At 66.6% G+C, this 55,048-nt stretch carries 57 protein-coding genes, 1 tRNA gene and 1 riboswitch (1 of these 59 running past the window's edge); of the genes, 38 read left to right on the top strand and 20 right to left on the bottom strand.

Annotation, left to right across the window (positions count from 1 at the left end; translation table 11 throughout):
* The first annotated feature begins 117 nt into the window (after window positions 1-117).
* Both LZ605_RS14540 and LZ605_RS14535 read left to right on the top strand, forming a co-directional pair.
* Window positions 118-636, top strand: coding sequence for a c-type cytochrome (locus tag LZ605_RS14540; protein ID WP_057497004.1), 519 nt, complete (start codon window positions 118-120; stop codon window positions 634-636).
* Window positions 637-810: 174 nt separating this feature from the next.
* A complete protein-coding gene (locus tag LZ605_RS14535; protein ID WP_249842239.1) occupies window positions 811-2,259 on the top strand; it encodes an ExeM/NucH family extracellular endonuclease in 1,449 nt (482 codons plus the stop codon).
* Window positions 2,260-2,560: 301 nt separating this feature from the next.
* On the opposite strand, the gene LZ605_RS14530 is transcribed toward LZ605_RS14535, so the two are convergent.
* Window positions 2,561-3,418, bottom strand: a complete 858-nt coding sequence (locus tag LZ605_RS14530; protein WP_249842238.1) for an EamA/RhaT family transporter — start codon at window positions 3,416-3,418, stop codon at window positions 2,561-2,563.
* 43 nt (window positions 3,419-3,461) lie between these two features.
* Here LZ605_RS14530 and LZ605_RS14525 point away from each other — a divergent pair, with 43 nt between their 5' ends.
* Both LZ605_RS14525 and zapE read left to right on the top strand, forming a co-directional pair.
* Window positions 3,462-4,133: an alpha/beta hydrolase gene (locus LZ605_RS14525; RefSeq protein ID WP_249842237.1), complete on the top strand. Its 672-nt coding sequence runs from the start codon at window positions 3,462-3,464 to the stop codon at window positions 4,131-4,133.
* A complete protein-coding gene (gene zapE, locus LZ605_RS14520; RefSeq protein WP_057497008.1) occupies window positions 4,130-5,230 on the top strand; it encodes a cell division protein ZapE in 1,101 nt (366 codons plus the stop codon). The genes LZ605_RS14525 and zapE overlap by 4 nt, the downstream gene beginning before the upstream one ends.
* Before the next feature lie 102 nt (window positions 5,231-5,332).
* On the opposite strand, the gene LZ605_RS14515 is transcribed toward zapE, so the two are convergent.
* A complete protein-coding gene (locus tag LZ605_RS14515) occupies window positions 5,333-6,169 on the bottom strand; it encodes a DUF2884 family protein (protein ID WP_249842236.1) in 837 nt (278 codons plus the stop codon).
* Window positions 6,170-6,705: 536 nt separating this feature from the next.
* Here LZ605_RS14515 and LZ605_RS14510 point away from each other — a divergent pair.
* A complete protein-coding gene (locus LZ605_RS14510) occupies window positions 6,706-9,108 on the top strand; it encodes a ribonucleoside-diphosphate reductase subunit alpha (protein WP_249842235.1) in 2,403 nt (800 codons plus the stop codon).
* Window positions 9,109-9,252: 144 nt separating this feature from the next.
* On the top strand, window positions 9,253-10,272 hold the full coding sequence (locus tag LZ605_RS14505; protein WP_008264781.1) for a ribonucleotide-diphosphate reductase subunit beta: 1,020 nt from the start codon (window positions 9,253-9,255) through the stop codon (window positions 10,270-10,272).
* 117 nt (window positions 10,273-10,389) lie between these two features.
* Here LZ605_RS14505 and LZ605_RS14500 read toward each other — a convergent pair whose 3' ends face one another.
* Window positions 10,390-11,031: a LysE family translocator gene (locus tag LZ605_RS14500; RefSeq protein WP_249842234.1), complete on the bottom strand. Its 642-nt coding sequence runs from the start codon at window positions 11,029-11,031 to the stop codon at window positions 10,390-10,392.
* A gap of 91 nt (window positions 11,032-11,122) precedes the next feature.
* On the opposite strand from LZ605_RS14500, the gene LZ605_RS14495 reads away from it, so the two are divergent.
* The 3 genes from LZ605_RS14495 (at window position 11,123) to LZ605_RS14485 (ending at window position 13,651) form a co-directional block, all read left to right on the top strand.
* Complete coding sequence (locus LZ605_RS14495; protein ID WP_107231471.1) at window positions 11,123-11,527, top strand: acyl-CoA thioesterase; 405 nt, start codon at window positions 11,123-11,125, stop codon at window positions 11,525-11,527.
* 43 nt (window positions 11,528-11,570) lie between these two features.
* A complete protein-coding gene (locus LZ605_RS14490) occupies window positions 11,571-12,377 on the top strand; it encodes an NAD-dependent protein deacetylase (protein WP_249842233.1) in 807 nt (268 codons plus the stop codon).
* 173 nt (window positions 12,378-12,550) lie between these two features.
* Window positions 12,551-13,651, top strand: a complete 1,101-nt coding sequence (locus LZ605_RS14485; protein WP_249842232.1) for an NADH:flavin oxidoreductase/NADH oxidase — start codon at window positions 12,551-12,553, stop codon at window positions 13,649-13,651.
* Window positions 13,652-13,654: 3 nt separating this feature from the next.
* Here LZ605_RS14485 and LZ605_RS14480 read toward each other — a convergent pair whose 3' ends face one another.
* Window positions 13,655-14,566: a LysR family transcriptional regulator gene (locus LZ605_RS14480; protein WP_249842231.1), complete on the bottom strand. Its 912-nt coding sequence runs from the start codon at window positions 14,564-14,566 to the stop codon at window positions 13,655-13,657.
* A 114-nt stretch (window positions 14,567-14,680) separates the two neighbouring features.
* Here LZ605_RS14480 and purU point away from each other — a divergent pair, with 114 nt between their 5' ends.
* Complete coding sequence (gene purU, locus LZ605_RS14475; protein WP_249844921.1) at window positions 14,681-15,532, top strand: formyltetrahydrofolate deformylase; 852 nt, start codon at window positions 14,681-14,683, stop codon at window positions 15,530-15,532.
* A 27-nt stretch (window positions 15,533-15,559) separates the two neighbouring features.
* Here the strand turns inward: purU and pncA are convergent, their stop codons facing one another.
* A complete protein-coding gene (gene pncA, locus LZ605_RS14470) occupies window positions 15,560-16,186 on the bottom strand; it encodes a bifunctional nicotinamidase/pyrazinamidase (RefSeq protein WP_249842230.1) in 627 nt (208 codons plus the stop codon).
* Window positions 16,187-16,242: 56 nt separating this feature from the next.
* Complete coding sequence (locus LZ605_RS14465) at window positions 16,243-16,914, bottom strand: epoxyqueuosine reductase QueH (protein WP_249842229.1); 672 nt, start codon at window positions 16,912-16,914, stop codon at window positions 16,243-16,245.
* Between the two features lie 192 nt (window positions 16,915-17,106).
* A riboswitch (cobalamin riboswitch) is annotated at window positions 17,107-17,300 on the bottom strand.
* A 131-nt stretch (window positions 17,301-17,431) separates the two neighbouring features.
* Here LZ605_RS14465 and LZ605_RS14460 point away from each other — a divergent pair.
* Complete coding sequence (locus tag LZ605_RS14460) at window positions 17,432-19,306, top strand: patatin-like phospholipase family protein (RefSeq protein ID WP_279919747.1); 1,875 nt, start codon at window positions 17,432-17,434, stop codon at window positions 19,304-19,306.
* 90 nt (window positions 19,307-19,396) lie between these two features.
* Here the strand turns inward: LZ605_RS14460 and LZ605_RS14455 are convergent, their stop codons facing one another.
* A complete protein-coding gene (locus LZ605_RS14455) occupies window positions 19,397-20,350 on the bottom strand; it encodes a DUF1028 domain-containing protein (protein ID WP_249842228.1) in 954 nt (317 codons plus the stop codon).
* A 123-nt stretch (window positions 20,351-20,473) separates the two neighbouring features.
* Entirely contained in the window at window positions 20,474-21,841 is a 1,368-nt protein-coding gene (locus LZ605_RS14450) for a helix-turn-helix domain-containing protein (protein ID WP_249842227.1), read from the bottom strand.
* A gap of 114 nt (window positions 21,842-21,955) precedes the next feature.
* Between LZ605_RS14450 and LZ605_RS14445 the strand changes: the two genes are divergently transcribed.
* Genes LZ605_RS14445 through mmsB form a run of 5 tightly spaced genes read left to right on the top strand, consistent with a single transcriptional unit; the run spans window position 21,956 to window position 27,495 of the window.
* Entirely contained in the window at window positions 21,956-23,461 is a 1,506-nt protein-coding gene (locus LZ605_RS14445) for a CoA-acylating methylmalonate-semialdehyde dehydrogenase (protein WP_249842226.1), read from the top strand.
* Window positions 23,462-23,475: 14 nt separating this feature from the next.
* Window positions 23,476-24,642: an acyl-CoA dehydrogenase family protein gene (locus LZ605_RS14440; protein WP_249842225.1), complete on the top strand. Its 1,167-nt coding sequence runs from the start codon at window positions 23,476-23,478 to the stop codon at window positions 24,640-24,642.
* Window positions 24,639-25,436, top strand: coding sequence for an enoyl-CoA hydratase (locus LZ605_RS14435; protein ID WP_249842224.1), 798 nt, complete (start codon window positions 24,639-24,641; stop codon window positions 25,434-25,436). The genes LZ605_RS14440 and LZ605_RS14435 overlap by 4 nt, the downstream gene beginning before the upstream one ends.
* The gene (locus tag LZ605_RS14430) at window positions 25,433-26,608 is read left to right on the top strand and encodes an enoyl-CoA hydratase/isomerase family protein (protein ID WP_249842223.1); all 1,176 of its coding nucleotides are present in this window, start codon (window positions 25,433-25,435) and stop codon (window positions 26,606-26,608) included. Before LZ605_RS14435 ends, LZ605_RS14430 begins: the two co-directional genes overlap by 4 nt.
* Window positions 26,605-27,495 (top strand): 3-hydroxyisobutyrate dehydrogenase, encoded by an 891-nt coding sequence (mmsB, locus tag LZ605_RS14425; RefSeq protein ID WP_249842222.1) that lies wholly within the window; start codon window positions 26,605-26,607, stop codon window positions 27,493-27,495. Before LZ605_RS14430 ends, mmsB begins: the two co-directional genes overlap by 4 nt.
* 147 nt (window positions 27,496-27,642) lie before the next feature.
* On the opposite strand, the gene LZ605_RS14420 is transcribed toward mmsB, so the two are convergent.
* On the bottom strand, window positions 27,643-28,074 hold the full coding sequence (locus LZ605_RS14420; protein ID WP_249844919.1) for an organic hydroperoxide resistance protein: 432 nt from the start codon (window positions 28,072-28,074) through the stop codon (window positions 27,643-27,645).
* A gap of 261 nt (window positions 28,075-28,335) precedes the next feature.
* On the opposite strand from LZ605_RS14420, the gene LZ605_RS14415 reads away from it, so the two are divergent.
* Both LZ605_RS14415 and LZ605_RS14410 read left to right on the top strand, forming a co-directional pair.
* Entirely contained in the window at window positions 28,336-28,533 is a 198-nt protein-coding gene (locus LZ605_RS14415; RefSeq protein ID WP_249842221.1) for a hypothetical protein, read from the top strand.
* Between the two features lie 14 nt (window positions 28,534-28,547).
* Window positions 28,548-29,480: a hypothetical protein gene (locus tag LZ605_RS14410; protein ID WP_249842220.1), complete on the top strand. Its 933-nt coding sequence runs from the start codon at window positions 28,548-28,550 to the stop codon at window positions 29,478-29,480.
* Here the strand turns inward: LZ605_RS14410 and LZ605_RS14405 are convergent.
* The gene (locus LZ605_RS14405; RefSeq protein ID WP_249842219.1) at window positions 29,477-30,457 is read right to left on the bottom strand and encodes a cation diffusion facilitator family transporter; all 981 of its coding nucleotides are present in this window, start codon (window positions 30,455-30,457) and stop codon (window positions 29,477-29,479) included. The two genes, LZ605_RS14410 and LZ605_RS14405, sit on opposite strands and share 4 nt — an antisense overlap.
* A 208-nt stretch (window positions 30,458-30,665) precedes the next feature.
* Between LZ605_RS14405 and LZ605_RS14400 the strand changes: the two genes are divergently transcribed.
* The gene (locus tag LZ605_RS14400; protein ID WP_249842218.1) at window positions 30,666-32,120 is read left to right on the top strand and encodes a SulP family inorganic anion transporter; all 1,455 of its coding nucleotides are present in this window, start codon (window positions 30,666-30,668) and stop codon (window positions 32,118-32,120) included.
* A 145-nt stretch (window positions 32,121-32,265) separates the two neighbouring features.
* On the opposite strand, the gene LZ605_RS14395 is transcribed toward LZ605_RS14400, so the two are convergent.
* Together LZ605_RS14395 and LZ605_RS14390 are read right to left on the bottom strand one after the other, a co-directional pair.
* On the bottom strand, window positions 32,266-33,162 hold the full coding sequence (locus LZ605_RS14395) for a hypothetical protein (protein ID WP_249842217.1): 897 nt from the start codon (window positions 33,160-33,162) through the stop codon (window positions 32,266-32,268).
* 12 nt (window positions 33,163-33,174) lie between these two features.
* Window positions 33,175-33,417 carry a hypothetical protein gene (locus LZ605_RS14390; protein WP_249842216.1) on the bottom strand — a complete coding sequence of 81 codons (243 nt, stop codon included), beginning with the start codon at window positions 33,415-33,417 and terminating at the stop codon, window positions 33,175-33,177.
* Window positions 33,418-33,609: 192 nt separating this feature from the next.
* Between LZ605_RS14390 and dusA the strand changes: the two genes are divergently transcribed.
* The 4 genes from dusA (at window position 33,610) to LZ605_RS14370 (ending at window position 37,435) form a co-directional block, all read left to right on the top strand.
* On the top strand, window positions 33,610-34,641 hold the full coding sequence (gene dusA / locus LZ605_RS14385) for a tRNA dihydrouridine(20/20a) synthase DusA (RefSeq protein ID WP_249842215.1): 1,032 nt from the start codon (window positions 33,610-33,612) through the stop codon (window positions 34,639-34,641).
* A 212-nt stretch (window positions 34,642-34,853) separates the two neighbouring features.
* Window positions 34,854-35,228, top strand: coding sequence for a hypothetical protein (locus LZ605_RS14380; RefSeq protein ID WP_249842214.1), 375 nt, complete (start codon window positions 34,854-34,856; stop codon window positions 35,226-35,228).
* Between the two features lie 73 nt (window positions 35,229-35,301).
* Entirely contained in the window at window positions 35,302-35,985 is a 684-nt protein-coding gene (locus LZ605_RS14375; RefSeq protein ID WP_004136763.1) for a response regulator transcription factor, read from the top strand.
* A 25-nt stretch (window positions 35,986-36,010) separates the two neighbouring features.
* The gene (locus LZ605_RS14370) at window positions 36,011-37,435 is read left to right on the top strand and encodes an ATP-binding protein (protein WP_057498644.1); all 1,425 of its coding nucleotides are present in this window, start codon (window positions 36,011-36,013) and stop codon (window positions 37,433-37,435) included.
* A gap of 36 nt (window positions 37,436-37,471) precedes the next feature.
* Here LZ605_RS14370 and LZ605_RS14365 read toward each other — a convergent pair whose 3' ends face one another.
* Window positions 37,472-38,260 (bottom strand): zinc-dependent peptidase, encoded by a 789-nt coding sequence (locus LZ605_RS14365; RefSeq protein ID WP_249842213.1) that lies wholly within the window; start codon window positions 38,258-38,260, stop codon window positions 37,472-37,474.
* Window positions 38,227-38,505, bottom strand: a complete 279-nt coding sequence (locus LZ605_RS14360) for a hypothetical protein (protein WP_249842212.1) — start codon at window positions 38,503-38,505, stop codon at window positions 38,227-38,229. The genes LZ605_RS14365 and LZ605_RS14360 overlap by 34 nt, the downstream gene beginning before the upstream one ends.
* A gap of 144 nt (window positions 38,506-38,649) precedes the next feature.
* On the opposite strand from LZ605_RS14360, the gene birA reads away from it, so the two are divergent.
* The 5 genes from birA (at window position 38,650) to LZ605_RS14330 (ending at window position 42,297) form a co-directional block, all read left to right on the top strand.
* Complete coding sequence (gene birA, locus LZ605_RS14355; protein WP_249842211.1) at window positions 38,650-39,618, top strand: bifunctional biotin--[acetyl-CoA-carboxylase] ligase/biotin operon repressor BirA; 969 nt, start codon at window positions 38,650-38,652, stop codon at window positions 39,616-39,618.
* A complete protein-coding gene (locus LZ605_RS14350) occupies window positions 39,615-40,346 on the top strand; it encodes a type III pantothenate kinase (RefSeq protein WP_032956260.1) in 732 nt (243 codons plus the stop codon). The genes birA and LZ605_RS14350 overlap by 4 nt, the downstream gene beginning before the upstream one ends.
* 9 nt (window positions 40,347-40,355) lie before the next feature.
* Complete coding sequence (locus LZ605_RS14345) at window positions 40,356-41,186, top strand: SPOR domain-containing protein (RefSeq protein WP_249842210.1); 831 nt, start codon at window positions 40,356-40,358, stop codon at window positions 41,184-41,186.
* A gap of 41 nt (window positions 41,187-41,227) precedes the next feature.
* A tRNA-Thr gene (locus LZ605_RS14340) sits at window positions 41,228-41,303 on the top strand.
* Window positions 41,304-41,607: 304 nt separating this feature from the next.
* Window positions 41,608-42,297 carry a hypothetical protein gene (locus tag LZ605_RS14330; RefSeq protein WP_249842209.1) on the top strand — a complete coding sequence of 230 codons (690 nt, stop codon included), beginning with the start codon at window positions 41,608-41,610 and terminating at the stop codon, window positions 42,295-42,297.
* A 296-nt stretch (window positions 42,298-42,593) separates the two neighbouring features.
* Here the strand turns inward: LZ605_RS14330 and LZ605_RS14325 are convergent, their stop codons facing one another.
* Window positions 42,594-43,265: a hypothetical protein gene (locus LZ605_RS14325; protein ID WP_249842208.1), complete on the bottom strand. Its 672-nt coding sequence runs from the start codon at window positions 43,263-43,265 to the stop codon at window positions 42,594-42,596.
* 486 nt (window positions 43,266-43,751) lie between these two features.
* Between LZ605_RS14325 and LZ605_RS14320 the strand changes: the two genes are divergently transcribed.
* Entirely contained in the window at window positions 43,752-44,039 is a 288-nt protein-coding gene (locus LZ605_RS14320; protein ID WP_249842207.1) for a type II toxin-antitoxin system RelE/ParE family toxin, read from the top strand.
* Between the two features lie 58 nt (window positions 44,040-44,097).
* Window positions 44,098-44,400, top strand: a complete 303-nt coding sequence (locus tag LZ605_RS14315) for an addiction module antidote protein (protein ID WP_249842206.1) — start codon at window positions 44,098-44,100, stop codon at window positions 44,398-44,400.
* A 57-nt stretch (window positions 44,401-44,457) separates the two neighbouring features.
* Here LZ605_RS14315 and LZ605_RS14310 read toward each other — a convergent pair whose 3' ends face one another.
* Together LZ605_RS14310 and LZ605_RS14305 are read right to left on the bottom strand one after the other, a co-directional pair.
* Entirely contained in the window at window positions 44,458-44,781 is a 324-nt protein-coding gene (locus LZ605_RS14310; protein ID WP_249842205.1) for a hypothetical protein, read from the bottom strand.
* A gap of 80 nt (window positions 44,782-44,861) precedes the next feature.
* Window positions 44,862-45,269, bottom strand: coding sequence for a hypothetical protein (locus LZ605_RS14305; RefSeq protein WP_249842204.1), 408 nt, complete (start codon window positions 45,267-45,269; stop codon window positions 44,862-44,864).
* 585 nt (window positions 45,270-45,854) lie between these two features.
* On the opposite strand from LZ605_RS14305, the gene LZ605_RS14300 reads away from it, so the two are divergent.
* A complete protein-coding gene (locus LZ605_RS14300) occupies window positions 45,855-46,625 on the top strand; it encodes a DUF3011 domain-containing protein (protein WP_249842203.1) in 771 nt (256 codons plus the stop codon).
* 21 nt (window positions 46,626-46,646) lie between these two features.
* Here the strand turns inward: LZ605_RS14300 and LZ605_RS14295 are convergent, their stop codons facing one another.
* Both LZ605_RS14295 and LZ605_RS14290 read right to left on the bottom strand, forming a co-directional pair.
* Complete coding sequence (locus tag LZ605_RS14295) at window positions 46,647-46,994, bottom strand: hypothetical protein (protein ID WP_249842202.1); 348 nt, start codon at window positions 46,992-46,994, stop codon at window positions 46,647-46,649.
* Window positions 46,995-47,083: 89 nt separating this feature from the next.
* On the bottom strand, window positions 47,084-47,497 hold the full coding sequence (locus tag LZ605_RS14290) for a hypothetical protein (RefSeq protein WP_249842201.1): 414 nt from the start codon (window positions 47,495-47,497) through the stop codon (window positions 47,084-47,086).
* 308 nt (window positions 47,498-47,805) lie between these two features.
* Here LZ605_RS14290 and rocF point away from each other — a divergent pair, with 308 nt between their 5' ends.
* From rocF to LZ605_RS14275, 3 genes are all read left to right on the top strand, one after another.
* Window positions 47,806-48,726 carry an arginase gene (gene rocF / locus LZ605_RS14285; RefSeq protein WP_123959397.1) on the top strand — a complete coding sequence of 307 codons (921 nt, stop codon included), beginning with the start codon at window positions 47,806-47,808 and terminating at the stop codon, window positions 48,724-48,726.
* A 162-nt stretch (window positions 48,727-48,888) separates the two neighbouring features.
* Window positions 48,889-49,026: an entericidin A/B family lipoprotein gene (locus LZ605_RS14280; protein WP_014035659.1), complete on the top strand. Its 138-nt coding sequence runs from the start codon at window positions 48,889-48,891 to the stop codon at window positions 49,024-49,026.
* Window positions 49,027-49,225: 199 nt separating this feature from the next.
* Window positions 49,226-49,447 (top strand): CsbD family protein, encoded by a 222-nt coding sequence (locus tag LZ605_RS14275; RefSeq protein ID WP_004153772.1) that lies wholly within the window; start codon window positions 49,226-49,228, stop codon window positions 49,445-49,447.
* A gap of 66 nt (window positions 49,448-49,513) precedes the next feature.
* On the opposite strand, the gene LZ605_RS14270 is transcribed toward LZ605_RS14275, so the two are convergent.
* A complete protein-coding gene (locus LZ605_RS14270) occupies window positions 49,514-50,314 on the bottom strand; it encodes a hypothetical protein (protein ID WP_249842200.1) in 801 nt (266 codons plus the stop codon).
* 108 nt (window positions 50,315-50,422) lie between these two features.
* On the opposite strand from LZ605_RS14270, the gene LZ605_RS14265 reads away from it, so the two are divergent.
* The 4 genes from LZ605_RS14265 to LZ605_RS14250 all read left to right on the top strand — a co-directional run.
* On the top strand, window positions 50,423-51,718 hold the full coding sequence (locus LZ605_RS14265; protein ID WP_249842199.1) for a tryptophan--tRNA ligase: 1,296 nt from the start codon (window positions 50,423-50,425) through the stop codon (window positions 51,716-51,718).
* A 154-nt stretch (window positions 51,719-51,872) separates the two neighbouring features.
* The gene (locus LZ605_RS14260) at window positions 51,873-52,169 is read left to right on the top strand and encodes a hypothetical protein (RefSeq protein ID WP_249842198.1); all 297 of its coding nucleotides are present in this window, start codon (window positions 51,873-51,875) and stop codon (window positions 52,167-52,169) included.
* 205 nt (window positions 52,170-52,374) lie between these two features.
* Window positions 52,375-53,307 carry an MBL fold metallo-hydrolase gene (locus LZ605_RS14255; protein WP_249842197.1) on the top strand — a complete coding sequence of 311 codons (933 nt, stop codon included), beginning with the start codon at window positions 52,375-52,377 and terminating at the stop codon, window positions 53,305-53,307.
* A 105-nt stretch (window positions 53,308-53,412) separates the two neighbouring features.
* On the top strand, window positions 53,413-55,048 hold the 5' portion of the coding sequence (locus LZ605_RS14250) for a M28 family metallopeptidase (RefSeq protein WP_249844918.1). The gene runs 17 nt beyond the window's last position; the window shows 1,636 of its 1,653 coding nt (coding positions 1-1,636); its start codon is at window positions 53,413-53,415; its stop codon lies beyond the right edge, outside the window.

Here is a 55,048-nt window from a genome sequence, read left to right as displayed (position 1 = left end):
ATGTTGCGTCGCACCAGCAGTGACGCCTGTTGTCGCACGCGGAGCGCGTTCTATACTCGGCCCATCACGCAGTCGCTCAGCCGTGGTCCAACGACTATCAGCCAGGGGTAACGAAGAGTGCGGAATTACGATCTGGAGTTCCTGAAACGCTTCTCCATGGTGATCGCGCTGTTGATGGCCATCACCCTCGGCCTGATCCTCCTTGCCGCCTACATCCACACCCGGATTCCGCCCGAGGTGTCGCCCACGGCAGCCAAGCGCACCGAACAGCGCATCTCGCCCACCGGCGCGGTCTATGCCGGCAGTACCGGCGCCGCTGCGCAGGCCGCGGCCAAGGCCGCCGCACTGGCCAAGGCCGCCTCGCAGGTGGCCTACGGCGGCACCAAGGACGGCAAGGTGATCTTCGACAACCTGTGCACGGCCTGCCACACCACCGGGGTCGGCCAGGCCCCGACGCTGGATCACGCGCACTGGGACAAGCGCCTGGCACAGGGCAAGGACACCCTCTACAAGCACGCCATCGAGGGCTACACCGGCCCCGACGGCGGCATCATGCCGCCCAAGGGCGGCAACCCGGCACTGACCGAGGAGCAGATCCACGCCACCGTGGACTGGATGCTGGGCAACCTGAAGTAGACGGTAGTGCCGGCCGCTGGCCGGCAACCACGCATCGTAGGAAGATCATGAGGTTGCCGGCCAGCGGCCGGCACTACCCCGGTTTTGCCCACCACGGCCAAAACCCCGCTGCGCAAGCGGGGTTTCGCATTTCGGGGTTAGTCTGTGCCCCCTCTTCCCTGGAATCGCCCGTCGATGCGCCGCCGCTCCCTTGCCCTTGCCCTGTCCCTGCTGTTGCCGGCCAGCGCCTTCGCCCAGGCCCAGCCGCAGGCCGCACCGGCCCCGGTAACGCCGGCCGCGCGCGGCAGCGCCACCGTGGTGCTGACCGCCGCGCCCTCGGACTGGCGCGCGCTGGATGGCCAGCGCGTGCGCATCGCCGCGCCGCTGACCCTGGCCGGTACCGACGGCCTGGAACGCTTCGGCGAGCTGACGGTGGCCTTCGACGGCCGCCTCTGGCAGCCGACCGAAGTGGCCGCGCCGGGCACCGCGGGCAGTGAGCAGGTGATGGCCGACAACCAGCGCCGCCGCCTGCTGCTGGACGACGGCAACGATGCCCGCGACCCCGGCAGCGTGGCTTATCTGCCGGGCAATCCGGTGCTGCGCACCGGCATGCAGCTGCGCAACGTGGAAGGCACCGTGCGCGTGGACGCACAGGGCCGTGCCCGCCTGCAGGTGGACGGCGCGTTGCAGCTGCCGGAACTGCAGCGCCCGCCGGTGCCGAAGGTGCCGGGCAGCCTGCAGATCGCCGCGTTCAACCTGGAGAACTTCTTCAATGGTGATGGCCAGGGCGGTGGCTTCCCGACCCTGCGCGGCGCGCGCACGCTGGACGAGCACAAGGCGCAGGTGGCCAAGCTGGTGGCCACCATCAGCGCCCTGGATACCGACATCGCCGCGCTGATGGAACTGGAAAACGACGGCTACGGTCCGCAGTCGGCCATCGCCGAACTTCTGGCCGCGCTCAATGCACTGCCGCGCACCGACCCGAACGACGAATGGGTGGCGGTGGATCCGGGCGAAGGCCCGGGCACCAATCCGATCCGGGTCGGCATCATCTACAAGCGTGGGTCGTTCAAGCCGCTGGGCAAGCCGCTGACCCGGACCGATGGCCCGTTTGCCGAACACAGCCGCGCGCCGCTGGCGCAGGCCTTCCAGGGCAAGGGCGCGCCGTTCATGGTGGTGGCCAACCACTTCAAGTCGAAGGGCTGCCGCGATGCCAGCGGTGCCGATGCCGACCAGAACGATGGCCAGGGCTGCTGGAACGCCACCCGTGTGGAATCGGCGCGCCAGCTCAACCAGTGGGTGAATGGCGAAGCCGCGCGCCTGAAGGTGAAGGACATCGTGCTGCTGGGCGACTTCAATGCCTACGCGATGGAAGATCCCATCCGCACCCTGCATGACCTGGGCTGGCAGGACGCGTTCAAGGTGGCCAAGGTCGAGCACCCCTACAGCTACGTCTACAACGGCTACAGCGGCCGTCTTGACCACGCGCTGCTGAGCCCGGGCATGGCCAAGCGCCTGCGCGGTGCCGCCGAATGGCACAGCAATGCCGACGAGCAGGACGCCAGCGGCTACCAGGGCCGCAACGTGCAGGGCCCGTGGCGCAGCTCCGACCACGACCCGCTGCTGCTGGGCTTCGACAAATAAGGTTCGCCGGGGAGCTGCTCTGGTAGGGATCTTGATCGGCACGCATGCTGCCGTTGCTTCTGATCTACCAGTCCGCCTTCAAGCGAGCCGAGCATCGCAGGTGAATCAGGGGCGAAGAGGCGCCGATGTCTGAGCGCAGCGAGTTCGGCGCCGTCCCCTGGTTCACCGAGAAGCGCAGGGGACCGGTGCACAGCACCGGCTCGCGATTGGCGGCGCGTTTCTTTTGGTTACTTTTCTTTTCGCGCGAAAAGAAAAGTGACATCCCACCGCGGGCGCGGAAATGGCCCGCCGCAACCAACGCTCACCCCCAGGCGATCAACCCGATCGCCAGCACCGCCAGCGCCAGGCCGGCGCGGTTCCACCTCGTGGTGGCCTCGCCGAAGGCGAATACACCCACCAGCGCACCCAGTACCACCACGCCGATGTTCATGCCGGCAAACACGGTGGCCGGGCTGTCCGGCATCGCCTGGTGCGCGTGCACATAGAAAAGAATGTTGCCGCCATTGAGCAGGCCCAGCAGTGCACCCGCGCCGAGGTTGCGCCAGGCCAGCCGGCTGCGGCCACTGAAATGCCGCCACAGCTGCAGCGCCAGCATCAGCACGAAGGCCACGCTGAAGCTGGCCAGCACCGCCGCCATCGATGGCGTACCGGACAGCGCCACCTGCTTCAGCAGCACGTCGACCACGGCAAACCCGCCCCATACGCCCAGCAGCCAGCCCCAGCCGCCGGGCGAGGCCGCCATCGCCGGGCCGCGCGGGCGCAGGCTGATCGCCACCATGGCGACCAGGCCCAGCGCCAGGCCGGCCAGCTTCCACGGCGTAGCGGTCTGGCCGAAGAACAGGAACGCCGCGGCCAGCGACAGCAGCAGCGACAGCCGCTGCGCCACATCACTGCGGACGATGCCGGCCACCGCCACCGCGCGGCCCAGCACCAGGAAGATCGACGGCAGCACCACCGCCAGCGCCAGCAGCGACAGCCACGGCGCATGCGGCGCGCGCAGCGCGTCCAACGGTGGTTGCAGCACCACGGCCGTGAGCGTTGCCGCCACCAGGTAGTTCCAGGTGACCATCTGCGCGACATCCAGCTGGCGGCGTCCGGCCACCTTCAACAACACCGAAACCAGCACACTGCAGATCACAGCCAGGGACAGGTAGAGCATGAGGCGGGCACAGGGCAGGGGCGGGGGACGGTATCATGGTGCCATGCACAAGCCCTTGTTCCCCGTCGCCCCCGGCGAAACCGCCTGCCTCGAACTGGACGGCCCGGCCGGTCCGCTGGAAGTGGTCGTCGACCTGCCCAAGGCCGATGTGCCGGCGCAGCCGATCGTGGCCGTCATCTGCCATCCGCTGTCCACCGAAGGCGGCACCCTGCACAACAAGGTGGTCACCATGACCGCCACCACCCTGCGCGAGCTGGGCATCGCCACGGTGCGCTTCAACTTCCGCAGCGTGGGCGCCTCGGCCGGTGAGTTCGACCACGGCGCAGGCGAGCAGGACGACCTGAAGGCCGTCGTCGCCTGGGTGCGCAGCCAGCGCTCGGACGATCGCCTGTGGCTGGCCGGCTTCAGCTTCGGGTCGTTCGTTTCGCTGAAGGCGGCAGGTGAACTGCAGCCGGAGGCGCTGATCTCGATCGCACCGCCTGCTGGCCGCTGGGATTTCGACGGCGTGCAACCGCCGGCACGCTGGCTGGTGATCCAGGGCGAGCAGGACGAGATCGTCGACCCGCAGGCGGTCTACCAGTGGCTGGACACCCTGGGCGCACCGCACGAACTGGTGCGCATGCCCGACACCAGCCACTTCTTCCACCGCAAGCTGATCGACCTGCGCGGCGCGCTCACCCACGGCGTCAAGCACTGGCTGGGCGCGGCAGCATGAGTGCAGCCGAGCTGACGCCTTCGCAGCGCTATGCCGAAGGAGTCGCCCGTGGCGACTGGCAGGACGACCCGGCCCAGCATGCGGCGCTGGCCGAGCTGGACCGCATCCATCGGGGCCTGGTCGACAGCGCCGAGGACGGCTGGCTGGACCGCCTGTCTTCGTTCTGGAAGAAGCCCGAGCCGGTCAAGGGCCTGTACTTCTGGGGCGGTGTCGGCCGCGGCAAGACCTTCCTGGTCGACCTGTTCTACGACGGCCTGCCGATCAAGCAGAAGTACCGCACGCATTTCCACCGCTTCATGCGCAGCGTCCACGAGCGCCTGCGCGAGCACCAGGGCCAGAGCGACCCGCTGGCGAAGATCGCCCAGGAATGGCGCAGCAACCTGCGCGTGCTGGTGCTGGACGAGTTCTTCGTCACCGACATCGGCGACGCGATGCTGCTGGCACGGCTGCTGGAGCGCCTGTTTGCCGAAGGCGTGACCCTGGTCACCACCTCCAACACAGCGGTGGAGAACCTGTACCTCAACGGCCTGCAGCGCGAGAGCTTCCTGCCGGCCATCGGCCTGCTGCAGCGCTTCTGCGTGGAGCTGTACGCCGAAGGCACCGAGGACTACCGCATGCGCGCGCTGACCCGCTCGCCGGTGTACCGCGCGCCGCTGGCCGCCGACAGCGATGCCTGGCTGGCCACGCGCTGGACCGAACTCAGTGGCGGCCAGCCGGCCAAGCCCGGCAACATCGAAATCGAGGGCCGCAAGATTCCGGTGCGCGGCCGCGGCAAGAGCATTGCCTGGTTCGATTTCGCCGCCCTGTGCGAGGGCCCGCGCGGGCCCTCGGACTACATCGAGATCGCGCACGAGTTCAACACGGTGCTGCTGGGCGGCATTCCTGCCTTCGACCGCCTGAACGAAGATGCCGCGCGCCGCTTCGTCAACCTGATCGACGAGCTGTACGACCGCCACGTCAATCTGGTCTGCACCGCCAGCACCTCGCCGATCGAGCTGTACACCGGCCAGCGCCTGCAGGGCGCGTTCGAGCGCACCGCCTCGCGCCTGATCGAGATGCAGAGCGCCGAGTATCTGGGAACCCCGCACCGGGCGTGAGGGTAGTGCCGTTTGTAGAGCCGAGCCCACGCTCGGCTGCTTTTGCATGATGTGCCGAAAAGCAGCCGAGCATGGGCTCGGCTCTACAGCAGCGCCGCGTGGCTACCGCGTGGGCGCAACCGCGTTCCCCAGTGGCCGCTCATCCGGCCCGGCCGACACCTGAAGGCCGGTGTCGGCGGCGTGCTCGACCCGGATCCCCTCGCTGCGCTCCAGCAGCCGCAGCGGTTGGCCCTGGTAGCGCACCTCCAGCGCGTCGTGGGTGTCAGCCAGCGCCTGCACCAGCGGGCACAGCGCCTGCGCGCGGGCTTCGATACGCTCGGCGCGGCCTTCCAGCTGCTGCTCCATCTGCGCGTCCAGGCGGTCGGCGCGCGCCTCCATGGCGTCGCTGCGGCCGGTGAAGATCTGCCAGAGCATGCTGCGGGCGATGGACGCGGACAGCGACTCGGCCATGTCCTGCACCTTGGCCTCGAAGCCCGGCCCGAACACGGCTTGTTCCCAGTAGCCCTTGCCCAGCGTGCCGCCGATCCAGTCGTCGGCCTGCCGGCGCAGGCGCCGTACCTTGCGGCTGTTGGCGGTGCCGGTCAGGCTTTCATAGACTCCGTCGAGCACGTCGAAGCTCAGCCCGCTCACTTCCTGGGCCAGCGCCGTGGCCGCCGGCATCAACTGGCGGGCGCCGGCCTCGAGCTGGCGCAGGCGTGCGGCGTCGGCGGCGCTGACCGGCACGATCGTATCGTCCAGGCTCAGCACCCCATCGTGGAACACCACCTCGTGCGGCGCCTGCGGCCCGTGCCGCAGCCAGATGCCACCGCTGTCCACCAGCACGTCGTAATCGGTGCGGATGCCGCACTGGTCCGCGCGCAGCTTCGGCGCATCGGCGGCCTGCGCGGGGGCCAGCAACAAGGCCGACAGCAGGGCGAGGGTGGGCAGGCGCAGGTCCATGGCGACAGTCCGTGTGACGAGCCTGCAGCATCTGCCCGCCAGGCCGCGCCGGCATCGGCCGGAAGTCACCCCGCCAGCGGCTGCCCACCGGATGCCCACCACCTATCCACAGGGTTGTCCCTGGCCAGCTTCATCACTGTCATGTGAAGCTGTCATTGTTCCGTTTCCGCGGTGCGTTGTACCACCGTAATGACGCCTTTCGGGCTTGACTGCGCAGCCCGTTCCGGCAGGTCTGAAGCGTCTGATCCGGGCGTCGATGGCACGATCCTTGCGGCGCAAGGGATTGCCGAATTTCACTACATTTGGCGTTGACGGACCCCATTACCCCCACTATCTTGTGGCCGTCGGTCGCAACAACCCCAGGTATGGGGGTCCGCCGCGGGGTCTCCCGGATACCCGCACGCAACCGTCAACGGCAGTGGCAGGCGCAGGGTCTCATCCCCTGCGACGCCGTCCTGCCATCCTGGGCTGTCATGTCCCGGGCCGCGTCACCCGATGCATCGAGCACCCCCAATCACGCCAAGAGGACACACGCCGTGAGCACCGAATCCAGCGCCACCATCGAGAAGGAAAGCGAGTTCCTGTTGACGTCGCCGCCGACGGCCAACGCGATGAGTGTGACCAAGCGCAACGGGACCACCGAACTGGTGGACCTGAACAAGATCGTGCGCGCGGTGCAGCGTTCCTCCGAAGGCCTGCACGCCGTCGATCCGATGCGCGTGGCCACCCGCACCATTTCCGGCCTGTACAACGGCGCCACGACCCGCGAGCTGGATGAACTGTCCATCCGTACCGCCGCGCTGCTGATCGGTGAAGAGCCCGAGTACGGCCGTCTGGCCGCGCGCCTGCTGGCCAACTACATCGCCAAGGAAGTGTCGGGCCAGGAAATCTACGCCTTCTCGCAGTCGGTCAGCCGTGGCCACGAAGTGGGCCTGATCAACGATCGCCTGCTGAACTTCGTGCAGACCAACGCACGCAAGCTCAACGATGCCATCGACATCTCGCTGGACCTGAACTTCGATTACTTCGGCCTGCGTACCCTGTACGACCGCTACCTGCTGCGCCACCCGCACACCCGCAAGGTGATCGAGACCCCGCAGCAGTTCTTCCTGCGCATCGCCAGCGCGCTGAGCGAGGACGTGTCCGAGACCCTGGCGCTGTACAAGCGCATGGGCAACCTGGACTACCTGCCGTCCAGCCCGACCCTGTTCAACTCCGGCACCACCCACGAGCAGCTGTCCTCGTGCTTCCTGCTGGACTCGCCGCAGGACTCGCTGGAATCGATCTACGCCAAGTACGGCGATATCGCCCAGCTGTCCAAGTTCTCCGGCGGCATCGGCGTCAGCTACACCCGCGTGCGTTCGCGTGGTTCGCTCATCAAGTCCACCAACGGCCATTCCAACGGCATCGTGCCGTGGCTGAAGACCATGGATTCGTCGGTGGCCGCGGTGAACCAGGGCGGCAAGCGCAAGGGCGCTGCCTGCGTGTACCTGGAAACCTGGCATGCCGATGTCGAGGATTTCCTCGAGCTGCGTGACAACACCGGTGACGAAGCCCGCCGTACCCACAACCTGAACCTGGCCAACTGGGTGCCGGACCTGTTCATGAAGCGCGTCGAGGCCGACCAGGAATGGTCGCTGTTCGATCCGCGCGTCGTGCCGGAGTTCACCGACCTGTTCGGCGAAGCCTTCGAGCAGGCCTACGTGCAGGCCGAAGCGCAGGGCAAGGCCAGCCGCACCATCTCGGCGCGCAAGCTGTATGCCCGCATGATGCGTACGCTGGCCGAGACCGGCAACGGCTGGATGACCTTCAAGGACAAGTGCAACCGCGCCAGCAACCAGACCCTGCGCGCCGGCAACGTGATCCACCTGTCCAACCTGTGCACGGAAATCCTGGAGGTCACCTCCAACGATGAAACCGCCGTGTGCAACCTGGGTTCGATCAACCTGGGCAACCACTTCGACGAGCACAACGACTTCGATTTCGAGAAGCTGGCCGAGACCGTGCGCCTGGCCGTGCGCCAGCTCGACCGCGTCATCGACCTGAACTTCTACCCGATCGAAACCGCCCGCCGCGCCAACCTGCGCTGGCGTCCGGTCGGCCTGGGCTGCATGGGCCTGCAGGACGTGTTCTTCCGCAAGCGCCTGCCGTTCGACACCGCCGAAGCCCGCGCCCTGTCGAAGAAGATCGCCGAAACGATCTACTTCCACGCGCTGGAAACGTCCTGCGAGCTGGCCCAGGAACGCGGCAAGCACCCGTCGTTCAACGACACCCGTGCCGCCGGTGGCGAACTGCAGTTCGACGCCTGGAACGTGGTGCCCGAAGACACCGCACGCTGGGATGCCCTGCGCGCCCGCATCAAGGAACACGGCCTGCGCAACTCGCTGATGATCGCGATCGCCCCGACCGCGACCATCGCCTCGATCGCCGGCTGCTACGAGTGCGTCGAGCCGCAGGTGTCCAACCTGTTCAAGCGCGAGACCCTGTCCGGCGACTTCCTGCAGGTCAACCGTTACCTGGTCAACGAGCTGAAGAAGCTGGGCCTGTGGACCGCTGACATGCGCGACGCCATCAAGCTGGCCGAAGGTTCCATTGCCGGCGTGGCGCAGATTCCGGAAACCCTGCGCGAGGTCTACCGCACCGCCTGGGAACTGCCGATGCGTTCGCTGATCGACATGGCCGCCGAACGTGGTGCCTTCATCGACCAGTCGGCCTCGCTCAACCTGTTCATGGAAAGCCCGAACATCGGTGCGATGTCGTCCATGTACATGTACGCCTGGAAGCAGGGCATCAAGACCACCTACTACCTGCGTTCGCGTCCGGCCACCAAGATCGCCAAGACCACGGTGAGCAGCGCGGCCCCGGCCAAGGTGTTCAGCCCGGACGAAGCGATCGCCTGCTCGCTGGAAAACCCGGAAGCCTGCGAAGCCTGCCAGTAACACACCGCGCGGTGGGTGCCGACCGTTGGTCGGCACTCGAACACCTCGCACCTGTAGAGCCGAGCCATGCTCGGCTGCGGAAAAACACCCACGGTAGCGCCGGGCCATGCCCGGCGGCTCACCCAGGAATTCAAGGAAACACCCATGGCCGACAAGCCCAAGCAGATGCTGCTCGATCCCGGTTTTGAACTGACCCTGCGCCCGATGCGCTATCCGCAGTTCTATGACATGTACCGGAATGCGATCAAGAACACCTGGACGGTGGAAGAGATCAACTTCCAGATCGACATCACCGACCTGCACAGCAAGATGTCGCCGGGTGAGCGCCACCTGATCCACCGCCTGGTCGCGTTCTTCGCCACCGGCGATTCGATCGTGTCCAACAATCTGGTGCTGAACCTGTACCAGCATCTGAACGCGCCGGAAGCGCGCATGTACCTGTCGCGCCAGCTGTACGAAGAAGCGCTGCACGTGCAGTTCTACCTGACCCTGCTCGACAACTACCTGCCGGATCCGGAAGAGCGCGTCAAAGCGTTCGCCGCGGTGGAGAACATCGACTCGATCAAGAAGAAGGCCGACTTCTGCTTCAAGTGGATCGACTCGATCCAGGATCTGAAGCGCATCGAGACCCGTGCCGAGCGCCGCCAGTTCCTGCTCAACCAGATCTGCTTCGCCGCGTGCATCGAAGGCCTGTTCTTCTTCGCCGCCTTCGCCTACGTGTACTACTTCCGTTCGCGCGGCCTGCTGCCGGGCCTGGCCTCGGGCACCAACTGGGTGTTCCGCGACGAGAGCGCGCACATGGAGTTCGCGTTCGAGTCGGTGCGCGTGGTGCGTGAGGAAGAGCCGGACCTGTTCGACGATGAGATGAAGCAGCAGGTCTATGACATGCTGGCCGAGGCCATCGAATGCGAAGTGCAGTTCGCCGAAGACGTGCTGTCCGGCGGCGTGGCGGGCATCTCGACCCGCGACATGCGCCAGTACCTGCAGCACTGCGCCGACCAGCACTTCGCCAAGCTGGGCATGGAAAAGAAGTACAACGTGCGCAACCCGCTGCCGTTCATGGAACTGCAGGACGTGCAGGAACTGACCAACTTCTTCGAACGCCGCGTCTCGGCCTACCAGGTTGGCGTGCAGGGCGAAGTCGCCTTCGACATGAACTTCTGATCGAAGCGGTCACTCCGGTTGCAACGAAAAACCCCGGCCAACGCCGGGGTTTTTTGTTCTTTTGGGGTCGAGCTTGCTCGACTGCCGTTCGCGCAAAGCCGTCGAGCAAGCTCGACGCTACGCTCTGCGCCGCCCTTCCACCGCCATGCGCACCGCCAGCCCGGCCAGCACCGTGCCCATCAGCCAGCGCTGCACCGCCTGCCAGGTCGGGCGCGCGGCCAGGAAGCCGGCGATGCTGCCGGCCATCACCGCGATCACGGCGTTGACGCTGACACTGACCGCGATCTGGGTGAAGCCCAGCACCAGCGACTGCATCAGCACGCTGCCATGGCCTTCCGGGTGCAGGAACTGCGGCAGCAGTGACAGGTACATCACCGCGATCTTCGGGTTCAGCAGGTTGGTCAGAAAGCCCATCGCGAACAGCCTGCGCGGGCTGTCCGGCGGCAGATCGCGCACCGCGAACGGCGACCGGCCGCCGGGCTTGAGCGCCTGCCAGGCCAGGTACAGCAGGTACAACGCACCACCGATGCGCAGTGTGTCGTAGGCCAGCGGCACGGTCATCAGCAGGGCGGTGATGCCCAGCGCCGCGCACAGCATGTAGAACACGAAGCCCAGCGCCACCCCACCCAGCGAGATCAAGCCGGCGGTGCGGCCCTGGCAGATCGAGCGCGAGACCAGGTAGATCATGTTCGGCCCGGGAGTAAGCACCATGCCCAGCGAGATGAGGGCGAAGGCCACAAGGTCGGAGGGTGCGGGCATGGTCAGTCCTGGCAGTGGGCGTGGCGAAGTGTAGCGCCGCCTGCACGGGGTCAGGCTTAAAATTGCCGCACCCCACACCGACATCCCCGCCATGACCCCGATCCCCGAGACCGTGCCGCCCATCGAAGTGCGCATGGCCGAAATCGTCTTCCCCAACCACACCAACCACATGGGCACCCTGTTCGGTGGCCAGGCGCTGGCGTGGATGGACAAGGCCGCGTTCCTGGCCGCCGCCCGTTATTCCCGCCGCACCGTGGTGACCGCACGCAGCGACCAGGTCGACTTCAAATTGCCGATCCGCATCGGCCAGATGGTGGAAACCATCGGCCGTATCGTCGAGGTCGGCCGCAGCTCGATGAAGGTCGAAGTGGAGCTGATTGCCGAAGACCTGCACAGCGGCGAGCGCCAGCTGTGTACCCGCGGCCACTTCGTGATGATCGCGCTGGGTGAAGACGGCCAGCCCACGGCCGTGCCGCGTCTGCCCGCTGCGCCCTGAACCGATGCTTGCGGGGGCGCCCCAGCGCCCCCACCTGAAGACCATGACTCCGCCGCTGACCGACTTCATCGACCGCGCCCAGCGCCTGTTCGTGCTGACCGGTGCCGGCTGCAGCACCGCTTCGGGCATCCCCGATTACCGCGACACCGACGGCCAGTGGAAGCGCACGCCGCCGGTGACCTACCAGGCCTTCATGGGCGAGGCGGCCACCCGCCAGCGCTACTGGGCGCGCAGCCTGCTGGGCTGGCCGCGCTTCGGCCTGGCCCGGCCCAACGGCACCCACCAGGCACTGGCGTCACTGGAAGCGCGTGGCAAGCTGCAGGTGCTGCTGACCCAGAACGTGGACGGCCTGCACCAGCGCGCCGGCAGCCACAACGTGATCGACCTGCATGGCCGCCTGGACCTGCTGCGCTGCATGGGCTGCGAACGCCGCAGCCGCCGTGAGGATTTCCAGCAGCGGCTGCTGGATGCCAATCCAGGCTGGGATGCCCTGGAGGCCGGCATCGCTCCCGATGGCGACGCCGATCTGGAGACCGATTTCTCCCGCTTCGTGGTGCCCGAGTGCCCGCACTGCGGCGGGGTGTTGAAGCCGGACGTGGTGTTATTCGGCGAAAACGTGCCGCGTGAGCGCGTGGCGGCCGTGCATGAGCACCTGCAGCAGGCCGACGCCGTGCTGGTGGTGGGTTCCTCGCTGATGGTCTATTCGGGCTTCCGCTTCGTGCAGGCCGCCGCCAGGGCCGGCTTGCCCGTAGCGGCGCTGAACCGCGGACGCACCCGCGCCGACGACCTGCTGCAGTTCAAGGATGAACGCGACTGCGCCGAGGCGCTGGCCGGCTTCGTCAGTCGGTAGAGTCGACTATCGCGCGCAGCGCGGGCTGTTCAGCGGTACCGCCAAGAGCAGTCGACTGACAGTCGACTCTACCGACAACCCGTCCCCGCGAAACAGCGATCCATCCACACGGTTGATTCGCAGGCCGTGCGGCGGTGCAATACGCTCCCCCATCCGCTTGCCCCCGCATTGCCGTGACCCAGCTGTTTTCGCCGATCTCGCTCGGCCCCCTCACCCTGTCCAACCGCATCGTCATCGCGCCGATGTGCCAGTACTCCGCCGAAGACGGCCGCGCCAGCGACTGGCACGCCATGCATCTGGGCAACCTGGCGCAGTCCGGCGCCGGCCTGCTGATCCTGGAAGCCACCGCGGTCGAACCACGCGGTCGCATCAGCTGGGCCGATCTGGGGCTGTGGGACGACGGCACCGAGGCTGCGCTGGCGCAGGTGCTGGCCAGCGTCCGCCGCTGGTCGCCGATGCCGCTGGGCATCCAGCTCGGCCACGCCGGGCGCAAGGCCTCGGTGAAGCGGCCGTGGGACGGCGGTGGCCAGCTGCCGGCCGACGATGCCCGCGGCTGGCCCACGGTGGCACCGTCGCCGCTGCCGTTCCATGCCGCCGATCCCGCGCCGCAGGCACTGGACGAGGCCGGCATCGCCGAGGTCGTCGCCGCCTTCGCCGCCAGCGCGGTGCGCGCCGAGCGCCTGGGCTTCGAGCTGATCGAGCTGCATGCCGCGCACGGTTACCTGCTGCACCAGTTCCTGTCGCCGCTGAGCAACCGTCGCACCGATGGCTACGGTGGCTCGCTGCCGAACCGCCTGCGCCTGCTGGTGGAAGTGTTCGACGCGGTGCGCGCAGCGGTGTCGGACAAGGTCGCGGTGGGTGTGCGCCTGTCCGCCAGCGACTGGGTCGAAGGTGGCTGGGACCTGGTGCAGAGCGAAGCACTGGCGCAGGTCCTGGACGCACGCGGCTGCAATTTCCTGCACGTTTCCAGCGGCGGGCTGGATGAGCGCCAGAAGATCGCCGTCGGCCCGGGCTACCAGGTGCCGTTCGCGGCGGCGATCAAGGCCAAGGTGCGCATGCCGGTCATCGCCGTGGGCATGATCACCGAGCCGGAGCAGGCCGAGTCGATCCTGCGCCACCGCCATGCCGATGCTGTGGCGTTGGCGCGCGGCATCCTCTACGACCCGCGTTGGCCGTGGCACGCCGCCGCCGCACTGCGCGAGAGCGTGCTACCGGCGCCGCAGTACCTGCGCTGCGAACCGCGCGATGCACGCGGCGTGTTCAAGACCCGCTGAGGCTCACACCCGCCAGGCCGGCGCCAGGCCGGCCTGCAGGTGTTCGAACAGCGCGCGGATCTTGGCGGTGAAGTCGCGGCGGTCGCTGACGCAGAAGTAGACGTCCATCGGTTCCGGGCGCCATGCGCTGTCGGTGTCGAACACCGCACGCAGGCGGCCGTCACGCAGATAGGGTTCGGCCACGAACGCGGCCAGCCGGGTGATGCCGGCCCCGGCGGCGGCCAGAGCGGCCAGCGCATCGATGTCATCGCAGACCATGCTGGGCGGCAGCGCGGCGTCCACGCGCTGGCCGTCCTTCAGCAGGCCCCAGCGCAGCGGCCGGCCATCGGTCGGGAAGCGGTGCAGCAGGCCGCGATGGCTGCCCAGATCGGCGGGGCGTTGCGGGGTACCGTGCGCCTGCAGGTAGGCCGGCGCAGCGCAGAACACGAACGGCACGCGCGCCAGTTGCCGTGCGACCACGCCATCCTCCAGCTGCGCACCGATGCGGATGCTGGCATCCACCGCCTCCGGGCCATGCTGTACGGCGCGGTCATTCAGGCGCAGCTCCAGCTGCAGCTGCGGGTAGCGCTGTTGCAGCGAGGGCAGCAACGGCGCCAGTACATGGCGACCGAACGCGCTGCTGCTGGCGATGCGCAGCGGCCCGGCCGGTTCGATATCGCCAGCGGTGACCATCGCCTGCGCGCGTGCCAGGTCGGCTTCGATGTGCCGCACCTGCGCCAGATACAACGCACCGGCCTCGCTGAGTGCCAGCTGTCGCGTGCTGCGGTTCAGCAGCCGTACGCCCAGATGGGCCTCGAGCCGGTTGATGTTCTGGCCGACGGCGGTGGCGCTGATGCCAAGGGTGCGGGCCGCAGCGGCAATACTGCCGGTCTCTGCGGTGCGGGTGAAGCTGCGGATCAGTTGCAACAGGTTCATGACCGACCAGCTTGCCATGGGATCGGCCAAGTATCGCTTGGGACAGAACCAAGCCCTTCGGTTGCATCGGTGACCATCGATCCGATCAACACCCTGCTGGCCTACACTGCGACGATGCGCCCCGATTCCATCCTCACCCTGTCCTGCCCCGACCGTACCGGCATCGTCTATCGTGTGTCCGGCCTGTTGTTCGACCACGGTTGCAACATCCTCGACGCCCAGCAGTTCGGTGACGAGGAGAGCGGCCGCTTCTTCCTGCGCGTGCATTTCGACCGCGACGCGAGCCTGCCGCTGGACACCGTGCACGCCGCGATGGCCACCTTGGCGGCCGACTTCGGCATGGACTGGCAGCTGCACGACGGTCGCCGCCGTGCGCGCCTGCTGGTGCTGGTCAGCAAGCAGGGGCATTGCCTGAACGATCTGCTGTTCCGCGCCCACAGTGGCCAGCTGAAGGTGGACATCGCCGCAGTGGCGTCCAATCACGCCGACTTCGCGCCGCTGGCCGCGTCCTATCAGGTGCCGTTCCATCACCTGCCGGTGAACGCGGAAACGCGCGCGGTACAGGAGCAGCAGATCATCGATCTGGTCGAGCGCGAACGCGTCGATCTGGTGGTGCTGGCGCGCTACATGCAGATCCTGTCACCCACGCTGTGCCGCGCATTGGCTGGCCGTGCGATCAACATCCACCACAGCTTCCTGCCCAGCTTCAAGGGCGCGCAGCCGTACCACCAGGCGCACGCGCGCGGGGTCAAGATCATTGGTGCCACCGCGCACTACGTAACCGAGGATCTGGACGAAGGCCCGATCATCGAACAGGACGTGGCCCGCGTCGACCATGCGATGGCGCCGCGCGAGCTGGTGCGGCTGGGCAGCGATACCGAGTCGCAGGTGCTGGCACGCGCGGTGCGCCGCCATGTGGAGCACCGCATCCTGCTCAACGGGCATCGCACGGTCGTATTCCGGTAGTGCCGGGCCATGCCCGGCGGTCATTGCTCAGATCACCGCAATCCCCGCCTTGCCCAGCGCCTCGCGCACCATCGCGTCGTTGGCCTCGGTCACCGGCCGGGTCAGCTCCCACAGGAACTTCACCCGGAAGCCGGATTTCACCGCGTCCTGCGCGCTCCACAGCACGCAGTAGTCACGCGCCAGGCCGCACACGTGCACCTCGCGGATGCGGCGCTCGTGCAGCCAACCGGCCAGGCCGGTGGCCGGGCGCTCGCCGTCGGGGCCATGGTTTTCGCGGAAGGCGCTGTACGAATCCACCTGTTGGCGCGTGCCCTTGCGCAGGATCAGGTCGGCCGAGGTCCAGTCCACGCCGGGGTGCAGCACGGCGCCTTCGCTGCCTTGCACGCAGTGGTCGGGCCACAGGGTCTGCGGCTGTGCGTGCAGCAGGATGGTCTCGAACGGGCGCTGGCCGGGATGCTGGCTGGCGAACGAGGCATGGTCGGCCGGGTGCCAGTCCTGGGTGGCCACCACCGTGCGGTAGTGGCGCTGCGCCAGCAGCGCGTTGATCGGCGCCACCAGTGCATCGCCCTGGTCGCAGGCCAGTGCGCCGCCGGGCATGAAGTCCGGCTGCAGGTCGATCACCAGCAGGGCGACATCGGCGGGCAGGGCAGTCATGGCAGATCCACTACAAACTGAAGGGGCGACCAGCGTGGCCGCCCCCCGGGCGCACGTCAATCGCCCTGCGCCGGCTCAGCGTCCTGCCCGTAGTACAGCAGGCCGATCTTGATCCGCTCGCGGCCGGTTTCACGGCGGTGGCGGTTGGCATCGCGCAGCGAGTACACGCAGCCACAGTATTCCTGCTGGTAGAACTGCTCGCGCTTGCTGATCTCGACCATGCGGCTGGCACCACCGCCCTTGCGCCAGTTGTAGTCCCAGTACTGCAGGCCCTCGTAGCGCGAGGCGGCGCGGATGCCGCAGTCGTTGATCTGCGCCATGTTCTTCCAGCGCGAGATGCCCAGCGACGAACTGATGGTGTCGTAGCCATGTTCATGCGCGTACAGCGCGGTGCGCTCGAAACGCATGTCGAAGCACATCGTGCAGCGGATGCCGCGCTCGGGTTCGTTCTCCATGCCGCGCGCGCGGCTGAACCAGTTGTCGGTGTCGTAGTCGCAGTCGATGAACGGAATGCCGTGCTGCTGCGCGAAGCGGATGTTCTCCTGCTTGCGCAGCTCGTATTCCTTCACCGGGTGGATGTTGGGGTTGTAGAAGAAGATCGCATAGTCGATCCCGGAGGCAGTGATCGCCTCCATCACTTCGCCCGAACAGGGCGCGCAGCAGGAATGCAGCAGCAGGCGCTTGCCGTCGGCGGGCAGGGTCAGGGTGGGGCGTTGGAGTTCGGTCATCGTCAGGTACCGCAGGGGCCGCCGGCAACGGCGACGGCCCCTGCCTCAGGGCGTGGGGAACGGGTCTGACCGGATACCGTGGAAAGGACGCGCGCGACCGCGCTGCCCGCGTGCGCAGGACAACGACAGCCCCGGCACCCTCCCCGCGGAGAGTCCAGGTCGAATCAGGGGACGGTCGTGTCCCCCGGCCGGGGCCGGTCTTCGGGCTGATGGACACGGGCCGAAGCCCTCCTACTCCCTGCCGCTTCCCAGGCGTGAGCCCAGTGCTGTTGGCAGGATTCGTTTCCATTCACCGCTGCGGGGCAGCTCCGGAATGGGCGCGCAAGGCGCCTTCACCGGATTCCCGTTCAAATCCCTGCCTTTGCCGGAGCGAGGGCAGGGATACCTTCGGCGTGTGCACGGTGGACCGGTTGGCGGCAATGGTCAAGGACCGAAGTCCGTGCAGTGGTGTGGCTCACTTCTCAGGTTGTGAGAGCGTCCCTTGCCATACTGGACACCAGCGGACGGGAGAGGGCGTGTGGCAGACAAATATTGCGATCTGGTCATGAAGGGCGGCATCACCAGCGGCATCGTGTATCCCAATGCGGTACTCGCGCTGGCCCGCGAATACCGCTTCAAGAGCATCGGCGGTACCTCGGCGGGCGCCATTGCCGCTGCAGTGGCGGCGGCGGCGGCCTGCGGCGATCGTCGCCAGCAGGCCGGCGAGCACCTGCCCGATGACGCCGGCTACAACGGACTGTCGGCGGTGTCGGCGCAGCTGTCGCAGCGCGGCTTCATCTATCGGCTGTTCCAGCCTGCACGCGGTGCGCGTGCGGCATACCGGCTGCTGGTGGTCCTTACCGGCAATGCCGGCCTGCCGCGCAAGCTGCTGTGCCTGGCCATCGCGGTGTTCACCATTGCACCGCTGGAAGTGCTGGTCTCGCTGGCGCTGCTGCTTGGCCTGGGGTGGTGGGGCGGTGGCTGGAGCGGCATGGCGGCCACGCTGGTGCCGTCGCTGCTGTGCGCGTACGGGGCGGGTGTGGCCGGCGCTGCGCTGCGGGTGGCGCGGGTGGCGCGGCGCAACCTGCTGGGCCTGTGCAGTGGTCTGGGGCGTGACCGCTCCAGGCCGGCACTGACCGAGTGGCTGCACACCTGCCTGCAGCAGCTGTCGGGCAAGGCACTGGACGCGCCGTTGACCTTCGCCGACCTGCACGACGCGCCGCGCTACGCCGGTGAGCCCGACAGCCCGCATGCGATCAGCCTGCAGATGATCACCACCTGTGTCTCGCACAACGAGCCGCGCACGCTGCCGCTGGGCGGGGCGCAGTTCTGGTTCCTGCGCGAGGAGTTTGCGCAGCTGTTCCCGGCCAGCGTGGTGCAGTGGCTGGTGGACCACGCCGGGCCGCCGCTGGAGGTGGACGGGCGGCACTATCACCGCCTGCCGCAGGGCCCGCAGCTGCCGGTGCTGGTGGCCACGCGCATGAGCCTGAGCTTCCCGCTGTTGATCAGTGCGGTGCCGTTGCATGAGCCGTCGCGCCGCGAGCGACGCTGCGAGCCGACGGCCGCGGCAGCCGACCCGGAGCACAACGTCGCCGACAGCATGGAAGGGTTGACCAGTGCGGGGCAGGCCTGTGGACCGGTGATCACCGCCTTCCGCATCTGCTGGTTCTCCGACGGCGGCATCAGCAGCAACTTCCCGATCCATCTGTTCGACGCCGCGCTGCCGCGCTGGCCGACCTTCGCCATCAATCTGGTCTATCCGCAGCATGCCGAGGCCGTCGGTCACGGTGGCAGCGACCGCCAGGCGCTGGAACACGCCGTGTTCCTGCCCACCGAAAACCGTCACGGCTGGCAGCGCACCTACCAGTCGATCGCCACGCCGTTGGCCGCCGCCGAACTGGGCCGCTTCCTGTTCGCGGTGGTGGCGACCATGCAGAACTGGCGCGACCTGCTGCAGGCACGGGCGCCGGGCTACCGCGACCGCATCGTGCACGTCAGCCTGCAGGGTGACGAGGGGGGAATGAACCTGGACATGCCGCAGGAGGTGCTGACCCGCATTGCCGACAAGGGCAGCCTGGCCGGTGCACGCTTCTGTGCGTTCTCATTCGAGAACCACTACTGGATCCGCTGGCGCAACCTGGCCTCGGCCTACCAGCGCTACACGCTGGAAGTGGCGCGTACCGATGATCCGGCGCAGCAGGTACTGGCATATCGCGCAGCCTATTCGATGGTCGCCAGCGGCGTGCCGGCACCACCGTCGTACAAGCTGGGCTCGGAGGACAAACGGTTGGGGTCACAGCAGCTGTGGGGGCTGATGGTCGAACAGGGCCGCAGCTGGGATGACCTCGGCCCCGACCTCACCGATGGGGCGCCGCGGCCACTGCCGCAGATGAAGGTGACGCCGATCTACTGAGTCGATGCTCGGTAGATCCCCGCCTCGAGGGCAATCGGGGTCGGATCCGTTTTCCCCAGGAAAACGGATCTGACCCCTCCCCGGCGCGCCTCAGCGCCACGCCTCCACCACCGCATCACCCTGCAGCGGCGCATACAGCGGCAATGCCAGCTCCTGCTTTACCCAGCCCGGGTTGAGCGTGCGCAGGCCGGCCAGATACTCGCGTGCCAGCGCGGCATCGCCCTGGCGCATGGCCAGCCGCGCAGCCCGGGCCCAGGTGCGGTCCCAGCCGTGTGCCAGCGACAGCGACGTCGCCAGCGCGGCGCGCGCACCGGCCACATCGCCTTTCTCCCAGCGTTGCTCGGCACGGATGATCGCGTCGTTGGACAGGCGCATGTCGTACAGCTCGCGCAGCCGCGCTACCGCGCGTGGATCGGCGTCCACGCGCAGGTCGGTGTCCTGCCAGTCGCCGCCGGGGGTGCGCACCAGCAACGCCGCCGACCATTGCCCGCTGCGTTGGCCCCCCGCCGCCTGGCCGGCTTCAAGTGCCGCCAGCAGGCGCGCCGCCAGTGCGCCGTGTGATGCCTGGAAGCTGCGTTGCATGGTGGCCAGCACCTCCAGCCCGGCCAGGCCGTTGCCCTGCACGCTGAGCATGCCCTCACCGTATGCACCGGCCCAGTCCGTCTGTCGTGCGCTGGCACCGGTGTACTGCGCATTGCCGCCGCGCGCGCTGACCAGTCCCACCTGGCGCTCGGCCAGCGTGGTGCCATCGAAGTCGCCGTCTTCATCGAGCAGTTGCTTGAGCACCTGCGCAGGCGTGCGGCCCTTGGCCAGCAATGCGAGGCCCTTCGACCCGTAGGTCGGATTGGTTTCGAACTGGCTGGCGACGGCACCGACCTTTGCCTGCGCCCACGGCACACCCACGCCACCGACCGCCAGGTTGTGCGTGGCCACTGCCACGCCGCAGTCGCCGGCCTCGTTGCAGGCCACGATGGAAAACGTCGCCCACGCCGGTGCGCAGACGGCAGCGAGCAGCAGGGCCAGGCAAGGGCGTAGCAGGAACATGGGTGTCTCCAGGGCGGGCATCCCGATTGGGATGCAGCCGGCGCACGAAAGGTTTAGTCCCGCGCATCCCGTCATGGGGTCAGATCCCTTTTGCAGGGCAAAAGGGATCTGACCCCAACGGCATCAACGCCCCGGCAACTGCGCGAACGCGCGCTGCATGCAGTCCTCGCGCGGGCACACCCGGCAGCCCGGGCCGATCGACACCGAGTTGCCCGGGCTCTGCACATCCAGCCCCAGCGAATACACCAGCCGCTCGGCGTGCTGCAGGTCGCAGCCCAGCGCCACGGCGAAGGTCTTGCGCGGCTGGCCATGTCCCACCGGTCCGCTGCTGACCTGCCGCGCCAGCCAGAAATGGCGGCGGCCATCGGGCATGCGCGCGGTCTGGGTGAGGATGCGCCCGGGCTGGTTGAATGCCTCGTACACGATCCACAGCGGGCACGAGCCGCCCACCTGCGAGAAGTGGAAGTCGGTGGCCGAATGACGCTTGGACACATTGCCCGCGCGGTCCACGCGGATGAAGAAGAACGGCAGGCCCGGCGCACTGCGCCGTGCCAGCGTACTCAAGCGGTGGCAGACCGCCTCGAAGCCCACGCCGAACTGGTGCGCCAGCAGCTCGATGTCATAGTTGCTGGCTTCGGCCGCACGCAGGAAACGCATGTACGGCATCACCAGCGCACCGGCGAAATAGTTCGAAAGACCCACCCGCGCCTGCGCGATGCGCGCCTCATCGTTGAAACCGGCACGCGCCACCACCGCATCGATCTGCGGCAGGTAGCCGTGCAGGGCCAGCTCGGCCGCCATCTGGAACGCCTGCTGGCCCGGTTCCAGATAATCGGGCAGCCACAATCGTCGTGTACCGGCGTCGTACTGGCGCTTCTCGCGCCCGGCCTGCAGCGCGGCCACTTCCACCAGCACCCCGTGGCGGTCGGCCAGCAATTGGCGCAGGCGCGGCGCCACGTGCCCGGGCGACAATCCCCACTCGGCGAACAGGCGTTCGGCCAGCTCGTCCAGTTCGGGAATGTGGTTGTGCATGCGGTTGAAGAACTCGCGCACCTGGTCGCCGGCCGGCAGGGTGCTGCCGGCCCCCGGCTCGCCGAGCTGGAACTCCAGTGCGGCGGCATGCTCGCGCAGCGCCAGATGGCGGCGGTGCAGATCGAGCAGGGCGCGGCTGACCTGCGGCAGGTTGCCGGCTAATGCGCGCAGTTCGGTGGCGCTGACCTCGGCCAGGCCCAGGTCGCGCAGGGTTTCCCCCAGCGCCTCCTGCAACGCGGCGGGCTCATCTTCGTCGAAAAGCGCGGAAACGTCGCCCAATACCTGGCCCAGCTTCTTCTGCACGGCCGGGGTCAGCGGGCGTTTGTTGCGCTCGATCTGGTTCAGATAACTGGCCGACAGCCCCAGCGCCCGCGCCAGATCGGCCTGGCTGTAGCCGCGCTGTTCGCGCAGCCGCAGCAGGCGCAGGCCGAGTTGTCGCTGGGCAGCTGAATAATTCACAGAATTAACAGGAATCGTCTGGCGTGTTGGCCAGATTAAGCGGATTCAGGCCGGAAATCGAGGTGAGCGCTGTGAATAATGCCAAGCATCTTTCGAGCCCGTGGGATTGTCGTCATGACTGTTGCAGCGCCCCGTATCCGCATGCTGATCGATGGCCAGTTCATCGAATCGGCCACCTCCCACTGGCAGGATGTGGTCAATCCGGCCACCCAGGACGTCCTGGCCCAGGTGCCGTTCGCCACCGCCGGTGAAGTGGACGCCGCCGTCGCTGCCGCCAAGGAAGCCTTCAAGACCTGGCGCAAGACCCCGATCGGCACCCGCGCGCGCATCTTCCTGAAGTACCAGCAGCTGATCCGCGAGAACATGAGCGAGCTGGCCCACATCCTCACCGCCGAACAGGGCAAGACCCTGCCCGACGCCGAAGGCGATGTGTTCCGCGGCCTGGAAGTGGTCGAGCACGCCGCCGCCATCGGCAACCTGCAGCTGGGCGAACTGGCCAACAACGTGGCCAATGGCGTGGACACCTACACGATCATGCAGCCGCTGGGCGTCTGCGCCGGCATCACCCCGTTCAACTTCCCGGCGATGATCCCGCTGTGGATGTTCCCGATGGCGATCGCCACCGGCAACACCTTCATCCTCAAGCCGTCCGAACAGGACCCGATGGTGACCATGCGCCTGGTGGAACTGGCGCTGGAAGCCGGCATTCCCAAGGGCGTGCTCAACGTCGTCCACGGTGGCGAGGAAGTGGTCAACGCCATCTGCGACCACCCGGACATCAAGGCGGTGTCGTTCGTCGGTTCCACCCGTGTCGGCACCCACGTCTACAACCGTGCCTCGCTGGCCGGCAAGCGCGTGCAGTGCATGATGGGCGCCAAGAACCACGCCGTGGTGCTGCCGGACGCCAACAAGGAGCAGACCCTCAACGCCATGGTCGGCGCCGCCTTCGGTGCCGCTGGCCAGCGCTGCATGGCCGCCTCCACCCTGGTGCTGGTCGGTGAAGCACGCAACTGGGTGCAGGACCTGGTCAGCAAGGCCAAGACCCTCAAGGTCAGCGGCGGCACCGTGTCCGGCACCGATGTCGGCCCGGTCATTTCCTGCAGCGCCCGCGAGCGCGTTGAAGGCCTGATCGCCTCGGGCGTGGAGCAGGGCGCCAAGCTGGTACTCGATGGCCGCAAGCCGCAGGTGGATGGCTTCGAGAAGGGCAACTTCGTCGGCCCGACCATCTTTGCCGGTGTCACCACCGACATGCGCATCTACCAGGAAGAAATCTTCGGGCCGGTGCTGGTCATCCTCGAAGCGGAAACGCTGGAAGACGCCATCGCGATGGTCAACAGCAACCCCAACGGCAACGGCACCGCACTGTTCACCCAGTCCGGCGCGGCCGCACGCAAGTTCCAGGAAGACATCGACGTCGGTCAGGTCGGCATCAACGTGCCGATCCCGGTGCCGGTGCCGCTGTTCTCGTTCACCGGTTCGCGCGCCTCCAAGCTGGGCGACCTGGGCCCGTACGGCAAGCAGGTGGTGCTGTTCTACACCCAGACCAAGACGGTCACCGCGCGCTGGTTCGATGACGAAACGCTGAGCCACGGCGTCAACACCACGATCAGCCTGAAGTAACGGCAGGAGCAGCCATGAGCCACTCGATGACGACGGAACTGGAAGAAGCACAGCAAGCGTACCGCGAGGCTGCGCGCGACTTCGCACAGGCCGAACTGGCGCCGCACGCCGCGCGATGGGATGCGGAGGGCATCTTTCCGCGCGAGGCGATCGCCAAGGCCGGTGAACTGGGCTTCTGCGGTCTGTACATGGATCCGGAAGTGGGCGGCAGCGGCCTGAGCCGACTGGACGCCGCCGTCGTCATCGAGGAGCTCGCCAACGTCGATCCGTCAACCGCGGCCTACATCAGCATCCACAACATGGCCTCGTGGATGGTGTCCAAGTGGGGCCAGCCGGCCCTGCGCGAAGCATGGGGCACCGATCTGTCCTCGGGTAGCAAGCTGGCCTCGTACTGCCTGACCGAACCGGGCGCCGGTTCCGATGCAGCCTCGCTGAAGACCACGGCGGTGCGCGACGGCGACCACTTCGTGTTGAACGGCGCCAAGGCCTTCATCTCCGGCGCCGGTGCCACCGAACTGCTGGTGGTGATGGCGCGTACCGGCGGTGCCGGTGCCGGCGGGGTCAGCGCCATCGCGGTGCCGTCGGACCTGCCGGGCGTCAGCTTCGGCCGCAAGGAAGAGAAGATGGGCTGGAACAGCCAGCCCACCCGTGGCATCACCTTTGAAAACGTCCGCGTGCCGGTCAGCCACCTTCTGGGAGAGGAAGGCGGCGGCTTCAAGCTGGCAATGAAGGGGCTGGACGGCGGTCGCATCAACATCGCCGCCTGCTCGCTGGGTGCTGCGCAGGGCGCACTGGATGCCGCGCGCCGCTACATGGGCGAGCGCCGCCAGTTCGGCAAGGCGCTGGCCGAGTTCCAGGCGCTGCAGTTCAAGCTGGCCGACATGGCCATCGAACTGGTGGCCGCGCGGCAGATGGTGCACACCGCCGCGCGCAAGCTCGATGCCGGTGCCAGCGATGCCAACGTGTGGTGTGCGATGGCCAAGCGCTTCGCCACCGATGCCGGTTTCAACGTCTGCAACGAAGCGCTGCAGATCCACGGTGGCTACGGCTACATCCGCGAATACCCGATCGAGCGCCTGCTGCGTGACTGCCGCGTGCACCAGATCCTGGAAGGCACCAACGAGATCATGCGGGTGATCGTTGCCCGTCACCTGCTCAACACCGAAGAGGAACTGCGATGAAGGATTGGCGTACCCAGGAGCACGTGGGCCTGAAGGTCGAGGCCGATGGCCACACCGCCGTGGTCACCCTGCACAACCCGCCGGCACACACCTGGACCGTGCACAGCCTGTCGGCGCTGCGCGACCTGGTGGGCGCGCTCAACGCAGACCGCGGGATCTACGCGCTGGTGATCACCGGTGACGGCGAGAAGTTCTTCTCCGCTGGCGCCGACCTCAACCAGTTCGCCTCCGGCGACAAGGCCGCCGCACGCGAGGCTGCACGCCGTTTCGGTGAAGCCTTCGAAGCGCTGTCCGCTTTCCGTGGCGTGTCGATTGCCGCCATCAACGGCTATGCGATGGGCGGCGGCCTGGAGTGCGCGCTGGCCTGCGACCTGCGCATCATCGAAGAGCACGCCCAGGTCGCGCTGCCAGAGGCCACCGTCGGCCTGCTGCCGTGCGCCGGTGGCACCCAGAACCTGCCGCGCCTGGTCGGCGAGGGCTGGGCCAAGCGCATGATCCTGCTCGGCGAGCGCATCAACGCCGAGACCGCACTGCGCATCGGCCTGGCCGAAGAAAAGGTCGGCAAGGGCGAAGCCAAGGCGCTGGCGCTGGAATGGGCAAAGAAGGCCGGCAAGCAGAGCCCGACCAGCATTGCCGCCTGCAAGACCCTGGTGCAGTCCACCCGCACCGGCACCCACGCCTCGGCGCTGGTGGCCGAGCGCGAAGCGTTCGTCGACCTGTTCGACACCGCCGACCAGGTCGAGGGCGTGACTGCCTTCCTGGAAAAGCGCGCCGCACAGTGGAAGAACGCATGAGCACCGACACCGTTGCCGACGACGCACCGGTGCTGTTCGAAGAGCGCGTGGCCGGCAACGGCACGCGCATCGGCATCGCCACGCTCAATGCGCCGCGTACGCTCAATGGTTTCTCGCTGCCGATGGCGCACCTGCTGCTGAAGCAGTTGAATGCCTGGGCCGACGACGATGGCATCGCCATGGTGGTGCTGCAGGGCGCTGGCGAGAAGGCCTTCTGCGCCGGCGGCGACCTGCACAGCCTGTACAAGGCCATGGTCGCCTTCCGCGAAGAAGGCCGCAGCGATATCCGCGACAACGGCTATGCCGCCGAGTTCTTCGATGTCGAATACCGCGTCGATTACCTCATCCACACCTACGCCAAGCCGATCCTGTGCTGGGGCCATGGCATCGTGATGGGCGGCGGCATCGGTCTGATGTCCGGGGCCAGCCATCGTGTGGTCAGCGAGCGTTCCAAGCTGGCCTTCCCGGAAATCACCGTCGGCCTGTTCCCCGATGTCGGTGGCAGCTGGTTGCTGCCGCGCGTGCCCGGCAAGGGCGGCCTGTTCCTGGCCCTGACCGGCGCGCTGCTCAACCCGGGTGACGCCATCTATGCCGGGCTGGCCGACGTGCACGTGGCCGAAGAACGCCGCAGCGCGGTGTTCGACGCGCTGCTGCAGGTGGCCTGGTCCAGCGATGCCGCGCACAACCACCAACGCCTCAGCCATCTGTTGCAGTCGCATGCCAGCGATGCCGCCACTGGCCCGCTGCTGGCCCATGCTGCGCAGGTTGATGCGTTGTGCGCAGGCGATGACCTGCCTGCAATCATCGCGCGCATCGGCGCTTTGCAGACCGACGATGCCTGGCTGCAGGCCGCGCAGAAGACGCTCGCCGCTGGCGCGCCGGGCTCGGCGCGGCTGGCCTTCGAGCTGCAGCGCCGCAGCGCCGGCCAGGACCTGGCCAGCGTGTACCGTCTGGAATACATCGCCGCACTGCACTGCGCCGCCCACGGCGATTTCGCCGAGGGCATCCGCGCGCTGCTGATCGACAAGGACCGCAACCCGCAGTGGAACCCGGCCGCCCTGGCCGATGCCACCGGCGCGTGGGCCGACACCTTCTTTGTTTCGCCCTGGTCCGAGGCCGCACATCCGCTGGCCGACCTGGGAACTCCCCTTGCTGAAAGGAGCCTGGCATGAGCCGCATTGCATTCATCGGGTTGGGCAACATGGGCGGCCCGATGGCCGCCAATCTGGTCAAGAACGGCCACAGCGTGCGCGTGTTCGATCTGGTGCCCGCCGCGGTGCAGGCCGCCGTCGATGCCGGTGCCAGCGCGGCCGCATCGGCGCGCGAAACTCTCGCCGATGCCGAGGTCGTGATCTCGATGCTGCCGGCCAGCCGCCATGTCGAAGGCGTGTACCTGGGCGATGACGGCATCCTCGCCGCGATCCCGCCCGGTGCGCTGGTCATCGACTGCAGCACCATCGCCCCGGCCAGCGCCCGCAAAGTTTCGGAAGCGGCTGCCGCGCGCGGCCTGCAGATGATCGACGCGCCGGTGTCCGGCGGTACCGCCGGTGCCCAGGCCGGCACCCTGACCTTCATCGTCGGTGGTGAAGAGGACGCGCTGGAACGCGCGCGCCCGGTGCTGCAGGCGATGGGCAGGAACATCTTCCATGTGGGTGCCAGCGGCGCCGGCCAGGTCGCCAAGCTGTGCAACAACATGGCACTGGGCGTGATCATGGCGGTGACCGGTGAAGCCATCGCGCTGGGCGTGGCGCACGGCCTGGACCCGAAGGTGCTGTCGCAGATGATGGCCGTCAGCACCGGCCGCAGCTGGGCCACCGAAGTGTGCAACCCGTGGCCGGGCGTGCTGGAAAATGCACCGGCCTCGCGTGGCTACAGCGGTGGCTTCGGCAGCGATCTGATGCTCAAGGACATGGGCCTGGCGGTGGAAGCGGCGATGAGCGTCGGCGCCTCGATTCCGCTGGGCGAAGTGGCCCGCAACCTGTACTCGATGAATCACCAGGCCGGTCGCGGCAAGCTGGATTTCTCCAGCGTCGTGCAGCTGATCACCAGCGAGAAGTGACCGGGTAGTGCCGGCCGCTGGCCGGCAACCTCATGCCCCCGCGTGGGACAACGAAGGTGGGATGGGCGGATGCCCGGTTTCGACCGGCATCCGCCCATTTTTTTCTCTTCACGTTGGTAGTGCCGGCCGCTGGCCGGCAGCACCGCATCAGGCAACGATCAGCGTCACGTCGATGTTGCCGCGGGTGGCATTGGAGTACGGGCAGACGATGTGGGCCTTCTGCACCAGCTCTTCCACCTGCTCGTGCGGTACGCCCGGCACGTTGATGGTCAGCTCCGCTTCAATGCCGAAACCGGTCGGGATCTGGCCGATGCCGACCTTGCCGGTGACGGTGGTGTCGGCCGGCAGCGCGACCTTGGCCTGGCCGGCCACGAACTTCAGCGCGCCCAGGAAGCAGGCCGAATAACCGGCGGCGAACAGCTGTTCCGGGTTGGTGCCCGGGCCACCGGCGCCGCCCAGCTCGCGCGGGGTCGACAGCTGGATGTCCAGCACGTTGTCGGAGGAGACGGAACGGCCTTCACGGCCGCCGGTGGAGGTGGCCTGGGCGGTGTACAGAACCTTTTCGATGGACGTCGGGATGCTCCTGGTCGGTGGGTGGGTGTTTCGTTGGAGCTACTCTGCCTAAATTTTTGGGATTTTTGGTCACTTAAAATCCTGAATATTTGATCAATAGTCCTGTGTGGCGTTATCGGACAGCAGGGGGTGATCGAGTGCACGCTTCCGCAAGCGCGGTTTAACTCCGCCTGCGTTTGTCGTAGTCATCTCGTCGACCGACATTCGACCCTGCTAGCATGACTTCCATTGAGGGACGCGCTGCCAGCGTCGGACAAGGAGATTCGGGTGAGCAAGAGCCATCAACGTGACATCAGCGAAGTACTGAAGTTGCTGGATGCCCAGATCAGCAGGCAGGGTACTCATGTGTCCGCTCACGAGCGAAACTTGAAGCTGGATCTGGTTGGATTCCTGAATTCGACAGGTGGCAAGAGTTCGCTTGAACGTGCATTGAAGTTGACGAAAAAGGTGCCGCCTGCGCGCTGAGCGGGTAGAGCTAGATGCCCTTCAACCTGCTGCTGCTTCCTTTGCTGGCTGGCTATCTTGTTCTGGCCCGGAGCAACATACGTGCGTATTCGACAGTACGGCTGAGCAAAGAACAATTGCTTCTGCATGCATCTCTATCTGGATTGATGCTGTTGGTAGCTAGCCGGATCTCATGCTATTTCGCCAAGAAGGCTTGGCTGGGGCAGTTGCTGGGCGAAACGCTTTACTCCATCGCCCCGTTTCCCTATGTCGGAACCGCTTTGGGAACATTGGTGCTTGCAGGTGCGCTTATTGCGCTCAGTAATTTCTTTGTCGACGAATCACTGGCAGCGCGGTGGCTCTACCATCGTGGAAATTATGACCTGATGAGCGAGATCCTCTGGCGCGCACTGCTGGGCGATTCGCAGCGTTCGGTCCCTGGTCCGGCCCTCTTCACGTGCAGAGTCGCGAAGAGCGTTTTGACTAGTACTTTGTGTGCTGTGTCATGGACGCAGTGGTGGCGGCTGCCTAGCATGATCGCGGTCCTGCAAAGATTCCGGACAATCGAGCTTTTCTCGCTCGACGCAGGGGATACCTCACGATCAGTAATGCTGCAGATGCGCGATGGCAAGGTGATCGTCGGATTCGTGACCCAGATCAAAGTGACTACGGCAGTACCTGATTTTGTGATGATCGCTCCCATCTGGACGGGTTACAGAGATGGTGCCAGCAACCAAGTCGTCAAGTCGGTTGTTTACGGTGCAGTCCTGCAGTCGGGCCAGGCATCCGGAAATCTGAACCGGGTGATTCGTGTTGACGACATTGCTTGGGGCACGCTCTTCGATTCCAGTGCGTTTGATTTTCCCTCAACGGAAACATGCAGCGCCCCGACAGGGCCTTCAACGAAGCCTCGCATACGTCTTAAATCCCGATCCGTAGATCTGCCGAGCGAAAGACAGCCGGCCTAGATCGTCCACTCACGGTCGGTGGTGAACAGGATGGTCAGCCAGCGGTCCGGCGAGGCCTCGCCCAGCGCCTCGCCGATCTCGTCGCGCAGCTGGTCCCATTCCACCAGTGGCCGGGGCGGGTCGTTCTCCGGCACCACGAAGAACAGCTCGATCTGCTCGCCACGGCCGACCTGCGCCACATAGCTGCGGTGCTCGACAAAGCCATGCTTGGCAACGATGCCGCGTGCCACCGCATCCACGTGCGCCTGCAGTTCCGGCGGGGTGACCAGCAGGATGCCGGCCAGTGCCCGGCGCACGGTGCCGAGCGGGGCGATCATCACCAGCACGCAGACAAAGGCGAGGATGGCCGGATCGATGTACGGCCCTACCCATGCCCACGACGTGCCCTGCACCAGCACGCCGCCGAGGAAGGCGAGCAGATAGCAGGCCGACATGCTGGCCGCCACCACCCAGTTCTTCGCGTCCAGTGCGATGAATTCCGAACCGATGCGGCGGTTGGCGCGCAGCACGAACCAACCCAGTGCAGTCTCGGCCACCAGCGACAGGCCGGCGAAGATGATCGCCGGGCCCAGCGCGATGTGGCGGCCGCCGGACATCAGCGCATCCACCGCATTGACCAGCGCATACAGCGCCGCACCGATCATCAGCGTGCCGCTGACCCCCAGCACGATCGGCTCCAGGTGCCAGAAGCCCATGGTGAAGCGCTGGTTGAGCCGCGACTGCAGCGCATCGGTATTGGTGGACAGCGCAATCAGCCGCGCCACCAGCAGCGACAGCCAGGTCATCACCACGTCGATCAGCCCGTAGATGCCATCGAAGATGATCAGCGAGGAATTGGCCAGCAGGCCGAACACCACCGCGGCCACCGCCAGCAGCAGTGCGCCGGCGATCGACAGGCGCAGCACGCCCTGCTCGGTGGTGGGGTCGAAGAAGTGCGCGCGGTCATTGGCCATGCCTGGATTGTAGAGCGGAGCCATGCTTCGCTGCCTTTCGCGGCTGACCGCGCTACCCTCATGTAGCCACTTCCCGTAGACTGCGCCCCTCCCACGCACCCACCCCGCCCTGCAGTGATCACGCCACCCTGACCCTTGCCGTACCTCGGCAGCCGGCCCGCCCGGCTCAGGAACCCGTGTCCCTCCACTGCAGCGCCTCGCGGCCACGCCCGCGTGTGCGCGGAGTTTTCCCATGCAAACGTCCTATCCGCTGCGCCAGCAATGGCTCGGCAACCTCCGTGGCGACCTGCTGTCCGGCATCGTCGTCGCCCTGGCCCTGATTCCCGAGGCCATCGCCTTCTCGCTCATCGCCGGTGTCGACCCCAAGGTCGGCCTGTATGCCGCGTTCTCCATTGCGGTGATCACCGCCATTGCCGGCGGCCGTCCGGGCATGATCTCCGCCGCCACCGGCGCAATGGCGCTGGTGATGATCGATCTGGTCAAGGACCACGGCGTGCAGTACCTGTTCGCCGCCAGCATCCTGGCAGGCCTGCTGCAGGTGCTGGCCGGCGTGTTCAGGCTGGGTTCGCTGATGCGCTTCGTCTCGCGCTCGGTCATCACCGGCTTCGTCAACGCGCTGGCGATCCTGATCTTCCTCGCCCAGCTGCCCGAGCTGGTTGGCCGCGGCCCGGCCGTGTACGTGCTGTGTGCGGCCGCGCTGGCGATCATCTACCTGCTGCCGCGCATCACCCGGGTGGTGCCGTCGCCGCTGGTGGCGATCGTGGTGCTCACTGCCGTGGTGATCGGCTTCGGCATCGACGTGCGCAGCGTCGGCGACATGGGCCAGCTGCCCGACAGCCTGCCGTACTTCCTCATTCCCGACGTACCGCTCACCTGGGAAACGCTGCGCATTCTGTTGCCGGTGTCGGCCACGCTGGCGGTGGTCGGCCTGCTCGAATCGATGATGACCCTGCAGATCGTCGAGGACATCACCGAAACCCCCAGCGAGCGCAACCGCGAATGCGTCGGCCAGGGCGTGGCCAACACGGTCACCGGCTTCCTCGGCGGCATGGCCGGCTGCGCGATGATCGGCCAGTCGATCATCAACGTGACCTCCGGTGGCCGTGGCCGCCTGTCCTGCCTGGTGGCCGGCGTGCTGCTGCTGGTGCTGGTGGTGTACGGCAGCGACCTGGTGCGGCAGATTCCGATGGCGGCGCTGGTGGCGGTGATGATCATGGTCAGCATCGGCACCTTCAGCTGGCGCTCGCTGCGCGACCTGCGCACCCATCCACGCAGTTCGTCGGCGGTGATGCTGCTGACTGTGGTGGTCACCGTGGCCACCCACGACCTGGCCAAGGGCGTGCTCAGCGGCGTGCTGCTGTCGGCGCTGTTCTTCGCGCGCAAGGTCGGCCGCTTGCTGGAGGTGCAGCGCGAGGAGGCCGGCGACACGCAGGTCTACCGCGTGCGCGGCCAGGTGTTCTTTGCTTCCGCCGGCCAGCTGGGCGCGACGTTTGACTACCAGCACGTGGCACCGAAGGTGCAGATTGATCTGCGCGATGCCCATCTATGGGATCTGACCGCCGTGGCCGCACTGGAGCGCGCGCAGGAAAAACTGGCCGCGCATGGCGCCGAGGTAGCGGTGGTGGGGCTCAATGCCGCCAGCCGGACGTTGATCGAGCAGGTGGGTGGACGCGGCGGCGGACACTGAGTTCGCACTCATCAATCGCCGCCATCTGTGCTGGAGCATGGGTCCATAAGCGCTTCGGCAGATGCCAGGGCATGCACTGGCATCTGCCTTTGATTCGACCGGGGGCATCCGGGTGACCGCAGCGGCGGTCACCCGCGTTGTTGCATCAGTGCCTGCGGCCCATGCACCTGACCTCCACCCGCATGTCGGCGTCCATTACTTCGCTGGTGCAGATCATCTGGTTGTCGCCCGGGCCGATGTTGGGGCGCACGCCCAGATCGAAGAGGTAGCGACTGAAGTCCATGTAGGCGTCACTGGTGATGCCACCGGGGAACTCGTACACCACCGGCTTGCCGTCCTTGGCAACGTCTGCTTTGGTCTCTGGAACCGGGTTCCCGTGAACGTCGCGGCCGGTGCCGGGAATGGGCGCCCAGCTTTTCATCTCGATGTCGTAGGAGGCCTTGATCCTGGAACCATCGGCGAAGTTCAGGGTAGTCACCGGGCGGCCCGCAGTCAGCGAGATGTTCTTTCCCCTCACCGAATTGACGAACGTCATGTGCGCCGCATACCCGCGGGCGAGCCAGGAGGCATTCAACTGCTCGATCGCGTTGTTCATCCTGGCCGGGCTCTGCAATGCATCGTATACGGTTGCCGGAACCGGCCGGTCTGCGGCGGGAGCCGCCAGTGCCCGTCGCACGCGTGCAGTCGCCATCGCTTGCTGGGGGAGTCTCCACGTGTTCGATGCAACGTCGTAGTTCATTTCAAGGCTGCGCCCATTCGCGTGCCAGAAGCGGACCAGGGCTACGAAGTAGTCTTCCAGGTCCTGTTCGATCGGCAGCTCCTGGATCCTGCGATCCCACAGGATGACGAACTTCCGTATCTCTCCAGTGGAAATACTGGTTACCAGTGCACCGCCGACGTCGACGTCCGACAGCGCGGCCGCCTGCATCTGAGCGTATGAACACCCTTCGCACGGGATATCTTGTATCTGCTTCACCTGCGCGTGCGCTCCCTGCGCACAGAGCAACAACGCAACCGCAGTGGCGTATCGGAACAGCCTCATCGAATTCGATTCCTAGATGGATGGATTGGGTAGGAAATGAATGACGATCCTGGCTACTGACGCAATGACCAGCGCAATCGACACGGCGCGGGTGAAGCGATGAATCTCGCGCCGTTGGAAGGGTATCCATACCGTGAGCAGGATGGTCGTGAGACCAAAAACCAGCACCGGGGTGCCGGAGGTCGTCATCGCCATGCACAGGCTGATGAAGCCGAACAACTCCAGGACCAGTTCGATATAGGTGCGTTGCTGCATTACATGTTCCGTTTGCTTGGGACATCCATGCCGCACATCGTTATGCGGCGCTCAAATGATATCACTTCGCATTCGTATTTGATGAGGTGGCGGGCGTGTGCCACACCGGCAATGGGGCACCGACGCTTCGCACATCGCCTGACGCCCCGGCGTCATTCAGCCACCCGGTGTAAACTATTGATCTCACTGGCAATGCCAGTCTCCACGATCAACACTCCGATGACGTCCGCCACCGCCCGTTACGCCGATTCCCTGCGCCTGTCCGTTGCCCCGATGATGGACTGGACCGACCGCCATTGCCGCGTGTTCCATCGCGTGCTGGCGCCGGGCGCGCGGCTGTACACCGAGATGGTGCACGCCAACGCGGTCATCCACGGCGACCGCGAGCGCCTGCTCGGCTTCGATGCAAGCGAACAGCCGCTGGCGCTGCAGCTCGGTGGCAGCGATCCGGCGCTGCTGGCACAGGCCGCACGCATCGCCGCCGAGTGGGGCTACGACGAAGTGAACCTCAACTGCGGCTGCCCGTCCGACCGCGTGCAGGCCGGGCGTTTCGGCGCCTGCCTGATGCGCGAGCCGGTGCTGGTGGCCGAGTGCGTGGCGGCGATGGTCGATGCGGTCGACATCCCGGTGACGGTGAAATGCCGCCTGGGCGTGGACGAAGACAACGATTACGACGTGTTCGCCGCCTTCGTCGACCGCCAGGTCGCCGCCGGTGCCAGCATGGTCGTGGTGCATGCGCGCAATGCCTGGCTCAAGGGCCTGTCGCCGAAGGAGAACCGCGAGGTTCCGCCGCTGAAGTACGACTGGGCCTACCGCCTCAAGCAGGAGCGCCCGGCACTGCCGGTGGTGATCAACGGCGGCCTGGCCAGCATCGAGGCGGTGCAGGCGCAGGCCGCGCACGTCGATGGCGTGATGCTGGGCCGCGCGGCCTACCACGACCCCTACCTGCTGCATCAGCTGGAGGCGCTGCACACCGGCGCCCCCCTGCAGCCGCGTGGCGACCTGTTGCGCGCGCTGCGCCCCTACGTGGAAGCGCGGCTGGCCGAAGGTCTGGCGCTCAAGCACATCACCCGCCACCTGCTGGGCCTGTTCCACGGCCAGCCCGGTGGCCGCGCGTTCCGCCAGGTGCTGAGCGAGGGCGCACACCGCCCGGGTGCGGATTGGACCCTGGTCGAGCAGGCGCTGGCGGTCACCGAACGCGATGCCGATCGCGCCGCAGCGTGATGCTCGTCACATTCCTGACTTGACAAGGCCAGCGCTTTCGTCCCGAATGTTCACCTAGATGAACGACTCGCGGCATCACCCGGAAAAGTTCAGATCGGATTCACTGCCCTAAACCAAGAATTTGCAAAGGAATTGTAAAGGCCGGGTCCCGCACCCGGCTCCCGGATTTACGACTTTTGAACGAATCGCCGTGCTCGGCTAGGATCGCATCGATGTCTTCCGCTCCCTTCCATTGCCGCATTGCCCTGGCCATCTGCGTGGTGCTGGCGGCTGCGCCGCTGTCTTCGGCGCTGGCGCAACAGCCGCCGCGTGGCGATCAGGGGCGCGCGGAGATGATGGAGCGGGGCGAGCGCGGTGGCCGTGGCGACGAGCGCTCGCTGTCCGATGCCGTGCGCCGTGTGCAGCGCACCACCGGCGGCCACATCCTCGGCGCCGAGCGCGTGCCGTTCGATGGGCGTGACATCAACCGGGTGAAGTACATGGACGACCGGGGCCGGGTCCGCTACATGGACGACCCCGCCCCGTCGCGTTCACAGCCGCGCACGCCGCGGTCGGATATGTCATCACTACGCGGCGATAACCCCTGAACAGGGATAGTTGTCGCTATCAACCCGTACCCCACAGGCCTCCGGGCCACACCCAGGACACTAGGGAGAGTTCATGCGTATCCTTCTGGTCGAAGACGAAGCCCCGCTGCGTGAGACCCTGGCAGCCCGGCTCAAGCGCGAAGGCTTTGCCGTCGATGCTGCGCAGGACGGCGAGGAAGGCCTCTACATGGGCCGTGAAGTGCCGTTCGATGTCGGCATCATCGACCTCGGCCTGCCCAAGATGTCGGGCATGGAGCTGATCAAGGCCCTGCGTGACGAAGGCAAGAAGTTCCCGGTGCTGATCCTGACCGCGCGTTCGAGCTGGCAGGACAAGGTCGAGGGCCTGAAGCAGGGCGCCGACGATTACCTGGTCAAGCCGTTCCACGTCGAAGAGCTGCTGGCCCGCGTCAACGCGCTGCTGCGCCGCGCGGCCGGCTGGAGCAAGCCGACCCTGGAATGCGGCCCGGTTGCCCTGGATCTGGCAGCGCAGACGGTCAGCGTGGCCGGCAGCAATGTCGACCTGACCAGCTACGAGTACAAGGTGCTGGAGTACCTGATGATGCATGCCGGTGAACTGGTCTCCAAGGCCGACCTCACCGAGCACATCTACCAGCAGGACTTCGACCGCGACTCGAACGTGCTGGAAGTGTTCATCGGCCGCCTGCGCAAGAAGCTGGACCCGGATGGCGAACTGAAGCCGATCGAGACCGTGCGCGGTCGCGGCTACCGTTTCGCGATCCCGCGCAACGAGGGCTGAGCCGGCTCCGCCTGGCGACACCATGATGTCCGGCCGTCTGTGGTTCTTCCGACGCTGGCGGCCGCGCTCCCTGCAGGCGCGCCAGATGCTTGCCGCGTCCGTGGGCCTGGTCGCGTTCCTGGCGCTGGCCGGTTATGCGCTTGACGCCGCCTTTGCCGATACGGCCAAGGCGAACCTGCGCGAGCGCCTGAAGAATTACGCCACCGCCTACGCGGCCGGCATCGATTTCACCCGCGACCGCTCCCTGTACATCCGCGAGCAGCCGCCGGATTCGCGCTTCGACGTGCCCGGCAGCGGCCTGTACCTGCAGGTGGTGATGCCGCACGGCAAGGGCAATTCGATGTCGGCCGAAGGCCCGATGCTGCCCACCGCCGGCGGCGGCCTGCTGGCACCGCGCCAGGAAGTGTTCGAAGGCCCGCTGCCGATGATCCAGATCGACGGCAGCCAGGGCTCGGTGTACCGCTATGGCCTGGGCCTGGTGTGGGATGCCGACGCCGATCCGGCCACCGAATTCCCGTACACCATCTACGTGATGGAAGACTCGCGCGCGCTGGGTGCGCAGCTGCGTGTGTTCCGCGGCCGTGTCTGGTTCTACCTGGGCGGCATCGGCCTGATCCTGCTGCTGCTGCAGACCGTCATCCTGCAGTGGAGCCTGCGCCCGCTGCGCCGGGTGATCACCGAGCTGACCAAGGTCCAGCGCGGCGAGACCGAGCGCATGAGCGAGCGCCACCCACGCGAGCTGGAGCCGCTGACCGACAGCATCAACGCCTTCATTGAGAGCGAGCGCGAGAACCTCGAACGCCAGCGCAACACCCTGGCCGACCTCGCGCACAGCCTGAAGACCCCCATTGCGGTGCTGCGCACGCAGATGGACAGCGGTGCCGGCGATGGCGCGCTGCGCGAGGAACTGGACGTGCAGCTGCAACGCATGAACAACCTGGTGTCCTACCAGCTGGCGCGCGCGGCCTCCTCGGGCCACAAGCTGTTCTCCGCACCGTTGCCGATCGAATCCAACGCCGAGGAAATCGTGCGTGGCCTGGAGAAGGTCTATGCGGCCAAGGGCGTGCTGTGCGAATTCGACATCGACCCGGCCGCGCGCTTCCACGGCGAGCCGGGTGACCTGCAGGAGCTGCTGGGCAACCTGCTGGAAAACGCCTTCAAGTGGGCCAAGCGCCGCGTGCTGCTGACCGCACAGCCGCTGCCGGCACCGAATGCGCGCCGTGCCGGCCTGCTGCTGGCGGTGGACGATGACGGCCCCGGCATCGCCCCGGATGACATCGGCAAGGTGTTGCAGCGTGGCGTGCGTGGCGACGAGCGCGTGCAGGGGCACGGCATCGGCCTGTCGATCGTGCAGGACCTGATCAAGGATTACCGTGGTGAACTGGCCGTGGGCCGTTCCAGCGAACTGGGCGGCGCCCGTTTCGAAGTGCGCCTGCCCCCGGGGCCCTAATCAACGTCGCCGGGCATGGCCCGGCGTACGGATGAATCAACCGGCCATCTTCGGCGGCTCGCCATACAACCGCCGCAGCTGCGCGGCCACTTCCGGCAACGCCTGCTGCAGCAGATCCGGTGCGGAGAAGTGGTACTCGCTGGCCACCGCGAAGAATTCTTCCGGCGCTTCGGCCGCATACGGATCGATCAGCACTTCTTCGCCCGCATCCACCTGCGCGCAGAACGCATCGTAGGCGCGCTGGAAGATGGCCGCCCACTCACGCTGCCATTCGCGCGGCAGCGGCGGCGTGCCGTCCATCGCGCCATCCAGCGCATCCAGCTTGTGCACCATCTCATGTACCGCCACGCAGTAACCCTCGTGCGGCGCATCAAGGTCGGCCTGCACATCGGCCCAGGACAGGATCAGCGGACCACTGTCCCACGATTCGCCAATCAGCTCGTCATCCCATTCGTGCAGCACGCCGGCCGCATCCAGGTGGCTGCGGTGCACACGGAACGCATCGGGATAGATGATCAGCTGTGACCAACCTTCCAGCCCCACCTCACCAAATTCCAGCAACGGCAGGCAGCACAGCGCGGCCAGCAGCACGCCATCGCCGGGCTGCAACTGCAACTCGCCGATCGGGGTGAGGGTCTTCTCATGCAGGAAGCGCGTGGCCAGCGTGCGCAGGCGCATGCGGCGCGCATCGTCGAGGCCGTGCAGCCAGGCCGCGCGGCGGCAGGCGTCATCCCAAAGCGCATCGTCAATCGGCCGCGGCGCAGGCCGCAGCCACTGCAGCAACGACTTGATCAGCGGAACATTCCCGGCAGGTAGCTGTGCCACTTCGGGGCGCGGATGCGCTGCAGCACGTCGTCGTCGCTGCCACCGCCGCCGGTGCTGGTGTTGGCGGCCGGGCGTACCGCCGCCGGCTTGGGCGGGGCGGCCGATGCCGTGGCGGTCGGTGCGCGCTGCGAGGCCGCATCGCCGTTGGAGGACACACACGCTCCGCGGCTGTCGTCCAGCGCTGCCGTTGCAGACGCCGCGAAGGGCATCGTCAGCAGGATCAGGCAATGGGCATAACGGCGCATTGACGACATCCACGTTAAGGGAGGGTGAGTTCCCGATTCTAGCCCGAACCCGGCGCTCCGTTGGAAGCCCCCGCAGAACCCAGCGTGGCGGGCGTCGCTGGCGGCTTTCCCGCATAATTCCACCCTGACTTCGTGGAAGCTGCCGTGGACGATCGCCAATTGCTGGCCAAACTCGCTGCCGGTCGTCTGTCCGGCGACGCCCTGGCCCGTGAGCTGGGCCAGACCCGGGCGGCCATTTGGAAGCGTATTCAAGGACTTAGGGCCACCGGTGTGGACATCGAGGGCCGTGCCGGCGAGGGCTATGGCCTGACCCGCCCGGTTGACCTGCTGGACCCGGATGCCATCCGCGCCGGCCTGCCGCCCGAAGTGCTGCCGCTGCTGCACGACCTGCAGGTGGCCTGGACGGTGGACTCCACCAATGCCGAATTGCTGCGTTGCAGCGCGCCCCAGCGCGGGGTCAGTGTGCTGCTGGCCGAGCGCCAGACCGGCGGCCGTGGCCGCCGTGGCCGCAGCTGGGCCTCGCCGCTGGCCGCTCACGTGTACCTGTCGGTGCTGCGCCTGTTCTCCGGTGGCCTGGGCCGCCTGGCCGGGCTGAGCCTGGTGGCCGGCATCGCGGTGGCCGAAGCCCTGCACGACCTCGGGTTCACCCAGGCACAGCTGAAGTGGCCGAACGACCTGATCGTCGATGGCAAGCGCAAGCTGGTCGGCCTGCTGGCCGAGGGCGGCGGCGAATATGCCGGCCCGGCGCGCGCGGTGATCGGCATCGGCATCAACACGCACATGCCGCCGTCGTTCGCCGAACAGATCACCCAGCCGTGGGTGGATCTGGACACGCTGGCGGGCACGCCGGTGGACCGCAACGTGGTGGTCGCCGCCGTGCTCGCGCGCCTGTTGCCGGCGCTGGAGGAATTCGATCGCGAAGGGCTGGCGCCGTTCCTGCCGCGCTACGCCGCCTTCGACATGCTGGCCGGTCGCGAAGTACGCGTGGAACTGGACGGGCAGTGGCAGCACGGTACCGCGCTTGGCCTGGCCGATGACGGCGCGCTGCGCGTGCGCATCGACGGCCGCGAGCGCCTGCTGCACGCCGGCGAAGTCAGCGTGAGGGCGGCATGAGCGATTGGTTGTTCGACCTGGGCAACTCGCGCTTCAAGTTCGCGCCGTTGCAGGGTGACCGTGCCGGCGACGTACAGGCTTGGGCACATGGTGCCGAAGGCATGGCCGGGCAGCCGCCGCACAGCCTGCCCAGCGGCCGCACCGCGTTCGTGGCCAGCGTGGCCGCGCCGTCGCTGACCAGCGCCATGCTGGACCAGCTGCAGCGCCGCTTCGAACACGTGCACGTGGTGCGCACCAGCGCCGAATGCGCCGGCGTGCGCATCGCCTATGCCAAGCCGGAAAAGTTCGGTGTAGACCGCTTTCTGGCGCTGCTGGCTGCGGCCAAGGCGCAGCGCCCGGTGCTGGTGGTCGGCGTGGGCACCGCACTGACGATCGATCTGCTCGACGCCGACGGCCAGCACCACGGTGGTCGCATTTCCGCATCGCCCACCACCATGCGCGAAGCGCTGCACGCACGCGCGGTGCAGCTGCCCGCCACCGGTGGTGACTACAGCGAATTCGCCAACGACACCGCCGATGCGCTGGCCTCCGGCTGCGATGGTGCCGCCGTGGCGCTGATCGAACGCAGTGCGCAGCAGGCGCATGCGCTGCTGGGCGTGGCACCGTCGCTGCTGGTGCACGGCGGCGGCGCACCGGCGCTGATGCCGCTGCTGCCGGGCGCCGATTACCACCCCTCGCTGGTGCTCGATGGCCTCGCCCGCTGGGCGGTGCACCAGCCCGCAGGCTAGTATCCGCGCATGCTGACCCGTGCCCTGATCGTCGTACTGGCCATTCTCAATCTTGGCGTCGCCTGCTGGTGGCTGCTGCGCGATGCGCCGCAGAAGCCTGCGCCGCCGCCGCAAGCGCCCGGCGTGGCCGAGCTGCGCTGGGTGCCCGGTGGCGTGGATGCCGCCGCCGCTGCCGAAGCCACGGCCGCCGCGCCGACCGCGCCGCTGATGGAACGCGAACCGGCTGAGAAGACGGCTGTGGCGGCGACGCCTGCGCCCGTTGCGCCCGCCAAGCCCGAAACCGCGCCGGTTGCCACAACGGCCAAGCCAGTGACGCCGCCCGCGCCGACGCCGACGCCAGCGCCGGAAAAGCCCGCGACCCCGCCTGCCGCCGCCGAACCGCCGCGCTGCGTTGCGCTTGGTCCGTTCGCCGACCGCGCCGCCGCCGCCGGTGCGCAGGGCAAGGCCGGCAGCGTGATCAGCCAGGTGCGCCTGCGCGAACAGCCTGCCGCCAGCGGTAGCGCCCGCTACCGGGTGCTGCTGCCGGCCGCCGCCAACCGCGAAGAAGCCCAGGCCACGGTGAAGCGCATCGTCGCCGCCGGCCTGAGCGACTACTACATCATCAGCCAGGGCGAGGACGCCAACGCCGTGGCGCTGGGCCAGTACCGCAACCGCGAAGGCGCCGAGCGGCGCATGGCCGCCGTGCAGGCCGCCGGCTTCCAGCCGCGCCTGGTGGCCAGCGGCGACGCCGGCCAGTGGTGGCTGGAAGGGCAGCTGGCGGCGGGCACGCAGCCGGCCCAGGCCCAGCAGCGCAGCGGTGCGGCACAGAGCCGGTCGCTGGAATGCGCACGGTTGCGCTAGAATCCCCCGGACCGCGGCGCTGCCGCCGGTGATGCACCCATGCCGCTTTAGCTCAGTTGGTAGAGCAACTGTCTTGTAAACAGTAGGTCATCCGTTCGATTCGGATAAGCGGCACCACTCGGGAAGCACCGAAGCGCCTTGAAAATAGGGGTTTCAACGAAAAAGGCCAGCGCAGTGCGCTGGCCTTTTGGCATCCGCCGGTAAAATTGCCGGTAAAATTAGCCCTTCTTTTTTGGTTTCACGGGCGCCTTCACCACTGGTACGGAATGGCCGTACAGCTGACGCATGGCCTCGCTCACGTGGCCGCCAGCGCTCTTGTCCTCGGTGTCGGTGATGCCCCGATGCTTCAAGCCATGGAGCGCGAACTGCTGGTCCTTGCAAGGTCGACCAATGACGGCAGGTCGAAGTCGAGGATGGGACGTTGGACGAAGCGGACGCACATGGCGCCAGCCTGTCACCGGCTATGTATGTGTCACGTATATTCGCCGTGGATCACCCGATGGTGGCAGCAGCTGAAAGGGGGCGGGGGATGGGCAATCTGAGATTGAGAGAGTGGCAACGGCTGGACTTCTATGATCCGAAGCCAGTATTGATCCAGCTGCGCCAGATGGAGACAAGCGGCGTGCTCGATGGTCTGCCGGCGAAGGTGAAGCACCTGCGAACTAGAGAGCTAAAACCGTATTTGGAGCGTCGACAATGCGCCATCTTCGCGTACCTGATGGGAAAGGTAACGGGGACGCTTATCGCGGTTGCCTACTCTGAACAGTCGGACTATGACGCGGTCATGCGGTGGCGACTCGGGGATGAGGTGCGGTATAGCCCTGTGCAGATGAAGGAGCTTCCACCCGACATGGGAGCAGGAACGAAGGATCTACAGCAGCAGATCGACCGTTTGAAGGTCAGATATCCGCGATCCGGTGATTTAACGGTGGCCATCCACCTCAACCGCAACATGCGTGTGCTGGTGAGCGAGCTGGATCTGTCGGGGCTGAACTTGGGCGGATTGTGGCTCTTCGGCGCAGAAGACGACGGTGCCAATCGGTGGCGGGTCGTCGGTGACTTGCTGTCGCCGAACGCAAGCACCGAGGTGTTCGACTACCCGTACGAATAGACCCGACGTTGACTGTGGTCGCTTGCGATGGGGTGTGGGTGGTCGCAATGTCGCAGCGCGTTGATGACGGGACCTGGATCGCGTTGCTGGATCGGCATCGCAATGGCCCGGGTGGCCCTTCCCGGCTGTGCACCAGCTATGAGCAGGGTCGCGCCGGCGCTGAGCTGTGGGTGGCCAGGCATGAGGCACGGCTCCGCGAGGAGGTGGCAACCATCAACCGCTGGCGGGAGGCTGTGCGCGCGAACAGGCTAGCCAAGTTGAAGACCCCGCCACCCTTCGGCTGGATGGGATAAGTCCTAGCTCTTGGCCTGCTCGGCGATAGCCGCAAGAAGCTTCCTTCCTGCTTTGCCGACGTCGCCAGCAAGCTGATCGAGCTTCGCGTAGAGCTCGGCATCTGCAGGCGGATGACTGACTACGACCTCGCTCAACCTATCAGGACTCTGGGCAATCAGCTCTACGGAATGAATCCGAGTGAAGTAGGCGCTTTGGGCCTCCTTAACCGCTGCTACCGAGTCATTGACCTCGGGTGATCCATACACGTCTAGCAGCAGTTCCATGCGCGACTTCTGGACCTGGGACTTCTCCCCATTCTTGAGCTGAAGATCGACGTACTGCTTGTAGGTGAGCAGACCTCTCGCGAGCCGTAGCCCCAGAATTCCGTACTGCTCAAGGGCGGATATCCAGTGCCCAGCAAGGACGTAGAGCTCCTCAAGCCTATCTCGCGTAATGCGTTGGTTCTCGCGCTGCAGATCGTGGGTCTGCTGCATCCGCAGTCTGAGGTCACTGCTTCGGTTGTTCAAAAACGCGAGCAAAACCGCTACCACGCCAGTCAGGACGGAGCCTATCGCTACGCCTATGAGCTGTCCGTAAGCCTGCAGCCAAGTAGTCTCTGGCTTGGCAGCTCCCTCAACAGTTGTTTGCACGACCACGCTTGCTAATAGCGTGCAACTACCCAGCCACTCTGACATCTCTCTCTCCATGTTCGTTGGACATCCACCCCTTGTCTCATAGGCCCATGCAACAGGGAGGGGGCACTAGACAACCGGCCGCAGGGCGACACCTGTCGTCCCTGTTGAATGACAGCGAAAGACACCTCCCTCAACGCGAAGGTCCACCGGGAAAATGGTCCTGAGCCACCAGCAATAGCAAGTGTTTCACGAACCGCGACCGGGAAAATAGAGCTACGTAAGTCAATGATTCTAGGGCTTAGTCCAACTGTCTTGTAAACAGTAGGTCATCCGTTCGATTCGGATAAGCGGCACCACCAAGCAACTAGATTGGCCCCCGCAAAGCGGCGGCGCGGTCGTTGGTCGAGCATTGCTCCCTGCCCCGTCTTTTTCCTCCTTCCCTTGCTGTTCTGGTATCCGGCGCGTCATGCGTCGCTGTGCTTTTCCCAGCATGCGTTTCCCATGTCTCATGGTTGAAAGGGTGTAGTCAGTAGGCTACAGTCCTCCATGGAGATCCAGCGTACCCGCCAGTTCGCGACATGGATTGACGCTCTCAAGGACGTAACCGCGCGCGCTCGCATCCTGGCCCGCATCGGTCGGCTCGCCGAAGGTCATCCGGGTGATCACCGCTATCTGGGGGACGGTGTTTCCGAACTGCGTATCGATGCAGGACCGGGCTACCGCGTGTACTACACCCAGCGCGGCAGGCAGTTGCTGATTCTCCTGGTCGGAGGCGACAAAGGTTCGCAGCAGCGGGATATCGAAAAGGCCAGGGAGATTGCGCATGCCCTGTGAGCGTCGAACCGGCTGTAGGCGAAACGACTCAATACCGAAGCACTGGAGCTGTCCCACCATGGCCACCAAGAAAAAAGTCGAACTAAAAGCATTTGATGTGGCCGAACACCTTCGGACACCCGAAGAAATGGCCGCCTATCTCGACGCCTGCATCGAGGAAAGCGATGGCGATTCTGCATTCATTGCCAAAGCGCTGGGCGATATCGCCCGCGCTCAGGGCATGAGCAAGGTTGCGCGTGCGGCGGGCCTGTCACGAGAGAGTCTGTACCGCGCACTCTCGGGCAAGCGCAGTCCTGATTTCGCCACCATCCTGAAGGTGACCCGTGCCTTGGGTGTGCGCCTGCATGCCAGTGCCGTTTGAGGCATCAAGGCACTGCGCTCCAATTCTGCTACCTCAAGAAGTCCGCTGCGATCAGGTTCAATCAAACCGAATGATGCGGATCAACCCTCGTGTTACCGATCCGTTTCCGAAAGCGGCCACCGTGCCACAGCGGAATACCTCTTTCGCACCGTCATGGTTGATGAATGAGATCGTGCAGTGTGCCCGCGTTCCCGGCGCGATGCGGGTGATGGCGCGATCATTCAGCACGAAGCTGTACCACATGAGTTCGGGGCTTATCGAAAGCGCCATGGGGCGCGCGGTGGAGGCGATCATCTCGGCAACAGCGCCGCCGCGCGAATCCACTTCGTCCAGCCGCAGCTCAACGAGAACAGGTTTCAGGTTTGGATAGGGTGTGCTCATGCCAGCAGCGGTTCCGGCTGATTCGATAGTCGGGGTAGCGACGCGTTGAACCTGTGCATTGGGAATCCCACTGTTCTGCATTATTGAGCCCCCCGCGCCTGCAACGCCACATACTCGGCCAGCCCCCGGCAGGCCAGCATCAGCCCTTCGCGCACGCCGTCGCCGATATCATCTTTCTCATCCCCATCCACGCGCACGCGCTCGTTGGCGTGGTACAGCTCCAGCAGTGACACCAGCCCTACGGCGGCGCGATCCCTGCGTGCGGCAGCCACGGCGTCGCCGGCTGTGCTTGCCGGCCCCTGCCACGGCTGTCCGTCGGCGGCATCTCCGGCCTGGATGCGGCGCAGGCAGACGGGCAGGTTGATGGGCGCGGGTGCATCGTTGGCAGCGGCGAAGGCGGCTTCCAGCGGTTGCGCCAGTTCGAGCGGCAGATGCAGGGCGGCGTCGCCCAGCGTGGCGGTCAGATAGGGGTATAGCGTCTTGGACATGCGGGCATCCTCGTCAGGCACAGAGGCGCCGCCACGATAGGGTGGCGGGCGATGCGTGGCTTCCAAGACCGGGAATCGATGAGCCGGCGGGCACAAGGCCCCCACGCACCGCCCGCCGTTGATCGGCGAACGGATTGCCAGCCGACGCCGCTCTTGGGAGGACGACGCCGGCTGGCAAGCGTATACAGCTTCGATTACACGGGCTTGGAAGACCCGACCACCTTTGCAGGTGGCGTTTCATCATGCGCAGGCGAAATCCCCGCCTACCAGTCGATTGTTTCGATGGCATCGGGTGATCTGAAAGGAAAAATGAATTATCGCGATTGGCCTGTTCCCGCCACTGCGATGCCGAAAGCGACATATCGCGCAATGCGATCATCCGCTGGAAATCGGTAGGCGTCGGCGCTGTTGCAAGGCCTGGAAAGACCTACAAAGTGAAGCTGGCTTAACAGCCCGGGTGAAGGCGCCACAGCCACCATAGCAAACACAACCCCCAAAAACGCGCGCCCGGATACTGATTCTCCTCACACACCGCTCCCGACTCCCCGCCGCATACTGCGGTCACACACCTTTCGGGACCTGCCCATGCGTCGCCACGCCCTGCCGCTCACCGTCGCACTATTGTCCGCCGCGTTCGCAGCCCCGGCCATGGCCGCTGTGCCGTTCTTCAACGCCAGCTGCCCGGGCGGCATCGATGTGCATGCCGATGAGGGCGGCCCGGTCTACGTGCAGGGCCGCGAGACGGCGTTGAAGCGCTTCAACGACCGCTACTTCGAAGCACGCGATACCAACAGCGGCATCACCCTGTCGATCAGCCGCAACGATGACGGCTCGCCGCAGGTCAGCTACACCGGCCGAGGCGGCGCCAATGGCATCTGCCAGGTCAACAGCCGTGGTGCGCCCGCGCCCGCCACAAACAGCGCCCGCCCTGGCGACGCTGCCACCGGGGATGCCGCGCTGCCGCGCGAAGTGACTTGTGAATCCACCGGCCAGCAGCAGGTGTCGTGCGATCTGAACACCCGTGGCAATGTGGAGATCGTGCGCCAGCTCAGCCGCACCCGCTGCGAGGAAGGCAAGAACTGGGGCCTGTCGCGGCATTCGGTGTGGGTCAATGGCGGCTGCCGCGCGGTGTTCCGCAATGTGTCTTCGGTGACCACCCCGGCGCCGTCAGGCGATACCGCACTGGGGGCCTGCAATGTGCGCAAGGGTGCGCAGGGCGCCCTGGTCACCCAGATGCCGGTGGGCAGCGATTACCAGGAACTGATCATCGATTATCCCGACGGCCGCTTCCTGTGCATGATGCGCAATAACGGCCAGGTGCAGAGCGTGACGCCTGTGCGCCGCCGCGGACGCTGAGCGCGAGGGGCAGATCCGGCGTCAGCCGCCGGACCTGTACAGCAGCACCCACGCCAGCATCAGAGCGAACATGCCGACGATGGTCAGGCCGAACCACAGCGCGGCCACCTTCACGTTGCCGATCAGTGCCGCCAGCATGCGGTCCAGTTCGCTGGTCAGGATCGGATACGCAGCGTGTGCCTTGCGCAGACGCTGCCAGCCGAACCCGAGGAACACCAGAAGCGAAAAGGGTGTCAGCAGGAGCGTCGCCTGCATCAGCCAGCGGTACGGCGACGCATCGATCGAGCTGCTCAACAGAACGGCAAAAACGGCGATGGGCAGCGCGCCCATGAAGAAGCGGGGCCAGGCGGTGTTGATGAAGGGCGACATCGCAGTCTTCCATGAAAGGTGGGCGGGTCCGCGCGGCATCATGCCATGCCAATGGCCCGCTGCACCGCCGCGGCACGCCAGGACGAAGGTCAGCGCGGGTTTTCCGGGTCGTTGCCCTTCTTGTACGTGTAGGCGGTGATTTCCCAACCACCGCCATGCCCGGAGGAGGGTTGCACCCAGGTGAACTCCCAGCTCTGGGTGGAGCCGTCGGGAAGGAGGTTCTCCACGCGGTAGATCTCACCGGGCAGACCCTGCTCCGGCAGCTTTCCCGGGATCGATTCATCCGAACGCGCAGCGGCACGCCCTACCGAGACCGCGCGCCGTTCCACCTGCACATGGCCGTAGCCCTGGGGGGCGAACGACGGGCGCACGCGTTGGGCCACCCAGTCCAGCACCTGACGTGCGCCTGTGGTCTGCATCGCAAACGCATCCGAGGTCACCGTATGGGTGATGCGTTGCGAGGATGCGCTGGCGCCTGCCGCAAGCAGTGTGCCCAGGGCCATCACTAGTACCGCAGATCCAATGAATGCATGTTTCATAGGGGTCGTTCTCCAAAGATGGGACATTGCAGAGGCACCCTCAGGGTGCCGACGCAGGGTGGCGGTGGCCGTGGCGTGGCAGAAGAGGCGATACCGACGCGGATGTGAGGCCGATCGCAGAAGGCCCGGTTCCTGACCCCTCAGCGCGGTAACAACTGACCGGGGCTGCTTTCCTGGCTACACCGATGGGCGCTTTGCCTGCTGCACCGCCGCGAGTGGTGTCACACAGCTCTGGCTAGACTGTGCTTCTTTTTCCCCCGCAGGAGGCACCCATGGCCCATCCCATTTCCGTATCGTTGATCGGCGTTCCCACCGACGTGGGTGCGGGCCATCGCGGTGCACGACTGGGGCCGGAAGCGCTGCGCGTGGCCGGCCTGCCGGAGGCGCTGGAAGCGCGCGGCGTGGACGTGCGCGATGTGGGCAACCTGGATGGCCCGCGCAACCCGTGGACTGCGCCGGTGGAAGGCTACCGCCACCTGGACGAAGTGGTGGCGTGGAACCATGCACTGATGGAAGCCAGCTATGCCGAACTGCAGGCCGGGCGCATGCCGATCATGCTCGGCGGCGACCATTGCCTGGGCATCGGTTCGATCACCGCCGTCGCGCGCTGGTGCCGCGAGCAGGGCAAGACGCTGCGCGTGCTGTGGCTGGATGCGCATTCGGATTTCAACACCAGCGATGTGACCCCGTCGGGCAACATCCACGGCATGCCGGTGGCCTGCCTGTGCGGCCTCGGCCCCGACGCGCTGACCCGCCTGGGCGGCAGCGCACCGGCGATCACCCCGGCGCAGATGCACCAGATTGGCATCCGCTCGGTGGACCCGGAAGAGAAGCGCCTGATCAAGACCCACAAGGTGGATGTCTATGACATGCGCTACATCGACGAGAACGGCATGAAGCGCGCGGTGGAAGCGGCGCTGGCCGGCATCGACGAGAACACCCATCTGCATGTCAGCTTCGATGTGGATTTCCTCGACCCGAGCATCGCCCCGGGCGTGGGCACCACCGTGCCGGGCGGGGTGAACTACCGCGAGGCGCAGCTGGTGATGGAGATGATTGCCGACACCGGGCGCATGGGTTCGCTGGATATCGTCGAGCTCAACCCCTTGTTGGACAAGCAGAATGCCACCGCCGAGCTGGCCGTGGATCTGGTCGAAAGCCTGTTCGGCAAGTCCACCCTGATGCGCGATTGAAGGCGTCCCCTGAACGGAATCCCGAACCGTTCACACCCGCTCCACGCCCCTGCCGCCAGATTGCACTTCACGCGGCGGCAGTGGGCATTGGTGCCCTCCCGCCGAGCGAAAGAACCCCATCCGCGAATGAAGCGGTATAGCGGCGAACCCAAGGAGAAGCCCATGAAGCGCGTAGTTGCCCTGATGCTGTTGTCGATGTTCTCGGTGGCCCTGCTGGCCGGTTGCAACACCGTGGCCGGTGCTGGCAAGGACGTGCAGAAGGCCGGTGAAAAGGTTGAGGACGCCGCCAAGGGCAAGTAAGCCCGGCGCGGAACGCAACAGGAAAAGGCCGGGGCTTCCCGGCCTTTTTTGTGCGTGCTGATCTGCGCGGGCGTGCACGGGTAGTGAACCATTCAAGCAGGTGAGCACGCATTTCATTGGCGGTTGACCGGCATTCAACAGCCGCTGCGCGAAGCTGGAGCCACGGTAAGAACGCCGTTGCAACCAAGGACTCCCAGCAATGAACAAAGACATCATTTCCGGCAAGTGGTCGCAGCTGAAGGGCAAGGCCCAGGCCAAGTGGGGCGATCTGACCAACGACGATTTCGATGTGGCCGAAGGCAATGCCGAGTACCTGGCCGGCCGCCTGCAGGAACGTTATGGCTGGGCCAAGGACCGCGCCGAGAAGGAAGTCCGTGAGTTCCAGGATGCGGTGAGCAAGGACTACCCGGACTACAAGTAAGCGCTACAGTTCCCCCCACAGCACAACGCCCGCACCGTGAGGTTGCGGGCGTTGTGTTGTCTGCGCTCAGCGCGCCGGCGGGTCAGGCACGTAGCGGTTCGGGAACGCCTGCGGTTCGCGCGGCAGGCGCGAGGGCGCGTCGACCAGGATGCCGCGCGCACGCAGGTTGCGGGCGCTGTCGTAGCGCAGCTGCAGCACCTGGGCCGGGCTGCGGCTGGCGCGCTCGAACGCGGTATCGCGCACAGAGGACTGTTCGCGCGCACCGTGGCCGGTGCCGAGCGCGGGAGCCTGCGCCTTGCTGGCGTAGCCCTCGATACGGCTGGCACTGGCATCGGCGGCCGCTTCGGCCTGTGCGGCCGGCGCCGGTGGCGGCAGGCCACGGCGCAGGATCGGCTCGGGGCGCCAGCGACGCGCCTCTTCGAACACGGCCACGCCGACCACGCCGATGTTGTCCGGGCGGCCGGTACGGCTGGCGTAGCTGCCGCTGGGGCTGCTGAACACGAACTGCGCCACTTCGTCCTGGCTCTTGCGCCAGCCGGTGATGTCGGCGCGCTGGCCGGGGTTGAGCACGTAGCCGGTCTGCGAGGGATCGGCATTCTCGCCGGAAATGGCGTTGATGCCGTCCACCGACAGCACCACCAGCACCCGGCGCGGGCTGTCGTTGTACAGGCGCACGGCGTAGCGATGGCCACGCTCGCCGGCCACCCAGCGCTGGCCCTCGGCGGGATAGCTGCGCAGTTCGGTGCCACGGTCGCGGTCGACCAGGGTCATGCGCACCGGGCCGCCTTCGTACACCGGCGGCGGGGGCGGGGCCGGGCGGAAACCGGCCAGGGGCAGGATCAGCAGCAGGGGCAGCAGGCGTTTCATCGGGCGTCTCCAGCGGGGTTGAGTGAATGAACGCGCCGCCGGCCCTGACGGGGTTGGCCGTGGGCACGGTAAACTGGCCCCGTTCATCGAAGGTTTCCCCACGCAGTCATGACGACCCGAGTCCTTACCGGCATCACCCCCTCCGGCACGCCCCACCTGGGCAACTACGTTGGCGCCATCCGTCCGGCGATCGCGGCCAGCCGCGCCCCGGGGATCGAGAGCTTCTTCTTCCTGGCCGACCTGCACAGCCTGATCAAGTCGCAGGACCCGCAGCGCACCCAGCGCGCGACCCTGGAGATCGCGGCCAGCTGGCTGGCCTGCGGCCTGGACCCGGAACACGTGTGGTTCTACCGCCAGAGCGACATCCGCGAGACCACCGAGCTGATGTGGTTCCTCACCGCCATTGCCAGCAAGGGCATCCTCAACCGCGCGCACGCCTACAAGGCGGCGGTGGACAAGAACCGCGAGGAAGGCGTGGATGAAGATGCGGGCGTCAGCGCCGGCCTGTTCATGTACCCGGTGCTGATGGCCGCCGATATCCTGATCTTCAAGGCCAACCAGGTACCGGTGGGCCGTGACCAGATCCAGCACATCGAGATGGCGCGCGATTTTGCCCAGCGCTTCAACCACGTGTACGGCAAGGAGTACTTCCCGCTGCCGGACGTGGTGATCGACGAGCAGGTGGCGACGCTGGCCGGCCTGGATGGCCGCAAGATGAGCAAGAGCTACCACAACACCATTCCGCTGTTCGTGCCGCGCGAGGAGCTGAAGAAGCTGGTGTTCTCGATCCTGACCGACTCGCGCGCACCGGGCGAGCCGAAGGACACCGAGGGCTCGGCGTTGTTCCAGATGTACCAGGCGTTCGCTACCCCGGAACAGACTGCCGAATTCGCCAAGGCGTTCGCCGCCGGCATCAGCTGGGGCGATGCCAAGCAGCAGCTGTTCGAGCGCATCGACAGCGAACTGTCGCCGCTGCGCGAGCGCTACAACGCGCTGATGGCCGAGCCGGAGAAGATCGAAGCGCTGCTCAAGCGCCGTGGCCAGCAGCTGCGCGAGCAGCTGGCGGCCCCGCTGCTGGACGAGCTGCGCCATGCGGTGGGCCTGCGCGACCTGTCCACGGCCGGCGACATCGCCAGCGAGGACGCTGGTGTGGCCCGTGTGGCTCCGCCGCTGTTCAAGCAGTACCGCGAGAAGGATGGCCGCTTCTACTTCAAGCTGACCGCCGGTGACGGCACGCTGCTGATCCAGAGCGAAGGCTTCGATTCGCCGCGCGATGCCGGCCAGCTGATCGCGGTGATCAAGCAGGCCGAGCAGGGCGACCAGCTGCAGAGCGAGCTGTTCAAGCTGGAGGCCGAGGTGGAGGCGGTGCTGGCCGCGCTGGCGGCGCTGCGCGAAGCGGCCTGATCGGATAATGCGGTAGAGCCGAGCCCACGCTCGGCTTTGCTTTTGTAGAGTCGAGCCAAGCTCGACTGCTTTTCCGGGCAGCCGAGCATGGGCTCGGCTCTACACAGGGAACCTGCTGTCAGGCGTGGGCCTGGCACATCAGAAGGAGTCTGCGATGGCCTGGTTGTCGCTGCTGCTGTTCCTGCCCTGGTTCCTGCTGCTGGGCAGCCTGTACTGGCTGTTCCCGCGCCAGCCGCGTACTGCGCGGCGGCGCTTGTTCGACGGCACCACCCTGCTGCTGGCCTTCGCGCTGAGCATCGTCTCGATGCTGTGGGGGCACCACATCGGCGTGGTGCAGCCCGGCGCCGGCCCGATCTGGCCGCAGGTGCTGGCGGTGCTGTACGCCTACGGCGCATTCCTGGCGGTGCTGGTGCTGGCCCTGCTGCTGCGACCGCGCTGGCTGGACCGGTAACCCTGCCTCTATAGAGTCGAGCCATGCTCGACTTCGCGTGCCCTCTGTAGAGCCGAGCCTATGCTCGGCTGATGCCTGACAGAATGGCAGCCGAGCGTGGGCTCGGCTCTACAGAAGGGCCCCCTCCGACCAAAGCCGCATCGAACCCGGCCCGCCCACGCGCCTACCATGGGCGTCTGTTCCCGATTCTGCCAGGTGCGTGCCGATGACCGCCGACCCCAGCATCCACACCATCGATACCGGCTTCCAACGCGCCGACTTCGATGCGGCCTATCTGATTGTTGAAAACGGCCGCGCCGCGTTCGTCGATTGCGGCACCGGGCTGTCAGTGCCGGCCATGCTGCAGGCGCTGGCCGACGCGGGGCTGGGCGTGGAGGCGGTGGACTGGCTGCTGCTGACCCATGTGCACCTGGACCACGCCGGGGGCGCCGGCCTGCTGATGCAGCAGCTGCCGAACGCGAAGGCGGTGCTGCATCCGCGCGGTGCACCGCACATGATCGACCCGACCCGGCTGGTTGCCGGTGCGACGGCGGTGTACGGCGCCGAGGAGATCGCACGCAGCTATGGCCGCATCGAGCCGATTCCCCAGCAGCGCGTGGTGGTGGCCGAAGACGGCCACCGCATCGATCTGGCTGGCCGCGAGCTGATGCTGCTGCACACACCGGGCCACGCGCTGCACCACTACTGCGTGTGGGATGCGCGCAGCCGCAGCTGGTTCACCGGCGATACCTTCGGCATCTCCTACCGCGAGTTGGACAGCGCGCAGGGCGCCTTCATCTTCCCCACCTCCTCGCCGGTGCAGTTCGACCCTGAGGCGATGAAGGCTTCGATCCGGCGCATGCTCGATTACGCGCCGCAGGCGATGTACCTGACCCATTACGGCCGCGTGCAGCAGGTGCAGAAACTGGCCAACGATCTGTTCGAGCAGATCGATGCAATGGCCACCATCGGCCGCCAGTGCGATGACCGCCCGGACCGCCACCGCTACCTGCTGGCTGCCTTGCAGGCGCTGTACCTGGAACGCGCGCAGCAGCATGGTTGTGCGCTGGACGAGGCCGCCGTGACGGCGGTGCTGGCGATGGACATCGAGCTCAACGCACAGGGCCTGGCCTGCTGGTTGGACCGCATCCGCGCCTGACGCCACGCCTCGCGTGAATGAGGCGAGGCCACGCTGCGCCGCGATGTCACGACCACGTTACACTCTGGTGACTTCCAAGCCTGCCGTGGTATTGCCGTGAATCCGATGCGCGTGTTGCTGCTGTCGTCCTGCCTGTTCGTCGGTGGCCTGGCCCATGCGGCCAACGATCTGCCCGGCGGCGGCATCGATCCGCAGGCGCTGTCGCGTCACGTGCGTGTGCTGGCGTCGGACGAGTTCGAGGGCCGCGCGCCGGCCACTGCCGGCGAAGAGCGCACCGTGCAGTATCTGATCGAGCAGTTCCGCAGCTACGGCCTGCAGCCGGGCGGCGTGGATGGCAGCTGGGTGCAGCCGGTACCGCTGGTGCGTGCACAGCTGGACGGCCCGGCCAAGGCCAGCCTGTCGCTGAAGCAGGGCAAGCGCGCGCTGGCCAATGGCGTGGACGTGACCCTGCAGAGCCTGCAGCCGCGCAAGCGCGTGCAGATCAAGGATGCGCCGCTGGTGTTCGTTGGCTACGGCATCGACGCGCCGGAACGCCACTGGAATGACTACAAGGATGTGGACCTGCACGGCAAGATCGCCGTGGTGCTGATCAACGATGCCGACTTCGAGGCCGATGCACCGGGCGCGTTCGACGGCAAGGCGGTGACCTATTACGGCCGCTGGACCTACAAGTTCGAGGAAGCCGCACGCCGTGGCGCCGAGGGCGTGCTGATCGTGCACGAGACCGCGCCGGCCGCCTATGGCTGGGCGACAGTGAAGAGCTCGGGTACCTCGCCGCTGTTCGACATCGAGCGCGGCCAGGCTGACGCGATGGCCCAGCACACGCCGCTGCGCGGCTGGATGCAGCGCGAACTGGCCGAGGCGATCTTCGCCGACGCCGGCCTGGATTTCGATGCCGAGAAGCGCAAGGCAATGCGCGCCGACTTCCGCCCGGTGGCGCTGGACAACGCCAAGCTGAGCGTGGATTTCGCCCTCAAGCGCGAGCAGGTGGTGACCCGCAACGTGGTGGCCAAGCTGCCCGGTGGCGAGCACGGCGACGAGGCGGTGATCTTCTCTGCGCACTGGGATGCGTTCGGCATCGGCCAGCCGGATGCCAAGGGTGACCGCATCCGCCGTGGTGCGATCGACAACGCCACCGGCGTGGCCACCGTGCTGGAGCTGGGCCGCGTGTTCGCGGCCGGCCCGCAGCCGCAGCGCACCCTGTACTTCGTGGCGTTGACCGCTGAAGAGAAGGGCCTGCTGGGTGCCAGCTACTATGCCGCGCACCCGTTGGCGCCGCTGGACAAGACCGCTGCGGTGCTGAACATCGAGATGTTCAGCCCGGATGGCCCGACCCGTGACATTGCGTCGTGGGGCAAGGGCCGGGTTTCGCTGGAAGGCGACCTGGAGCGCGTGGCCAAGGCCCGTGGCCGCAGCTACAGCCCGGATCCGAACCTGGAGGCCGGCTTCTTCTATCGCGCCGACCACTTCGCCTTCGCCCGTTTGGGCGTGCCGGCGATCACCATCGGCCCGGGCCTGGACAAGCGGGACGGTGGCGTAGAAGCCGGCCGCGCCCTGCGCGAGAAGTACTTTGCCGAGTGCTACCACCAAGCCTGCGATGCCTGGACCCCGAGCTGGGACCCGAGCGGCCACGCCGCCGACACCCTGCTGGTCTACGACCTGGGTGCCGAGCTGGCCAACAGCCGCCGCTGGCCGACGTGGGAAAAGGAATCGGAGTTCCGCGGCGCGCGTGACAAGAGCG

This window comes from Stenotrophomonas maltophilia, from assembly GCF_023518235.1.
Classification (GTDB): domain Bacteria; phylum Pseudomonadota; class Gammaproteobacteria; order Xanthomonadales; family Xanthomonadaceae; genus Stenotrophomonas.
Note: the sequence above shows the minus strand (reverse complement) of the source record. Positions and strands in the feature narration are given on the sequence as shown.

Excerpts from the sequence above, each read along its gene's own strand:
- LZ605_RS14535 (WP_249842239.1), top strand. The coding sequence starts at position 811 with ATGCGCCGCCGCTCCCTTGCCCTTGCCCTGTCCCTGCTGTTGCCGGCC.
- LZ605_RS14530 (WP_249842238.1), bottom strand. The coding sequence starts at position 3,418 with ATGCTCTACCTGTCCCTGGCTGTGATCTGCAGTGTGCTGGTTTCGGTG.
- LZ605_RS14525 (WP_249842237.1), top strand. The coding sequence starts at position 3,462 with ATGCACAAGCCCTTGTTCCCCGTCGCCCCCGGCGAAACCGCCTGCCTC.
- zapE (WP_057497008.1), top strand. The coding sequence starts at position 4,130 with ATGAGTGCAGCCGAGCTGACGCCTTCGCAGCGCTATGCCGAAGGAGTC.
- LZ605_RS14515 (WP_249842236.1), bottom strand. The coding sequence starts at position 6,169 with ATGGACCTGCGCCTGCCCACCCTCGCCCTGCTGTCGGCCTTGTTGCTG.
- LZ605_RS14505 (WP_008264781.1), top strand. The coding sequence starts at position 9,253 with ATGGCCGACAAGCCCAAGCAGATGCTGCTCGATCCCGGTTTTGAACTG.
- LZ605_RS14500 (WP_249842234.1), bottom strand. The coding sequence starts at position 11,031 with ATGCCCGCACCCTCCGACCTTGTGGCCTTCGCCCTCATCTCGCTGGGC.
- LZ605_RS14495 (WP_107231471.1), top strand. The coding sequence starts at position 11,123 with ATGACCCCGATCCCCGAGACCGTGCCGCCCATCGAAGTGCGCATGGCC.
- LZ605_RS14490 (WP_249842233.1), top strand. The coding sequence starts at position 11,571 with ATGACTCCGCCGCTGACCGACTTCATCGACCGCGCCCAGCGCCTGTTC.
- LZ605_RS14480 (WP_249842231.1), bottom strand. The coding sequence starts at position 14,566 with ATGAACCTGTTGCAACTGATCCGCAGCTTCACCCGCACCGCAGAGACC.
- purU (WP_249844921.1), top strand. The coding sequence starts at position 14,681 with ATGCGCCCCGATTCCATCCTCACCCTGTCCTGCCCCGACCGTACCGGC.
- pncA (WP_249842230.1), bottom strand. The coding sequence starts at position 16,186 with ATGACTGCCCTGCCCGCCGATGTCGCCCTGCTGGTGATCGACCTGCAG.
- LZ605_RS14465 (WP_249842229.1), bottom strand. The coding sequence starts at position 16,914 with ATGACCGAACTCCAACGCCCCACCCTGACCCTGCCCGCCGACGGCAAG.
- LZ605_RS14455 (WP_249842228.1), bottom strand. The coding sequence starts at position 20,350 with ATGTTCCTGCTACGCCCTTGCCTGGCCCTGCTGCTCGCTGCCGTCTGC.
- LZ605_RS14445 (WP_249842226.1), top strand. The coding sequence starts at position 21,956 with ATGACTGTTGCAGCGCCCCGTATCCGCATGCTGATCGATGGCCAGTTC.
- LZ605_RS14440 (WP_249842225.1), top strand. The coding sequence starts at position 23,476 with ATGAGCCACTCGATGACGACGGAACTGGAAGAAGCACAGCAAGCGTAC.
- LZ605_RS14435 (WP_249842224.1), top strand. The coding sequence starts at position 24,639 with ATGAAGGATTGGCGTACCCAGGAGCACGTGGGCCTGAAGGTCGAGGCC.
- LZ605_RS14430 (WP_249842223.1), top strand. The coding sequence starts at position 25,433 with ATGAGCACCGACACCGTTGCCGACGACGCACCGGTGCTGTTCGAAGAG.
- mmsB (WP_249842222.1), top strand. The coding sequence starts at position 26,605 with ATGAGCCGCATTGCATTCATCGGGTTGGGCAACATGGGCGGCCCGATG.
- LZ605_RS14410 (WP_249842220.1), top strand. The coding sequence starts at position 28,548 with ATGCCCTTCAACCTGCTGCTGCTTCCTTTGCTGGCTGGCTATCTTGTT.
- LZ605_RS14405 (WP_249842219.1), bottom strand. The coding sequence starts at position 30,457 with ATGGCTCCGCTCTACAATCCAGGCATGGCCAATGACCGCGCGCACTTC.
- LZ605_RS14400 (WP_249842218.1), top strand. The coding sequence starts at position 30,666 with ATGCAAACGTCCTATCCGCTGCGCCAGCAATGGCTCGGCAACCTCCGT.
- LZ605_RS14395 (WP_249842217.1), bottom strand. The coding sequence starts at position 33,162 with ATGAGGCTGTTCCGATACGCCACTGCGGTTGCGTTGTTGCTCTGTGCG.
- LZ605_RS14390 (WP_249842216.1), bottom strand. The coding sequence starts at position 33,417 with ATGCAGCAACGCACCTATATCGAACTGGTCCTGGAGTTGTTCGGCTTC.
- dusA (WP_249842215.1), top strand. The coding sequence starts at position 33,610 with ATGCCAGTCTCCACGATCAACACTCCGATGACGTCCGCCACCGCCCGT.
- LZ605_RS14380 (WP_249842214.1), top strand. The coding sequence starts at position 34,854 with ATGTCTTCCGCTCCCTTCCATTGCCGCATTGCCCTGGCCATCTGCGTG.
- LZ605_RS14375 (WP_004136763.1), top strand. The coding sequence starts at position 35,302 with ATGCGTATCCTTCTGGTCGAAGACGAAGCCCCGCTGCGTGAGACCCTG.
- LZ605_RS14370 (WP_057498644.1), top strand. The coding sequence starts at position 36,011 with ATGTCCGGCCGTCTGTGGTTCTTCCGACGCTGGCGGCCGCGCTCCCTG.
- LZ605_RS14360 (WP_249842212.1), bottom strand. The coding sequence starts at position 38,505 with ATGCGCCGTTATGCCCATTGCCTGATCCTGCTGACGATGCCCTTCGCG.
- LZ605_RS14350 (WP_032956260.1), top strand. The coding sequence starts at position 39,615 with ATGAGCGATTGGTTGTTCGACCTGGGCAACTCGCGCTTCAAGTTCGCG.
- LZ605_RS14345 (WP_249842210.1), top strand. The coding sequence starts at position 40,356 with ATGCTGACCCGTGCCCTGATCGTCGTACTGGCCATTCTCAATCTTGGC.
- LZ605_RS14325 (WP_249842208.1), bottom strand. The coding sequence starts at position 43,265 with ATGTCAGAGTGGCTGGGTAGTTGCACGCTATTAGCAAGCGTGGTCGTG.
- LZ605_RS14320 (WP_249842207.1), top strand. The coding sequence starts at position 43,752 with ATGGAGATCCAGCGTACCCGCCAGTTCGCGACATGGATTGACGCTCTC.
- LZ605_RS14315 (WP_249842206.1), top strand. The coding sequence starts at position 44,098 with ATGGCCACCAAGAAAAAAGTCGAACTAAAAGCATTTGATGTGGCCGAA.
- LZ605_RS14310 (WP_249842205.1), bottom strand. The coding sequence starts at position 44,781 with ATGAGCACACCCTATCCAAACCTGAAACCTGTTCTCGTTGAGCTGCGG.
- LZ605_RS14305 (WP_249842204.1), bottom strand. The coding sequence starts at position 45,269 with ATGTCCAAGACGCTATACCCCTATCTGACCGCCACGCTGGGCGACGCC.
- LZ605_RS14300 (WP_249842203.1), top strand. The coding sequence starts at position 45,855 with ATGCGTCGCCACGCCCTGCCGCTCACCGTCGCACTATTGTCCGCCGCG.
- LZ605_RS14295 (WP_249842202.1), bottom strand. The coding sequence starts at position 46,994 with ATGTCGCCCTTCATCAACACCGCCTGGCCCCGCTTCTTCATGGGCGCG.
- LZ605_RS14290 (WP_249842201.1), bottom strand. The coding sequence starts at position 47,497 with ATGGCCCTGGGCACACTGCTTGCGGCAGGCGCCAGCGCATCCTCGCAA.
- rocF (WP_123959397.1), top strand. The coding sequence starts at position 47,806 with ATGGCCCATCCCATTTCCGTATCGTTGATCGGCGTTCCCACCGACGTG.
- LZ605_RS14280 (WP_014035659.1), top strand. The coding sequence starts at position 48,889 with ATGAAGCGCGTAGTTGCCCTGATGCTGTTGTCGATGTTCTCGGTGGCC.
- LZ605_RS14275 (WP_004153772.1), top strand. The coding sequence starts at position 49,226 with ATGAACAAAGACATCATTTCCGGCAAGTGGTCGCAGCTGAAGGGCAAG.
- LZ605_RS14270 (WP_249842200.1), bottom strand. The coding sequence starts at position 50,314 with ATGAAACGCCTGCTGCCCCTGCTGCTGATCCTGCCCCTGGCCGGTTTC.
- LZ605_RS14265 (WP_249842199.1), top strand. The coding sequence starts at position 50,423 with ATGACGACCCGAGTCCTTACCGGCATCACCCCCTCCGGCACGCCCCAC.
- LZ605_RS14260 (WP_249842198.1), top strand. The coding sequence starts at position 51,873 with ATGGCCTGGTTGTCGCTGCTGCTGTTCCTGCCCTGGTTCCTGCTGCTG.
- LZ605_RS14255 (WP_249842197.1), top strand. The coding sequence starts at position 52,375 with ATGACCGCCGACCCCAGCATCCACACCATCGATACCGGCTTCCAACGC.